At 32.1% G+C, this 57,671-nt stretch carries 36 protein-coding genes, 2 tRNA genes and 3 rRNA genes (2 of these 41 only partly in view); 22 read left to right on the top strand and 19 right to left on the bottom strand.

Annotated elements, in window-relative coordinates:
• From H0I29_RS17905 to H0I29_RS18515, 5 genes are all read left to right on the top strand, one after another.
• On the top strand, window positions 1-6,395 hold the 3' portion of the coding sequence (locus tag H0I29_RS17905) for a cadherin-like domain-containing protein (RefSeq protein WP_218753851.1). Its footprint begins 5,887 nt before the window's first position; 6,395 of the gene's 12,282 nt are visible here — the last part of the coding sequence; its start codon lies off the left edge, out of view; the stop codon is at window positions 6,393-6,395.
• 734 nt (window positions 6,396-7,129) lie between these two features.
• Window positions 7,130-7,177 carry a hypothetical protein gene (locus tag H0I29_RS18510; RefSeq protein ID WP_368384636.1) on the top strand — a complete coding sequence of 16 codons (48 nt, stop codon included), beginning with the start codon at window positions 7,130-7,132 and terminating at the stop codon, window positions 7,175-7,177.
• Window positions 7,178-7,520: 343 nt separating this feature from the next.
• Window positions 7,521-13,316 carry a T9SS type A sorting domain-containing protein gene (locus tag H0I29_RS17915; RefSeq protein ID WP_218753853.1) on the top strand — a complete coding sequence of 1,932 codons (5,796 nt, stop codon included), beginning with the start codon at window positions 7,521-7,523 and terminating at the stop codon, window positions 13,314-13,316.
• 302 nt (window positions 13,317-13,618) lie between these two features.
• A complete protein-coding gene (locus tag H0I29_RS17920) occupies window positions 13,619-13,861 on the top strand; it encodes a hypothetical protein (RefSeq protein WP_218730875.1) in 243 nt (80 codons plus the stop codon).
• A gap of 263 nt (window positions 13,862-14,124) precedes the next feature.
• Complete coding sequence (locus H0I29_RS18515) at window positions 14,125-14,178, top strand: hypothetical protein (protein ID WP_368384637.1); 54 nt, start codon at window positions 14,125-14,127, stop codon at window positions 14,176-14,178.
• Window positions 14,179-14,217: 39 nt separating this feature from the next.
• On the opposite strand, the gene H0I29_RS17930 is transcribed toward H0I29_RS18515, so the two are convergent.
• Window positions 14,218-14,367, bottom strand: a complete 150-nt coding sequence (locus H0I29_RS17930) for a hypothetical protein (protein WP_218730876.1) — start codon at window positions 14,365-14,367, stop codon at window positions 14,218-14,220.
• Window positions 14,368-14,597: 230 nt separating this feature from the next.
• On the opposite strand from H0I29_RS17930, the gene H0I29_RS17935 reads away from it, so the two are divergent.
• From H0I29_RS17935 to H0I29_RS17955, 5 genes are all read left to right on the top strand, one after another.
• Window positions 14,598-15,809, top strand: a complete 1,212-nt coding sequence (locus H0I29_RS17935) for an RsmB/NOP family class I SAM-dependent RNA methyltransferase (RefSeq protein WP_218753855.1) — start codon at window positions 14,598-14,600, stop codon at window positions 15,807-15,809.
• Window positions 15,810-15,896: 87 nt separating this feature from the next.
• Window positions 15,897-18,107, top strand: coding sequence for an endonuclease (locus H0I29_RS17940; protein ID WP_218753857.1), 2,211 nt, complete (start codon window positions 15,897-15,899; stop codon window positions 18,105-18,107).
• A 32-nt stretch (window positions 18,108-18,139) separates the two neighbouring features.
• The gene (locus tag H0I29_RS17945) at window positions 18,140-20,170 is read left to right on the top strand and encodes an endonuclease (protein WP_218753859.1); all 2,031 of its coding nucleotides are present in this window, start codon (window positions 18,140-18,142) and stop codon (window positions 20,168-20,170) included.
• Between the two features lie 170 nt (window positions 20,171-20,340).
• Window positions 20,341-24,033: a phosphoribosylformylglycinamidine synthase gene (gene purL, locus H0I29_RS17950; RefSeq protein WP_218753861.1), complete on the top strand. Its 3,693-nt coding sequence runs from the start codon at window positions 20,341-20,343 to the stop codon at window positions 24,031-24,033.
• A gap of 91 nt (window positions 24,034-24,124) precedes the next feature.
• On the top strand, window positions 24,125-25,351 hold the full coding sequence (locus H0I29_RS17955) for a threonine/serine exporter ThrE family protein (protein WP_218730881.1): 1,227 nt from the start codon (window positions 24,125-24,127) through the stop codon (window positions 25,349-25,351).
• 76 nt (window positions 25,352-25,427) lie between these two features.
• On the opposite strand, the gene H0I29_RS17960 is transcribed toward H0I29_RS17955, so the two are convergent.
• Together H0I29_RS17960 and H0I29_RS17965 are read right to left on the bottom strand one after the other, a co-directional pair.
• Window positions 25,428-25,889: a hypothetical protein gene (locus H0I29_RS17960; RefSeq protein ID WP_218730882.1), complete on the bottom strand. Its 462-nt coding sequence runs from the start codon at window positions 25,887-25,889 to the stop codon at window positions 25,428-25,430.
• Window positions 25,880-26,443: a hypothetical protein gene (locus tag H0I29_RS17965; protein ID WP_218730883.1), complete on the bottom strand. Its 564-nt coding sequence runs from the start codon at window positions 26,441-26,443 to the stop codon at window positions 25,880-25,882. The genes H0I29_RS17960 and H0I29_RS17965 overlap by 10 nt, the downstream gene beginning before the upstream one ends.
• A 395-nt stretch (window positions 26,444-26,838) precedes the next feature.
• Here H0I29_RS17965 and H0I29_RS17970 point away from each other — a divergent pair, with 395 nt between their 5' ends.
• Window positions 26,839-27,072, top strand: coding sequence for a hypothetical protein (locus H0I29_RS17970; RefSeq protein WP_218753863.1), 234 nt, complete (start codon window positions 26,839-26,841; stop codon window positions 27,070-27,072).
• A 556-nt stretch (window positions 27,073-27,628) separates the two neighbouring features.
• Entirely contained in the window at window positions 27,629-29,404 is a 1,776-nt protein-coding gene (locus H0I29_RS17975; RefSeq protein ID WP_218753865.1) for a long-chain fatty acid--CoA ligase, read from the top strand.
• Window positions 29,405-30,362: 958 nt separating this feature from the next.
• On the opposite strand, the gene rrf is transcribed toward H0I29_RS17975, so the two are convergent.
• The 8 genes from rrf to H0I29_RS18015 form a co-directional block, all read right to left on the bottom strand.
• Window positions 30,363-30,472, bottom strand: a 5S ribosomal RNA gene (gene rrf / locus H0I29_RS17980).
• Between the two features lie 107 nt (window positions 30,473-30,579).
• A 23S ribosomal RNA gene (locus tag H0I29_RS17985) occupies window positions 30,580-33,464 on the bottom strand.
• 175 nt (window positions 33,465-33,639) lie between these two features.
• Window positions 33,640-33,713: transfer RNA gene (locus tag H0I29_RS17990), tRNA-Ala, on the bottom strand.
• 82 nt (window positions 33,714-33,795) lie between these two features.
• Window positions 33,796-33,869, bottom strand: a tRNA-Ile gene (locus H0I29_RS17995).
• A gap of 85 nt (window positions 33,870-33,954) precedes the next feature.
• Window positions 33,955-35,472 (bottom strand): 16S ribosomal RNA (locus tag H0I29_RS18000).
• The 16S, 23S and 5S rRNA genes sit together here with 2 tRNA genes alongside, the layout of an rRNA operon.
• A gap of 1,558 nt (window positions 35,473-37,030) precedes the next feature.
• Window positions 37,031-37,768 (bottom strand): DUF4294 domain-containing protein, encoded by a 738-nt coding sequence (locus H0I29_RS18005; protein WP_254712665.1) that lies wholly within the window; start codon window positions 37,766-37,768, stop codon window positions 37,031-37,033.
• A 90-nt stretch (window positions 37,769-37,858) separates the two neighbouring features.
• Window positions 37,859-39,856 (bottom strand): NAD-dependent DNA ligase LigA, encoded by a 1,998-nt coding sequence (gene ligA / locus H0I29_RS18010; protein ID WP_218753867.1) that lies wholly within the window; start codon window positions 39,854-39,856, stop codon window positions 37,859-37,861.
• Between the two features lie 14 nt (window positions 39,857-39,870).
• Window positions 39,871-40,386 (bottom strand): hypothetical protein, encoded by a 516-nt coding sequence (locus tag H0I29_RS18015; protein ID WP_218730888.1) that lies wholly within the window; start codon window positions 40,384-40,386, stop codon window positions 39,871-39,873.
• A 212-nt stretch (window positions 40,387-40,598) separates the two neighbouring features.
• On the opposite strand from H0I29_RS18015, the gene H0I29_RS18020 reads away from it, so the two are divergent.
• The gene (locus tag H0I29_RS18020; RefSeq protein WP_218753869.1) at window positions 40,599-41,261 is read left to right on the top strand and encodes a hypothetical protein; all 663 of its coding nucleotides are present in this window, start codon (window positions 40,599-40,601) and stop codon (window positions 41,259-41,261) included.
• A gap of 283 nt (window positions 41,262-41,544) precedes the next feature.
• Here H0I29_RS18020 and H0I29_RS18025 read toward each other — a convergent pair whose 3' ends face one another.
• Entirely contained in the window at window positions 41,545-42,987 is a 1,443-nt protein-coding gene (locus tag H0I29_RS18025; RefSeq protein WP_218753871.1) for a glyceraldehyde-3-phosphate dehydrogenase, read from the bottom strand.
• A gap of 132 nt (window positions 42,988-43,119) precedes the next feature.
• Window positions 43,120-44,508, bottom strand: coding sequence for a trypsin-like peptidase domain-containing protein (locus tag H0I29_RS18030; RefSeq protein WP_218753872.1), 1,389 nt, complete (start codon window positions 44,506-44,508; stop codon window positions 43,120-43,122).
• A gap of 130 nt (window positions 44,509-44,638) precedes the next feature.
• On the opposite strand from H0I29_RS18030, the gene dapF reads away from it, so the two are divergent.
• The 6 genes from dapF to H0I29_RS18060 all read left to right on the top strand — a co-directional run bounded on the left by dapF (window position 44,639) and on the right by H0I29_RS18060 (window position 50,049).
• On the top strand, window positions 44,639-45,409 hold the full coding sequence (dapF, locus tag H0I29_RS18035; protein WP_218753874.1) for a diaminopimelate epimerase: 771 nt from the start codon (window positions 44,639-44,641) through the stop codon (window positions 45,407-45,409).
• A 58-nt stretch (window positions 45,410-45,467) separates the two neighbouring features.
• Window positions 45,468-46,757 (top strand): hypothetical protein, encoded by a 1,290-nt coding sequence (locus H0I29_RS18040; RefSeq protein ID WP_218753876.1) that lies wholly within the window; start codon window positions 45,468-45,470, stop codon window positions 46,755-46,757.
• A gap of 115 nt (window positions 46,758-46,872) precedes the next feature.
• Window positions 46,873-47,397 (top strand): GNAT family N-acetyltransferase, encoded by a 525-nt coding sequence (locus H0I29_RS18045; protein ID WP_218753878.1) that lies wholly within the window; start codon window positions 46,873-46,875, stop codon window positions 47,395-47,397.
• Between the two features lie 30 nt (window positions 47,398-47,427).
• Window positions 47,428-48,456, top strand: a complete 1,029-nt coding sequence (mltG, locus tag H0I29_RS18050) for an endolytic transglycosylase MltG (protein ID WP_218753880.1) — start codon at window positions 47,428-47,430, stop codon at window positions 48,454-48,456.
• A gap of 79 nt (window positions 48,457-48,535) precedes the next feature.
• Window positions 48,536-49,384: a DUF2279 domain-containing protein gene (locus H0I29_RS18055; protein ID WP_254712666.1), complete on the top strand. Its 849-nt coding sequence runs from the start codon at window positions 48,536-48,538 to the stop codon at window positions 49,382-49,384.
• Between the two features lie 134 nt (window positions 49,385-49,518).
• Complete coding sequence (locus H0I29_RS18060; protein WP_254712756.1) at window positions 49,519-50,049, top strand: peptidoglycan-binding protein LysM; 531 nt, start codon at window positions 49,519-49,521, stop codon at window positions 50,047-50,049.
• A 35-nt stretch (window positions 50,050-50,084) separates the two neighbouring features.
• Here the strand turns inward: H0I29_RS18060 and H0I29_RS18065 are convergent, their stop codons facing one another.
• Complete coding sequence (locus H0I29_RS18065) at window positions 50,085-50,546, bottom strand: Lrp/AsnC family transcriptional regulator (RefSeq protein ID WP_218730897.1); 462 nt, start codon at window positions 50,544-50,546, stop codon at window positions 50,085-50,087.
• A 170-nt stretch (window positions 50,547-50,716) separates the two neighbouring features.
• Between H0I29_RS18065 and H0I29_RS18070 the strand changes: the two genes are divergently transcribed.
• Together H0I29_RS18070 and kbl are read left to right on the top strand one after the other, a co-directional pair.
• Window positions 50,717-51,679, top strand: coding sequence for an NAD-dependent epimerase/dehydratase family protein (locus H0I29_RS18070; protein ID WP_218753882.1), 963 nt, complete (start codon window positions 50,717-50,719; stop codon window positions 51,677-51,679).
• A 4-nt stretch (window positions 51,680-51,683) separates the two neighbouring features.
• Complete coding sequence (gene kbl / locus H0I29_RS18075; protein WP_218753884.1) at window positions 51,684-52,871, top strand: glycine C-acetyltransferase; 1,188 nt, start codon at window positions 51,684-51,686, stop codon at window positions 52,869-52,871.
• A 184-nt stretch (window positions 52,872-53,055) separates the two neighbouring features.
• Here kbl and H0I29_RS18080 read toward each other — a convergent pair whose 3' ends face one another.
• The 3 genes from H0I29_RS18080 to dnaA form a co-directional block, all read right to left on the bottom strand.
• Complete coding sequence (locus H0I29_RS18080) at window positions 53,056-53,760, bottom strand: SAM-dependent methyltransferase (protein ID WP_218730900.1); 705 nt, start codon at window positions 53,758-53,760, stop codon at window positions 53,056-53,058.
• A 118-nt stretch (window positions 53,761-53,878) separates the two neighbouring features.
• A complete protein-coding gene (locus tag H0I29_RS18085; protein ID WP_218730901.1) occupies window positions 53,879-54,331 on the bottom strand; it encodes a low molecular weight protein-tyrosine-phosphatase in 453 nt (150 codons plus the stop codon).
• A gap of 95 nt (window positions 54,332-54,426) precedes the next feature.
• A complete protein-coding gene (gene dnaA, locus H0I29_RS18090) occupies window positions 54,427-55,854 on the bottom strand; it encodes a chromosomal replication initiator protein DnaA (RefSeq protein WP_218730902.1) in 1,428 nt (475 codons plus the stop codon).
• A 170-nt stretch (window positions 55,855-56,024) separates the two neighbouring features.
• Between dnaA and H0I29_RS18095 the strand changes: the two genes are divergently transcribed.
• Window positions 56,025-56,423: a thioesterase family protein gene (locus H0I29_RS18095; protein ID WP_165733534.1), complete on the top strand. Its 399-nt coding sequence runs from the start codon at window positions 56,025-56,027 to the stop codon at window positions 56,421-56,423.
• 36 nt (window positions 56,424-56,459) lie between these two features.
• Here H0I29_RS18095 and H0I29_RS18100 read toward each other — a convergent pair whose 3' ends face one another.
• Together H0I29_RS18100 and H0I29_RS18105 are read right to left on the bottom strand one after the other, a co-directional pair.
• The gene (locus H0I29_RS18100; protein WP_218753886.1) at window positions 56,460-57,068 is read right to left on the bottom strand and encodes a YigZ family protein; all 609 of its coding nucleotides are present in this window, start codon (window positions 57,066-57,068) and stop codon (window positions 56,460-56,462) included.
• Between the two features lies 1 nt (window position 57,069).
• Window positions 57,070-57,671 carry the 3' portion of an EamA family transporter gene (locus H0I29_RS18105; RefSeq protein ID WP_218730904.1) on the bottom strand. 262 nt of this gene lie beyond the right edge of the window, so the window shows 602 of its 864 coding nt (coding positions 263-864); its start codon lies off the right edge, out of view; its stop codon occupies window positions 57,070-57,072.

Here is a 57,671-nt window from a genome sequence, read left to right on the forward strand (position 1 = left end):
TTTTTAAAGCTAGTGGTAGCGGAACACCACCAGACTATAATGTTCTTATGGATATTCATACCAAAGTTAATGGCATAGATAAAATAAACATCTCATACACTTTTGCAGACGGTACACAAAACGATGGGTATATAATGATCGGTAATTTAAGCGCTTGTAGGCATCAAGATACCGATGGAGACAACATTCCAGATTATTTAGATACAGACAGTGACAATGATGGTTGTCCTGATGCTATAGAAGGAGATGGTAATTACAACTTCTCGGACTTAGATTTAAACAACAGACTTAAAGAAGCAATTGACAACAATGGGCAACCAGGAGGCGCATCGCAAGCAATTGGTACTTCTACAAATAAAGATATTCAAAGTACTGAATGTAATACTGCTGTAAATGCTGTAAACGATATCAATCAAACACCTAAAAATATACCCGTTGATGGTGCATTATTAACAAATGATGAAAATGTAACAAGTGTAACGATTGTAAAAGTAGGCACTACTGATTATCTAGTTCCTCCAGCAGTTACTGGAACCCAAGGAACTGTAACAATTACAAACGTACCAGGTGTTGATGAAAATGGAGATCCAGTAACCAATGCAGGTACCCTACTTATTTATTCTGACGGTACATATACCTTTACACCGTCATTAGGTTTTACAGGTACAATTAACCCGATAACTTACACCGGTTCTGGTGCAGATGACGTTACAGATACCGCAATATTAACTATAGAAGTAATTCCAAGTATTTTACCAGGAAATAATCCGCCAACGGCGCAAAATGACGTAAACACTACAGAATTAAATATACCAATTACCAATGGAACAATACTATCTAACGATAGTGATCCTGATGGTGATACGTTAAAATTAATTAGTATTACCACCGATCTAACCGATAATTCTGGCGGTACTTCTATTACTACTCCAACTACAGTAACAACATTCCCCATTTCTGGAGCAGGACAAACACTTTCTGGAAAGGACTTAAACGGAACCCTTGTAGATGTAGCTGGTACAATCACTTTTGATGAAAATGGTATATATACTTTTACACCTGCAATAGGTTTTACAGGTACTGTAAATGACATCACCTACACGATTAGTGATGGAAATGAAGGAAAAGACACCGCTATTCTTAGCTTATCTGTGAAACCAGATTTTGAAAACACAACCTTTGCTAATGATGATGCAAATTCTGCTCCGCAAGGAGATACTATGAATGGAAATGTATTAGATAATGATTTTGATCCGGAAGGAGATTTACACAAGGTAACTGGTGCTACTCTAAACGGCATAAATATTAATACTAATGTATTAACAAACATTCCAGATGTAGGTGATCTAACATTAAATGAAAATGGTACTTATACTTTTACCCCTATAACAGGTTTTGTAGGCACAATTGCTATAATATATACAAAATGTGATGATGGAAATCCACAAGTATGTGACAAAGCTACTTTATACCTTACATCATTACCAATTACTATTGTGGCTAAAGATGATATCAATCAAACACCACAAAACACCTCTGTATCAGGTCAATTAATTACCAATGATAAAGGTGTAGTAAGCGTAACTGTTTCTCACTTTGATTTAGGAACTGCCAAACAAGTTTCTGGTATTGACAAAAACGGTGATCCTATTACAAATGCAGGTATGTTAACTGTTAACGGTAATGGAACTTATACTTTTATGCCTGCTACAGATTTTACAGGTACTATAGATCCTATAACCTACATAGGAACTGGTAATCAAGGAGCTACCGATACCGCAATATTATCTATTGAGGTAATACCAAACGTTCTGCCAGGTAATAATCCACCAACGGCGCAAAATGACGTAAATACAACAGAATTAAATACTCCAATTACCAATGGAAAAATACTATCTAACGATAGCGATCCTGATGGAGATGAATTAACAGTAATCAGTATTACTACCGATGTAACTACAAATTCTGGCGGCATTACTACCCAAACCACAGTAACAACTTTCCCTATTTCTGGCACAGGACAAACAGTCTCTGGTAAAGACGTAAACGGAAATCCTGTTGATGTAGCAGGAACCATAACAATGACCAACGATGGAACGTATACTTTTACTCCTGAAAATGGTTTTACAGGTACCGTAAATGATATTACCTACACCATTAGTGATGGAAATGGTGGTACAGATACAGCTATTCTTACAATAGATGTGGTTCCTAATTACGGAAACACAACCGTTGCCAATGATGATGCTAATTCTGCTCCACAAGGAGATACTATGACTGGAAATGTAATAGATAATGATTTTGACCCAGAAAATGATGGTCAAATGATTACTAGTGCTTCTGTAAATGGTACACCGATTACTCCCGGAACTGCTATAGATGTTGCAGATATAGGAAATATTAAAATAAATACTGATGATAGCTATACCTTTATACCAACCCCTAACTTTATTGGAACAGTAGCTGTAACGTATACTAAATGTGATAATGGAATTCCACAAGCATGTGACAAAGCAACCTTGTACCTTACTTCTATTCCTGCTGCTGTTATTGCTGAAAATGACATCAATCAAACTCCACAAGACGTTGAGGTTGATGGACAATTAACAACCAACGACCAAGGTGTATTAAGCGTAACCGCTGATAGTTTTGTTTTAGGAACTCCTAAACAAGTTTCTGGTAAAGATAAAAACGGAAATGCAGTGGCTAATGCTGGTATGTTAACAATTAACGGTAATGGAACTTATACTTTTAAACCTGCTGCAGAATTTACAGGAAGTATAGATCCTGTAACTTATACAGGAACTGGTGCTGGTAATATTTCTGATACCGCACTATTATCTATTGAAGTTATTCCGAATATTCTGTCGGGTAATAATCCGCCAACGGCGCAAAATGATGTAAATACAACAAAATTAAATACTCCTATTATTAATGGAAAAATACTATCTAATGATAGTGATCCTGATGGAGATGAATTAACAGTAATTAGTATAACTACCGATGTAACTACTAATTCTGGCGATACTACTATTACTACTGAAACTACAGTAACAACATTCCCAATTTCTGGAGCAGGGCAAACAGTTTCTGGAAAGGACTTAAACGGAAACCCTGTTGATGTAGCCGGAAACATAACAATGACCAACGATGGAACGTATACTTTTACTCCTGAAACAGGGTTTACAGGTACTGTAAATGATATTACCTACAACATTAGTGACGGAAATGGTGGTACAGATACAGCAATACTTAACATAGATGTGATTTCTAATTTTGGAAACACAACTTTTGCAAATGATGATGCTAATTCTGCTCCACAAGGAGATACCATGACTGGAAATGTAATAGACAATGATTTTGACCCAGAAAGTGACGCTCAAAATATTACTACTGCTTCTGTAAATGGAACAACAATTACTCCCGGAACAGCGATAGAAATTGCAGGTATTGGGAATATTAAAATAAATATTGATGGTAGATATACTTTTGTACCAGAACCAGATTTTATAGGAACAGTTCCTGTAATATATGAAGTATGTGATAACGGCTCTCCAATAGCATGCAACAAAGCTACTCTATACCTTACCTCTATTCCGGTTGTAATAATGGCAGATGCTATGATTACACAAGTATATCAGTTTGGTAATGAAAAATGGATAGAAATTACGAATGTTGGTACAACAGATATTCCTGCAAATACAATTAATGTTCAATTATATAAAGACAAAACAATTGCAGATTTGATAGCACTTCCTATCACTCCTTTAAGTACTTCTTCAATAAAGATAAATACCATCTTAGAAGTAGGAAAATCTGTATTGTTAAAAAACAGCGGAAATACCACTATTACAAATATTGAAACTACAAATATTATTGAAAATTCAGCTATAACCGATTTAGACGATACTTTTAATGATATAATTACACTTTCAGGCTCTACAGGTATTTCTTCTTGGACAAATAGATACGATGTTGTTTCTAATATCAGCAACAAAACCTCTCTTGTAAGAATTGATGAAAGATTAACACCTAACAAAGATTATGATGCAAGTGAATGGGTCGTTTTTATAGATGATGCAATAACAACACACCAATCTGGTTATGGTGATGACATTACCAGTACTAAAAGACATCCTCAAGACCCGTTAATCTCTGAAATATTAGAATCTAATGCGAATGCAAATACGCTGTTAGGTTTACATAGAATTAAAAAAACAACGACAAATGCAGATGGTACTTGGGATAATGGTTATCCAGACAGATCTCGTTACGTTGTAGTTGACGAGTTTTACAATCACACTACAAGTAGATTAAGTGCTAGAAAATTAGATGTAAATTCTAATCAAGAACTAAGAGTAACAGATAATCTGTTAGTGGTTACAAATGGTATTGTATTAGACGGAGACATTAGATTGTCGGGTGCAGATGCTCAATTAGTGCAAACACATACGAGTACTAGCACTATTACAAGTAGTATTTTAGGAACTATAGGTACATTATTTGTAGATCAAAAATCTGAAGTAGACAGTAAATATCGTTACAATTATATGAGTTCTCCAGTTACTAGTCCAGGAACGCTTATTAACCCTAAACCAGACACCTATTCTCTTGAAACAGTGCTTAAAGATGGTACAACACCTAATACACCTAAAGACATTACTTTTATTGAAGGATATGACGGTGGTGTAGATGCAAGTGGTATTTCAATAGCAAAATACTGGGTTTATACCTATGCAGCCGGTAGTAACGGAAGATCTAATTGGGTACATAAATATCATGATGGAGAAATAACAAGAGGTGATGGTTATATCTTTAAGGGCCCAGGACAAGTACAAAATTACACCTTTGCTGGGACACCTAATGACGGTCGCTTTGAAACAAAGAATGAAATAAGTTTAGGCGAATCTTATTTAGTAGGAAACCCTTTCCCTTCTGCTATGAATGCTAGAAAGTTTATAGATGATAATAGTGCAATTACAGGAACCATCTATTTTTGGCAACATGTGGGAGAAAATAATACTTCAGGAACAGCAGGTCATAACTTTGGCGGGTATATTAGTGGTTACGCTACTCAAAATAAAGACATGGCTACAAATGCCTATGCAGCCAATCCGCAAGAAGTTGTAAAAATTCCGCTTGAAGCAGAAAACGCAGAATACTCAGGATTAGTAGAAGCAATAGGTATGCCTAATAAATCCATTTCACTAAACGAAACCGACTATATTAAATTCTCAAACATTTCTAATACTATAGATACATTAAGAATAATCTATGCGTCTAATGCTGATAAAAATTTAAAAATTAAAGTAAATAACATAGATATAACAGAAATTACTTTTGAGAACTCTAGTAATTTTTATGAAGAAAAAATAATAACTTTATGTGTAGAAGCAGGTAGTGACATTACATTAACCTCTATCGACGATAAAAACTTTATTAAGGTTGATAAATTGATAATTGAAAACACAGATGGAGAAACAGCATGTACCCCTAACACAGGAGGCATCGACTACAAAGAAAAATACAAAAACCCAGAATCATTTATTGCAGTTGGACAAGGATTTTTTGTAGAAGGTAGTGCTACCGGAACAATTAAATTCAACAATAGCCAAAGAGCGTACATTACAAAAGGAACTGGAGAATCTGTGTTTTTTAGAAGCCAACAGAAAACATCAGCAAAAACAAATAATGATGACTCTTCTCTTTTAAAATTAGGTATGAATTATGCTACTTCAGTTGGTAGTAATTTCCATAGACAAATAGGAATCTCTTTTAATCAAAGAAATTCATTTGCTTATGAAAAAGGATCTGATTCTAAAATGTACGACACCAATGCTACAGACTTCTATTGGAAGTTTCCAAACGATGCTAACAATTATGTAATTGCTGGAGTACAAGAAATATCTGATGCATTAGAAGTACCGTTAGAAATTGTGGTAAGCAAAAATAGTATCATCACTATTAACATTGATGATATTAATAACATTAACAAAGAAGTATTTATAAAAGATAAACTTACAGGTAAAACACAACAAATAAATAATGCGAGTGCTGTGTATCAGTTACAGAAAGGCACTTATACAGACCGTTTTGTATTGGCATTTGCACCAGAAGATACTGCACTTAGTTTAGAAGATAATTTCTTAACAAACCAAACAAATATTTATGCTGATAATAAAAACAAGCAAATTATTATTTCTAAAAACAATGAAATAGAAATTAATAAAGTAGAACTCTATGATATTCTTGGTAAAAAAGTAAGTATTTGGAATATTAAAGAACAAAAAAACAGGTATGAATTAGATATTAAAAAGCAAATACCAACGGGAATTTACATTGTTAAAATGAATACCAGTAAAGGCATTATGAATGAGAAAGTAGTAGTAGAGTAATTTAACCTAGTCTTCTTATTTTACTTAATAAGAAGACTAAATTTTAAGACTTAAAATAGAAAAGATTATTTATCAGAAGTTTTATCTGAAAATTTTTCTTCTTTTAATGTAATTATTAGTTGCGTCCCCACAAAACTAATCTCTTTTCTATTTGAGTCTTTTTTTTGCTTATAATTCAAAGAAACTTAAAACTATATTAAAATAATTTTAACCCATTAGTCTATAAAAATATAGTTCATTACATAAAAACATGTTTTTTTTTATAAATTCATATATTAATCAATAACCAAGTTTCACAACCTACTCTTTATAAACTTTAATAACATAGTATACTTTTAGAATACTATGTAAGTTTCATTTTATAAAATATAATAAAACTCACATAAACTAATTTATTTGAGAATAAACTTACCGGAACTTCATATAATATTACAGAAGATAAAGCTACATTAACTTTAAATAAAGAGGTACATCCTGATAGATTTGTACTTGCTTTTACACCTAATAGTAGTTTAGATCTAGAAGACGCATTATTAGCTGCAAAGACTAGTATTTATGCTGATAATAAAAACAAACAAATTGTAATTTCTAAAAACAATGAAGTAGAAATTTCTAAAGTAGAATTGTTTGATATCCTTGGTAAAAAAGTAAGTATCTGAAATATTAAAGAACAAAAAGATACGTATCAATTAGAAATTAAAACACAAATACCAACAGGTATATACATTGTAAAAATGAAAACCAATAAAGGTGAAACTAATAAAAAAGTGGTTATAGAGTAAAATAAACTCAATAGAATACTATTAATTAAAGCTGAATAACAAAATCGTTATTCAGCTTTTTTTTTGTTACACGAATACTTTACTAAGTTAAAACCAACTTAGTAAAGCATAAATATGCAATTTTAAAAAAAAAAATGAAATATTTTTTATTTAAACATATAACAAATATTTACATGGTAAAAAGAAGAAACTATAAGAAATAACTAGAAATAAGTAATAATTTAACAGATAATCCACTTTTTAATTTATGAATAAAAACTTAAATGTGACTTATTTAACTTATGTAGGTCATATAAGAGGTGCTTAATTAAGAGCAACTATTATATCTTTTAAAATTTACTACATGATTAACCCCCTAAAAAAAAGAAAATTATTTCAAAAATTAATTTCTTTTAAATTAAAATCTTCTTTATTATTATTTTTAGTAGTTGCATTATCTTCAATTTCCAATACAAATGCACAATGTGATACTTATGATTACACTTTAAACAGTAACCAAAGTAATGGTTATACCTTTTCGTCTGGTGTTACCCGTGTTGTAGGTAATATTAGCGTTAGTAACGGAAGTGGTGCAAAATTTAACGATGGCGCAGTAATTTGTATTTCTGATGGTAGCACATTAAAAGTAGCCAATGCAACCTCAACAGGAAATGTTTCTTTTATAATACAAAACGGTGAATTAATTTTCGATCAAAATCCACAGTTGAGTGCTAATGTAAACATAGAAATAGGTAGTAAAGGATCACTTACCGCTTTAAATACAATTAGTTTTAATGGTGCTAAAAATAATATTTATAATGAAGGTACAATAAACATCAGTAAATCATTGCAGTTTGGAGGCGCTACTGAAAATGAATTTGATAACCTTGGTAAAGTAATTATTGGTACAGAAATGAATGCATCTTCTGTAGGTCTTAGTCAAATTAGAAATCAAAATGAAATGGTTATTACAAATAACTCTCAAATTGGTGCTAATATTACTTTTGTTAACTGTGGTGTACTTACATCAAAACAAGCATTTAATAATAATGGACTTGTTGTTAATACAGGTACTTTTAATATTACGGATGGAGCTTTATCTTTAGGTGTATCATCTGCTATTTTTAGAAATTATGGAAAATTATATGTAAAAGGAGATATCAATTTAACAGGAGAACTTTATAATGAAGGTTACGCTGATATTGGTGGAAAAATACAAGGTGGTGGAGACGTTACTGGTCCATTAACATCAGAATCTAAAACTGGTTATATAAAAATTGGTAGCCAATCCCCTATTTCAGGTAAAGTTGGTCCTAATTTAGATTTCTCATATTCTTTTAGTGGTACTCCAATTCAAAACGGAACTATAGACAGTACTGTAACCTATAACTGTACGGGTACAGATTGTAAAAACCCAAAAGATACAGAAGAAACTTGTGCTAACTTAGACGGAACAATACCTTGTTCTTTAACTGAGCCAGATACCTTAATAGGTAGTTGTATTAATGAAAACGATTTACAATTTACATTAAATTTAAAAGGAAATAACATAGGTGCTTCTTATGTAATATCAGGTACAACTGCTACTACAGGAATCTACAATACCGATACCGTTTTTATAATTACAAACGGTGCAGATGGTTTAGACAAAACAGTAACTGTTACAGATATAAATGATGCTAATTGTAATTTAACAATTACAATTTCTGGAACCGCGTCTTGTATAGATACAGATAAAGATGGTGTTATAGACAGTATTGATTTAGATGATGATAATGATGGTATTTTAGATACTGATGAAGGTTGTGGAAATTTAATTATAAACGGAAGTTTCGAACTTCAAGATTTTTCTAGTGTTACAGAATTCCCTAATGGTTACACAGATGCATCTGGTACATTTATAGGAACTACATTTAATACAAATGCACTAAAAGGATGGAATTACACTCAAAACCTAGATGGTTGGGTTGGTGGTCAATCTCCAAGTTGGTCTACTAATATCTTTGCAGATGCGTATGACGGTAAACAATATTTAGATGTTCTTGGTAACAACGATAAAAGCGCTGGTGGAGTTAGTAACATACTTTCACAAACTATTACTACAATTCCTGGTACAACATATACCCTTAGTTTTTATTGGGGAGAAGATATTGGCCATTCTATAGGACAAGAAGTTACTTTAGATTTAAACATTAAAAACACCTCTAACGTAAGTATTTTCAACAAAACTTTAAGTAGCATAGCAGAAGGAACTGTAAACGGAATTATTGGTCCTAAAAAATGGTATCGTTATAGCACTGCTTTTGTTGCCAATGACACAGAAACAACAATAGAATTTCAGGCAACACCTCCTACAGGCGGATCTTCTGGTATAGGAGCTGCTTTAGATCTTGTAACTATTTTTGCTAATAACTGTGCAGATACAGACAATGATGGTATTCCTAATTCTTTAGATTTAGATTCAGATAACGACGGTATATCAGATTTAGTAGAAGCTGGAGGAGTAGATACTGATGGAAATGGTAAAGTAGATGATATAAATACTGACGGTACCTTAGTAAATGATTCAGATGGTAACGGTTTAGATGATCGTTATGATGTAAATAATGGAGGAATCGCTATTGCAAACCTAGATACAGATGGTGATGGAATACCAAATACTCAAGACTTAGATTCTGACAACGATGGTATTCCAGATGTTATAGAAGCCGGAGGTAAAGATGCAAACGGTGATGGTTTAGCTGATGACTTTGTAGACACTGACAACGATGGTTTTAATGATACTGTTGATGGAGATATTGGGCAAGATGGTGTTTCAGAAGACAAAGACAATGTTTTAATATTAACAGGAGAAGATACTGATGGAAACGGAACCCCGAACTCATACCCTAAAGGTGATGCAGATAATGATGGTATTTTAAATCATTTAGATATTGATGCAGATAATGATGGTATACCAGATAATGTAGAAGCACAAACTACTGCAGATTATATTGCAACAAGCGGAGTTGGTAGCCAAATAACAGATATCAACAAAAATGGTGTAGATGACACTTATGAAAACGGTACTACAATTGGTCTTACACCAACAAACACAGATGGTATAGATGCTCCAGATTACTTAGATACAGACACAGATAATGATGGTATTCCAGATATTTTTGAAAATGGAGATACAGACAATATCCTAAGCGGAAATGATGTAGATAATGATGGTTTAGATGACAACTTCGATGACAATGATGATTCTAGTATTATTGGAGCTACAGTAAATGATGGTTTAAACCCAGATAACACTATAATAAACCTAATAACATTAGAAAATTCTTTTGGTGATGAAGACAATGACTTCTCCCCTACTAATCCAACTACTGGTGATCTTGATTATAGAGATGCACCAGAAGCTGCAGATGTTATGATAACACAAGTATATCAATTTGGCATAGAAAAATGGATTGAAATTACAAATATAGGAACTACAGATATCCCTGCTAATACTATTAAAATTCAATTATATAGGGATACTACAGGCGATCAAACAGGTGTTACACCAGATGTCTCTGATATTGTAGACTCAGTATTAAAAGTAGGCGAATCTGTATTGTTTAAAAACTCAGTAAATACAGTTTCTCATGTAAATGCAACAGCTACAATAATTACAAATAATGAGTTAACAGATTTAGATGACACAACTAATGATATCATTACACTTTCAGCTGCTTCAGGAACTTATTCATGGGCAAATAGATATGATATTGTTTCAAATATTACCAACAAAACTTCATTTGTAAGAATAGATGAAACGACTAGTACTAATAAAGATTATGACGCTGCTGAATGGGTAGTATTTATAGATGATGTAATAGCTACTTATGATGTAGTAAATAGTGTTATATCTACAGATATTATCCAAAGAAGACATCCGCAAGACTTATTAATATCAGAAATACTAAGTTCTAATACCGATGCAAACACATTACTTGGTTTACACAGAATTAAAGAAACTACTAGAAATTTAGATGGAACTTGGGATAATGGTTTTCCAGACAGATCTCGTTATGTTATAATAGATGAAGATTACAACCATACAACAGATAGATTAAGTGCTAGAAAACTAAAAATAGATACTTCTAAAGAATTATTAGTAACAAATAATCTATTAGTAGTTACTAATGATATCGAATTAAACGGAAACATACGTTTATCTGGTACTTCTCAACTAGTACAAACCCATACAAGTTTAAGTACAGTATCGGGTTCTGGTTTACTTTTTGTTGATCAAAAATCTGAAGTACCTAGTATATATCGTTACAACTATATGAGTTCTCCAGTAACTACTTTAGGAGAGAGTACCTATACTTTAGAAACTGTTCTTAGAAACGGAACAACAACCAACTCACCAAAAGAAATTACTTATGTTTCTGGATATGATGGTGCAGTAAATGGTACTGATATTTCTTTAGCAGATTATTGGGTATATACATATGCTGCAGGTAGTAACGGTAGATCTAATTGGGAGCATAAATATAAAGACGGAGCTATAAATAAAGGAGATGGTTACATATTTAAAGGACCAGGACAAGAACAAAACTACACATTTGTAGGGACACCAAATGATGGTGAGTTTAATACTATTAATGAAATAAACCCAGGGCAATCTTATTTAATTGGTAATCCTTTTCCTTCTGCAATGAATGCTAGAAAATTTATAGAAGATAACGAAGATTCTATAACAGGTACCTTATACTTTTGGCAACATGTAGGAGAAGATGAGGATGAAGGAACTGCAGGGCATAATTTTGCAGGTTATATTGGTGGTTACGCTACTCAAAATAAAACAATGGGTACTGCAGCAAACGCTACTAGCCAAAATGAACCCGTAAATTATACTTTAGAAGCAGAAGATGCTCTTGAAGGAGATGGATTTGAAATATCAATACCAATGATAGGTTTCTCTGTAGTTTCTTTAAATAATGAAGACCATATTACGTTTCCTAATATTTCTAGAGGTGTAGATTCATTAAGAATAACCTACGCATCTTTTTATGATAAAACATTAAAAATTAAAATTAACAATGTAGACAGAGGAGAAATTACATTCCCTAACACTGGTCTATTATATAAAGAGCTTAAAATTGCTTTATGCATGGAAGCTGGTAGTAATGTTACATTGACTTCTAGTACTGATGGCCATAGTATTTTTGTTGACAAAATAGTTTTTAAAGATGAAGACGGACAAATATCTTGTGCTCCGAGTACAGGTGGCGAAGAATACGCAGATAAATACAAGACTCCAGAACCGTATATTGCTGTTGGACAAGGTTTTTTCATTGAAGGGAATACAACAAACGGAAAAATTGTTTTTAACAATAGCCAAAGAGAATACATAACAAAAGAATCCGGAGAATCTGTATTCTTTAAAAGTGAAAAGAAAACAACAGAAAAGTCATCAAACTTAGGCTTACCAATCTTAAAGTTGGGTATGAATTATTCTAATACATTAGGAAACAATTTACATCGCCAAATAGGTATTTCTTTTAACCAAACAAACTCGTTTGAGTATGAAAAAGGATATGATTCTGAAATGTATGATATTAACCCAACGGACTTCTATTGGAAATTTCCTAACAACACTAGTAGCTACGTTATTGCTGGTGTACAACAAATTTCAAATGAATTAGAAGTTCCTTTAGAAGTTGTTGTGAACCAAAATAGTGTAATTACAATAAATATCGATGAAATAGAAAACATCAATCAAGATATATATATAAAAGACAAATTAACAGGTAAAACACAAAAAATAAATGACGCTAGTGCTACGTATCAATTAAAAAAAGGTACTTACACAGATAGATTTGTTTTAGCATTTATCACTGCACAAGATGCTGTACTTAGTATTGAAAACGAGCTATTGTCTACCTATACAAATGTATATGCCGACAATAAAAATAACCAAATTGTAATTTCTAAGAACAATGATGTAGAAATTAATAACATAGCGTTATTTAATATTCTTGGTAAAAAAGTAATTCTTTGGGATATTAAAGAACAAAAAAGTGATTACCAACTAGACATCTACAAACAATTACCAACTGGTGTTTATATTGTAAAAATGGACACTAATAAGGGGATTACAAGTAAAAAAGTAGTTATAGAATAAGAGTTAAAAGAATAAAGTTTATTAATTAAAGCTGAATAATGATAACATTATTCAGCTTTTTTTTGTTTAAAATTTCCTTTGAAATAAATAATTAACTCTTAAAATACACACAGTACAGATTAAGAATATATGTAACAGCTATTCTTGACATTCTTATTATTAAATTCTCAATAAAATCTATCTTTTTTAAAAAATATACAATAATTAAATAATATCTAATGATTTATACCCAAACAATCAACCAGAATAAACATTATTTTATTATATTTAGACAATGTTTATTTAATTTAATCCCCCAAAAAATGAATAAAGATAAAAACCTATTAGAATTAATTTTTCAAGTACCTGATTTTTTTAAAACTGAATACTTCACAAACAAAAAAGAAATTTTGTTTTTAACCTTAACCCTATCATTGTTGTTCATTCCACAAACTTATGCGAACATAACACCTATAAAAACAGCCTCTTTACTGTGTGAAGAAAGCGTTCCTATTTTAAATACAATAGAAAATTCGTTAAAAAAGATTACAGGACTAATAAATTAAAAACAACAAGCACTCCAGAATTATTACCAATTATTAAATTAGGATTTGAGTATAAAAATACTGATGATTTATTATTACATAGTCAAATAGCAGTTTCTATTCAAGAATCAAAACGTAATTATTTCTAAAAAACCAGAAGTAACTTTATATAAAGTAGAATTATATAATATCCTTGGTAAAAAAACCAATTTTTGGGGAAATTAAAGAACTAAAAAAACTCTTACCAATTAGCAATTAATAATCAAATACCAACGGGTATTTACATCGTAAGGTTAAATACAGATAAAGGCATCATAGATAAGAAAGTTCTATTTTGATAAATAAATGACACACAACCAATAACTAAACAACCTAACTCAACTCATGATTGTACTCATCCAAACTCCCCCAATCAATCCTCCTCCACCACCTCCAGGTCTAGAAATCGATACTGGCGTTTTAACACTAATTATCATAGCCGTTTCATATGGTATATATACCATAAAAAGTGCTAAAAAATTAATCATTAAATAATTGCTTAGAACAAAGGAAAGTTAAATAGATATCGATTTAACTTTCCTTTTTTTTATTTAAAACAGATTCATTTATGATAACAATTATCAATAATAAAAGAATACACAAAACTCTATAAATAATACTAAACCTTATTAAAACGTATCTAACGTTAAAAATGAATCAAAACTAATGATTCGTAAGGCAGATTTTGTACATTTGTGCCTTATATTCAAAAGAAATAATGAGATTACACAGAAACTTAACTTTTGCAGTTATTGACAGCATAAGAGATATATTTAATGAAGGTGTTTATGCTGATAAAGCAGTAGAAAAAGCTTTAAAACGAGATAAACGTTGGGGAGCAAGAGACCGTAAATTTGTAGCAGAAACCATATACGACATTGTTCGTTGGAATCGTTTATATAGCGAAATTGCAGAAGTAAAAGCTCCGTATGACAGAGATAATATTTGGAGGTTGTTCTCTGTATGGTGTATTCTAAGAGGAATTGCTTTACCAGATTGGAACCAAATTGGTGATGTACCAGAAAGAAGAATTAAAGGACGTTTTGCAGAATTATCTAGAACTCGAAAATATAGAGAATCTATTCCAGATTGGATGGATGAAATGTGTGCTAAAGAATTAGGTGAAGAAGTTTGGACAAAAGAAATTGCAGCTTTAAATGTACAAGCAAGTGTAATTTTAAGAACCAATACTTTAAATATTACTAGAGGAGTTCTTCAGAAAAAATTAAAAGCAGAAGGCGTAAATACAGAATTTGTACCAAATCACCCTGATGCTTTAATTTTACCAGAAAGAGCTAATGTTTTTAAAACGGAAGCTTTTCATAGTGGTTATTTTGAAGTTCAAGATGCTTCATCGCAACTTGTTGCTGCCTATTTAGACGTAAAACCAGGTATGAAAGTTATTGATACTTGTGCAGGTGCTGGAGGTAAAACTTTACATTTATCTGCTTTAATGGAAAATAAAGGTCAAATTATTGCCATGGATATTTACGAAAGTAAATTGCGTAAATTAAAAGTGAGAGCAAAGAGAAACAAAGCACACAATATTGATATGCGTGTTATAGATTCTACAAAACCTATTAAAAAATTACAAGGTAAAGCAGACAGAGTTTTAATTGATGCTCCTTGTTCTGGTTTAGGTGTTATTCGTAGAAACCCAGATTCTAAATGGAAATTACAACCAGAATTTATAGAAAATATTAAAAAAATTCAACAAGACGTTTTACAACAATACTCTACAATGGTCAAACCAGGTGGAAAAATGGTGTACGCTACGTGTTCTGTATTACCATCAGAAAACCAAGAGCAAGTTAATCATTTCTTAACATCAGATGCAGGAAAAGATTTTACCTTTGTGTCTGATAAAAAAGTGTTAGCGCATATTTCTGGTTTCGACGGATTTTATATGGCACTTTTAGAAAGAAAATAATACAACAAAGGGTTATATTTATTGCTGATGTAACCCTTAAATTGCTGAAAAAGAAAGTATTTATTTTTTAACTTAATTTCATTTTATATGGTAAAAAAACTACTTCTTTTTATTTTAACAATTACATCTTTTATATCTTTTTCTCAAGAAGATTATTACGATGATGTAAATTTACAACTAACTGGTATTGCTTTAAAAGACGCCTTAGCTGCAAAAATTATTAGTACACATTCTAATATGTTAACCTATACACCTGGTGTTTGGGAAGCTTCTAAAATTACAGATCTAGATACCGCAGAACCAGACAATGTTGTTTTAATTTACGGTTGGGAAGATGGTACTGACAGCGATATTACTAATGACAAAACTAGAGATAATTCTTTGCAAGATGCTGGTACAGGTGCTACTTTTGTATGGAATAGAGAACACGTATTCTCTAAATCGCTTGCTAACCCAAGTTTAATTACAGACAACCCAGGTGCAGGAACAGATGCCCATAATTTAAGACCCGCAGACAAAAATAGAAACTCAGAAAGAAACAACTACAAATTTGCACTAGGTAGTGGAAACTCAGGACGTTCTTCTATTACTTACAATGGTCCTGATGGAGCAGACACAAGAGGCTGGTATCCTGGAGACGAATGGAAAGGAGATGTTTCTAGAATTATAATGTACATGTATCTTCGTTATGGCAGCCAATGTTTACCAACAAATGTTGGGGTTGGTGATACTCAATTTACACCAGATGAAATGATTGATTTATTCTTAAAATGGAATAGAGAAGATCCCGTTTCAGGTATTGAAAAAAGGAGAAACACGTATCACGAAAATACTTCTAATACGTACGCTCAAGGAAATAGAAATCCATTTATAGACAATCCGTTTTTAGCTACTAGAATTTGGGGAGGAGATAATGCTGAAGATACTTGGGGAATTTATACAAGTAGTGACACAGAAGCTCCTACTGCGCCAACTAATGTTACTTTAAGCAACCAAACCTTAACTTCTATAGATATTTCTTGGACTGCTTCTACAGATAATATTGGCGTTGCACAATACCAAGTGTATGTTAATAATGTTTTAACAAAACAAACAACAACAGCTACCTCTGCCTCTATTACAGGTTTAGAAACAAATACAACTTATAATTTTAAAGTAATTGCTAAAGATTTAATTAACAAATCTGAAGCAAGTAATGAAGTGGTCGGTACAACCTTAGCAGATACTACAGCACCATCAATCCCTACAAACGTAAACATTACAGACATAACAGATAGTTCTTTTAATATAAACTGGTCTGCATCTTCAGATAACAACGAAGTAGCCGGTTATGATATTTTTATTGATGTAAACTTTAAAGAAACTTCTACTACAACTACTTATGCTGTTATTGGTTTAGCAACATCTACTACTTATAGTATTACGGTTTTAGCAAAAGATAAAGATGATAATAAATCGGCACAAAGTACTGCCATAAATGCAACTACAACAGATGGAGCATCTGGTGGCTCTGCTTCAGAATTATTTTTCTCTGAATATTTTGAAGGAGACGGAGGAACAAACAAAGCATTAGAAATTGTTAATTTAACTGGAGGTACAGTAAGTTTATCTGGTTATGTAATAAAACTAGATAGAAATGATACTGGCGAATGGGTATCTCCACTAGCATTAGATAGCGGAACTGTTAAAAATATTGTTCCCGGAGATGTTTTTGTAATTGGAAATGGAAAGAACTCTATTCCAGAATTACAAACTTATTCAGAAACAAATACCATTGGTCAGGTAGATTTGGTACAACCAGTTATTGAAGAAACGAACTGGGGGCAACCTGTAAACTTTACAGGTAATGACGCCATTGGTTTATTTAAAGATAACATATTAATAGATATTATAGGAGAATTTGGTAACGGCGCTAATTTTGCAGCAAACAAAACATTAAGAAGAAATGGCGATATCAGTGCACCAAATACAACTTTTGATTTACAAGGAGAATGGACACCTTTTCCTGCAAATACTGCAGACGGTTTGGGTAGTTTTACTTCTACTTTGAGTACTTCTAAAAATACATTTAAAACTTTTAAAATGTTTCCAAACCCAACAGATGGAAATAGCATCTATTTTAGTGTTACAGAAGACGCTACGATTCATATCTATACTGTTTTAGGAAAATTAACAAAATCTGTTAATGTTACTCAAAGTAAAAATAAAATTGATATATCAGATTTATCTAAGGGTGTTTACTTACTTAAAATTAATTCTGACAAACAATTTATCACTAAAAAATTGATTAAAAATTAAATTATTTTCAAACTCAATAAAACATAAGACACATGAAAAAAACATTACTTATACTTTTACTATTCTCTTCATTCTTAATAAATGCTCAAGCAGAATCTTATTATGACGATGTAGATTTAACAAAATATGAACTAGATTTAAAAGAAGAACTAGCTAATAAAACAATAACTGCTCATACAAACATACTATCTTATGGTTGGCCAGCTTTACAAGCAACAGATGTAAACCCAGAAAATGACCAAGAAGTATTATTAATTTATGGTTATTCTACATCTGGCACAACTGCTAGAACAAGAGGTATCTATGAAAACGGAGGCGGTTCTAATGACTGGAATAGAGAACACACCTATGCAAAGTCTTTAGGAACGCCTAATCTAGGTACTGCTGGACCTGGTGCAGATGCACATCATTTACGTCCATCTGATGTTGGTTTTAATGGTCAAAGGGGGAGTCTAAAATTTGCAGATGGTTCTGGAAATGCTGGTCCAGTTTCTGGAGGATGGTATCCTGGTGATGAATGGAAAGGAGATGTTGCTAGAATGATGATGTATATGTACATTCGCTATGGTGACCAATGTAAACCTACTGGTGTTGGTATTGGAAACCTTGTTGGTCCAGATGATGAAATGATCGATTTATTCTTAGAGTGGAATGTAGAAGATCCTGTATCAGATTTTGAAAGACAAAGAAATACCTACCATGATTCTAATGAAACTTATGCACAAGGAAATAGAAACCCTTTTATAGACAATGCTTACTTAGCTACAAGAATTTGGGGAGGAGATAATGCTTTAGATTCTTGGGGAATCTATTTAACTCCAGACACAGAAGCTCCTACAGTACCTACAGATGTTTCTCTTAGCAATATTACAACTTCAACTATAGATGTAACTTGGACAGCTTCTACAGATAATGAAGCAGTAACAAAATATGAAGTTTATGCAAATGCGGTATTACAAGGTAACACAGCAAGTACAACATACACTTTAACTAGTTTAGCACCAAATACATCTTATAGTATTACTGTTTTAGCTAAAGATATTGCAAATAATAAATCGGCTCAATCTGTAGCTGAAAATGCTACCACATTAACAGATGTAACACCTCCATCTGTACCTACAGATATTACTATTTCTAATCAAATAAGTTCTGGTTTTAAAATAAACTGGACAGCTTCAACAGATAATTCTGGTGTAGCTAGTTATGATATTTTTATAGATGGATCTTTAAAAGAAACAGTACAAAATACAGAATACCAGGTTACAGGTTTAACTGCATCAACAACTTATAATGTAACTATTTCTGCAAAAGATATTGCAGGAAATGCTTCTGAACAATCAGCTATAACACAAGCTATAACAGGAACAGAAAATACAGGAACATCTTGTGGTGAAGAAACTTTTGAATTGATACCAACTAACAGTAGCTCATATTCTACCAGAACTTGGACAGGTGATAATGGCTTAGAATGGACTGCTACTTTAGCTAGAACAGATCAAGAATTAAATGGTAGAGCAATTACTTTTGATGTTAGAGACAGTAAAACGGGTTCACTTACTTCATCTACATTTGCAGGCGGAATAGGAAGTTTAACAGCTTCAACTTTACGTGCTTTTTCTGGAGGTTCTGGTACATTAAATGTTTTAGTGAACGGAAATATAGTAGGTACATTACCTTATGGTGATGAAATTCAAACAACAACAATTTCAGATATTAATATTTCTGGAGATGTAACTGTTGTTCTAAATGAATCTAGCTCTGAAGGTGAACGTGTAATCATAGACGATTTAACTTGGACATGCTATTCTACTTTAAGTACAGAAGAAAATCTATTTAACTCTTTTAAAATGTACCCAAATCCAGCAGACGGCAATAAAGTGTATTTTAAATTAACAGAAAGTGCAGAGGTTAAGGTTTACAATGTTTTAGGAAAATTAATTAAAACACTAAATGTAAATACAAACAATAATAGTATGGATGTTTCTATTCTTAGCAAAGGAATATACTTAGTGAAAATAAATTCTGACAACCAATCTATTTCTAAAAAATTGATAAAAAATTAAGCTTACATTTAGATTTATAGAAAAAGGCGTCTTTGTAAAAAAAGGCGCCTTTTTTTTATGTTTTATAACTACGTAAATTACTCTTAAATTTCACTGAATTAATTCATTAGAATTAAGTTGAAAAAAAGTAAATTTGCATTTTTACAACAACACCCAAATAAAACATAATAATGATTCATTTCTTTGGAAATATAAACAGCAAAGTATTCGCTGTTCAAACAACAGAAAAATTAACTACAGAAACTATTTCTAAATTGACTTGGTTATTTGCCGATCAACCAAAAATAGAAGAAACAACAATAGATGCATTTTTTGTTGGACCAAGAGCCGCAATGATTACGCCTTGGAGTACCAATGCTGTTGAGATTACTCAGAATATGGGGATTTCTGACATCATTAGAATAGAAGAATTTACTGCATCTACAGAAGATTTTTCTGATTTTGATCCAATGATTTCTGAAAAATTCAATGGTTTACATCAAGATTCATTTACAATTGAAATTAAACCAGAAGCAATTTTAGACATCGAAGATATTGCTGCTTACAATGCACAAGAAGGATTGTCTTTAAGTGATGAAGAAGTTGAATACTTAGAAAGTGTTGCTACTAAAATAGGTAGAAAATTAACAGATTCTGAAGTCTTTGGTTTTAGCCAAGTAAACTCAGAACACTGTCGTCATAAAATATTTGGCGGAACATTTGTTATTGATGGAGAAGAACAACCTACTTCCCTATTCAATATGATAAAAGAAACCTCTAAACAATTTCCGAATGATATTGTTTCTGCGTACAAAGATAACGTGGCTTTTGTAAAAGGACCTAAAGTGGAACAATTTGCGCCTAAAACGGCGGATAAACCAGATTTTTATCAAACTAAAGATTTTGAATCTGTAATTTCATTAAAAGCAGAAACACACAATTTCCCAACAACAGTTGAGCCTTTTAACGGAGCAGCAACTGGTTCTGGAGGAGAAATTAGAGATAGATTGGCTGGTGGAAAAGGTTCTTTACCTTTAGCCGGAACAGCTGTTTATATGACTTCGTATTCTCGTTTAGAAGCGTCTATAGATTCAATTAAGAATACAAGATATTGGGAAAATAAATTTGAAGCAAGAGATTGGTTATACCAAACTCCTATGGATATTTTAATAAAAGCATCTAACGGAGCATCAGATTTTGGAAACAAATTTGGTCAACCTTTAATTACAGGTTCTGTTTTAACTTTTGAACACCAAGAAAATTCTTCTGTAAGTGATTCTCCTGCAAGAAAACTTGGTTTCGATAAAGTAATTATGCAAGCTGGTGGAATTGGATACGGAAAAGCAGACCAAGCTTTAAAAGACACGCCAAAAGAAGGCGATAAAATTGTAATTCTTGGTGGTGAAAACTACAGAATTGGAATGGGCGGAGCTGCAGTTTCTTCTGCAGATACCGGTGAGTTTGCTTCAGGAATTGAACTAAACGCAGTACAACGTTCGAATCCGGAAATGCAAAAACGTGCTGCAAATGCAGTTCGTGGAATGGTAGAAAGCGATGAAAACTTTATTGTTTCTATTCACGATCATGGAGCTGGTGGACATTTAAATTGTTTATCAGAATTGGTAGAAGATACAGGTGGTAAAATAGATTTAGATGCTTTACCTGTTGGAGATCCTACGCTATCAGCAAAAGAAATTATTGGTAACGAATCTCAAGAAAGAATGGGATTAGTAATTGCTGATAAACATTTAGAAACTTTACATAAAATTGCAGATAGAGAACGTTCTCCTATTTACGATGTTGGTGTAGTTACTGGTGATGATCGTTTTACTTTCGAATCTAAATCTACAGGTGTAAAACCAATGGACTTAGCCTTAGAAGACATGTTTGGTTCTTCTCCAAAAACTGTTTTAACAGATAAAACTGTTATTAGAAAATATAAAAACCCTCGTTATAAAACGAAGAATTTAGAAATCTATTTAAAACAAGTTTTACAGTTAGAAGCTGTTGCTTGTAAAGATTGGTTAACAAATAAAGTAGATCGTTGTGTTGGTGGTAAAGTAGCCAAACAACAATGTGTTGGACCATTACAAATTCCGTTGAACAACGTTGGTGTAATGGCATTAGATTATAAAGGAAAAGAAGGTGTTGCTACAAGTATTGGGCACTCTCCTATTTCTGCGTTGATTAGTCCAGAAGCTGGTTCTAGAAATGCAATTACAGAATCTTTAACCAACTTAATTTGGGCACCATTAAAAGACAATTTAAAAAGTGTTTCATTGTCTGCAAATTGGATGTGGCCTTGTAAAAATGAAGGTGAAGACGCTCGTTTATACAAAGCTGTAAAAGCCGTTTCAGAATTTTCTATAGGTTTAGGAATCAATGTTCCTACAGGGAAAGATTCTTTATCAATGAAACAAAAATATACTGATGGAGAAGTAATTGCTCCAGGAACTGTAATTATTTCTGCAGCAGGTAACTGTAATGCGATTACTAAAGTTGTAGAGCCTCTTTTACATGTTGATGGAGGAAACATCTATTATATCAATATTTCTCAAGACGAATTTAAATTAGGTGGAAGCTCATTTAACCAAACATTAAATGCAATTGGAAACGAAACGCCAGATGTTACAGATGTAGCGTATGTAAAAACTGTTTTTAACACTATTCAAGATTTAATTAAGGCTGATAAAATTACTGCAGGACACGATGTTGCTTCTGGTGGTTTAATTACTACTTTATTAGAAATGTGTTTTGCTGATGTAAATTTAGGTGCAGATTTTAACATCTCTTCTTTAAATGAAGAAGATGCTATAAAAGTATTATTTTCAGAAAACTCAGGAATTGTTTTTCAAGCAGATGCTTCTGTAGAAACGATTTTATCAGAAAATAATATTGAATTTTTTAATATTGGAGCAGCAAATAATTCAGGAACAGTTACTATTAAAAACAACGAAGATAATTTCTCTTTTGATGTTACTGAAATGAGAGATGTTTGGTATAGAACTTCTTTCTTATTAGATCAAAAACAAACCGCTAATAATTTAGCTCAAGATCGCTTTGATAATTATAAAAATCAACCTTTAACATATAAATTCCCAGAGAATTTTACAGGTAAATTACCTGTAATAGGAAAAGACAAACCAAAAGCTGCTATCATTCGTGAAAAAGGTTCTAATTCTGAACGTGAAATGGCAAATGCAATGTATTTAGCTGGTTTTGATGTTAAAGATGTACACATGACAGATTTAATTTCTGGTCGTGAAACATTAGAAGACATTCAGTTTATTGGTGCTGTTGGTGGTTTCTCTAATTCTGATGTTTTAGGTTCTGCTAAAGGTTGGGCAGGAGCATTTAAATACAACGAAAAAGCAAATACTGCTTTAAAAAACTTCTTTAAAAGAGAAGATACGTTGTCTGTTGGTATTTGTAATGGTGCACAATTATGGATGGAATTAGAATTGATTAACCCAGAACATAAAGTTCATGGGAAATTAGGTCATAATGATTCTCAGAAGCATGAAAGTTCTTTTACATCTGTGAAAATTCAGGAAAACAATTCTGTAATGTTATCTAGTTTAGCAGGAACAGAATTAGGTGTTTGGATTTCTCATGGAGAAGGTAAATTTAACTTACCAGAATCTGAAGAAAACTATAATATTGTTGCCAAATATGGTTACGCAGGATACCCGAATAACCCAAATGGATCTGATTTTAACACAGCAATGCTATGTGACAAGTCTGGAAGACATTTAGTAACAATGCCTCATATTGAGCGTTCTACTTTTCAATGGAACTGGGCCAATTACCCAACAAATAGAAAAGATGAAGCTACGCCTTGGTTAGAAGCATTTGTAAATGCTAAAAACTGGTTAACAAAATAATTTATTTAAAAAAGTAGATCAAAAGGGCTTTTTTAAAGCCCTTTTTTTGGCTCTAAAAATAGAAAATAACAACCCTATCTAATTAATAAAAATGAGAGTTCCAAAAAAATATCAATTTATAGTTGAAATAGGAAAAGCGTTACACATATACGGTATTCCTTCTTATAAAATTCAATCATATTTAACACAAGTTGCCAAAACAAAAGGCATTACAGGGAGTTTTATGGATTTACCTACTTGGGTAAATTATGTTTTTTATGATGAAAAGAACTCTTATAATTATGTTGAATGCATTCCCCCAGGATCTTTAAATTTAGGTGCTTTTTCTAGAATTGATGAATTGACCAATAAGGTTATTGATTCAGGGATGGAAGTGGATGAAATAGACAAAGAATTAAAGATTATTCATGCAAAAACAAAAGAGGTAAATCATTTTATTTTAACTTTAGCCTATGCCTTTGCTGCTGGTTCTTTTAGCTTAATGATTGGTACCAATTGGATCTCTTTTGCTTTTTCAATACTTTTAGGTTCTCTTACTTATCTATTTGTTTATTTAGCAAACAAATCTAAATATGTAGAAAGTGTTTTAGAATCTTTATGTGCTTTAGTGGTAACTATTTTTGCTTGCCTATTAACATTTATTTTCCCTGATTTTAATTTAGGTTTAACCATATTAGCTTCTATAATTATCTTTATTCCAGGGTTGGCTATTACAACCGCATTAGAGGAAATAACCTCTAAGAGTTTGGTTGCTGGTGGCGCAAAACTCTTTGATGCAATGGTTGTTTTATTTAAACAATTTTTTGGTGTAATATTAGGCTTAGGCTTAATGACTTCTTTACTTGATATTGATTTAACTCATTATGAATCTAATATGCCACAATGGACAATTTTTTGCGCAATACCAATATTTTCTATATGTACTTTACCCATTTTTCAAGTGCGAAAAAAGGATATGTTTTTTGGAATTTTAACAGGTATTTTTGCCTTTTTTATAACCGTTTTTTTATCGTCTGGTTTAGGAATATTGGTAAGTACTTTTATTGGTACTTTAACAGTTGTTGGTATCAGCCGTATATTTGGTAGAATTTCTAAAACACCAAAATCTGTTTACTTAACACAAGGAATTATCATGCTAGTTCCTGGTAGTAAATCTTTTATGGGACTAAGTAATTCATTTTTCAATCCATCTATTACTGCTTCTGCAAACTTATTTGAAGAAGTTACTTTTATATTAATGGCTATTATTGGTGGACTACTTTTTGCGGGTACTTTTAGAGAAAGAAAACCGAAAGAACATCATTATAAATCTCATTAAAAGTTCTATTCAATTTAGTGTATCATATATAAAAGCAGTTTTTAGAACCACCTAAAAGCTGCTTTTTTTAATCTATTTATTTGTAGTTTTTCTTTTTCATTCTAGAGCGCATTTGCCTTCTTAATAACAAAAATCCGTTGCTTAATTTTCTTTTTTTCTTTAATACAGGAATACTTAAAGTAACTAATAGAGCAATACAAGCTGCAGAGCCCAAACCACCACCAAAGCCATTAAAAAAGTTACTTGTATTAAAATATATAAGTGTAAAAACGACTCCTGAGAAACCTATTAACAAATAATCTGACATAATTTTAGAGGATACCATACCTATAAAAGAAGCTCCAAAACAAACTAGTGGCAAATTTTCTGTTAAGTAAGCTGACAATAAATTAGGAAACACTAAAACAAACACTCCTACTAAAACACCAACTAAAGAAGATGACCTAACCGGACCTTGTTTAAATTTTACTTGTAAAAGGAATGTAACTACAGAAGAAAGTCCTCCTACTATTAACAATATAAGGTTATCTATAGCCATCTAGAAATTATAAAAGTGATAAAAAAAGCAAGGGTAACACCTCCAAAAGCTAAGGTTCCTAATTTACCACCAAAACCATGAAAAGCATCTTTTGTACCAACTAACAAAAAACCAGTTATAACACTTGCTAGTGCTATAAATATATAATCTGGTGCAATATCAACATTTGTCATTCCAACAAAAGCTCCGCAATAAACTGCAGTAGGCATACCTTTTATAAAATTATCCTTTTTAAAAAATGAAGGAACAAAGCTAACAACCAAACCAACTAAACTTGCTGCTAAAACACTGCTTAATTTAAATGAAACACTTAAAACATATGTAATAATTGCTCCAAAAAAAACAAATGCAACAGTTAACACATGTTCTAAATCATGATTTTTAGCTTTTAATGATGTTTTTTTATATCTAATTAAAAGTAATACAATGACCAAAACAACAAATACAGAAACATAAATGTTCTGTTGTTTTTCATATAATATTGCTGCTAAAAAACCTAAATGGCTTAATAATATTAAACTAAATGAAAGCTGTTTTACGTGCTTTTTAATCATAAAATCTATTAAATTTATAAGCTGCAAAAATACTTAAATTACTTGTGTAAGCTTTCTTATTTAAAAGCATTATAATAAAAATTTCAAATAATTTATTTAGGCATTTAAAAGTTCATAAAATATTTATTCTTTTTTTAATAATTTAAGAATACATCTAACTAAAAATAGCTAAAAACATTTTAAAATCTTTTAATTAATTCTAAAACAAACTAAAAGAGAGTAATAACAACTTAATATATAAATGTGATTCTCCATAGAATAACAGAAACCAGTCATTAAAAATTTAGTCAAATTTATACTTATTAGTCAAAAAATAATTAGAAAGAATTTAGCTTAAAAAAAATGTAGGTATAATACCTGGAAAATATATTAAAATAAAATGTTTTTTTAACTTAATGATAAAATATGAAAAAGATCAGATAGATTTGAAAGACTTATTTTATATGTATGATTATTATGATGAATCTCACTTTTCTAAAGGTTTTAAATTATTTACCTCAAACTATTTTAAAAATTATATTAAACAAGATTACTTAATTGTAAAACAAGACTTAAAAAACTCTAACAAAAAACTAGTTGGTGAAATTAGAACTATGAAAATAAACAGACTTATCAGCAAGTACTTTTAAAAGTAATAGCACCTTTAAATATATAAATTTTAATAATATCAGTTTTAATAATTCTGTCTTTGACGACATATCAAAATTTAAACACATGAAATTATCTAGTAGTTTCAACATAAAAAACATGAAATTTGGCTATGAAATAGATTCGAAATACACCTAAATAAAGGGTAAAAACATCAATAAATCATTATAAAACACAAAATAGGTATTTATACCTGCTTTAATTTCTACAATAAATTATAAATTGCACCCATAATGGAAGAGGTTGGAATTAGGGGGCTAACCAAAACCGTATTCAGCTAGCTTTTTTTTTATAAAAGCTAGCTTTTTTTTATACAATAAAATATTATCAATATTACCAGGATAGATTCACCCTGAAGAATATATAAACCGTAATAAGTAGAATACAATACTCATAAACAAACAATCTATTATTTAGTATTTTAGATATATAGTACTATCAAAATTAAATTATTCTTAATAATAAACTCTTATAATAAGTATTTGTTAATTCAATCTAAAATACCTAATTTGCCTACTTCAATTATAATATGATTATATGGCAGTAGAAGTTACAAGATTATTCGATTTTCCTTATTACCAATTAGAAACCTATAATTTAGAAAAAGCATTTAGTTCTAAAGTCGGTGGTAATTGGCAATCTATTACAACACAACAGTATATTGATCAAGCAAACCAAATTAGTAGAGGATTAATAAACTTAGGTGTAAAAGCAAACGACAAAATAGCCGTAATTTCATCTACGAATAGAACAGAATGGAACATATGCGATATTGGAATATTACAAACTGGTGCCCAAAATGTACCGATTTATCCAACTATCTCAGAAGAAGATTATGAATATGTGTTAAATCATTCAGAATCTATTTACTGTTTTGTATCAGATATAGAAGTTCTAACAAAGATTAATAAGATAAAAAGTAAAACAAGTTTAAAAGCTATTTATACTTTTGATGATATATTAGGTGAAAAAAGCTGGAATGAAATATTAGAATCCGGTAAAGATACTAGCTCTCAAAATCTTGTTGAAGAAAGAAAAAACAATGTAAACACAGACGATTTAGCTACTTTAATTTATACGTCTGGTACAACAGGTAAACCTAAAGGTGTAATGCTATCTCATAGAAATATAGTTAGTGATGTTTTAAGTTCAGAAAAACGTGTTCCTTTTGATTATGGAAAATCTATTGGTTTAAGTTTTTTACCTATTTGTCATATTTTTGAACGCATGATTTTGTACCTATATCAATATTGTGGAGTTTCTATTTATTTTGCAGAATCAATTGAAAAATTATCTGAAAATGCACAAGAAATAAAACCCAATGTAATGACTGCGGTACCTCGTTTATATGAAAAAATTTACGACAAAATAATTTTGAAAGGAGAAGCATTAACCGGCGTAAAAAAAGGATTGTTCTTTTGGGCAGTAAATTTAGGTTTAAAATATGAACCATATGGTGTAAATGGTTGGTGGTATGAAACTCAGTTAAAATTAGCTAGAAAATTAATTTTCTCTAAATGGCAAGCAGCATTAGGAGGAGAATTAAAAATCATGGTTTCTGGTAGTGCGGCACTTCAACCAAGATTAACAAGAGTATTTGCAGCAGCAGGCATGCCAATAATGGAAGGTTATGGTTTAACAGAAACATCTCCTGTAATCTCAGTAAATGACCAAAGAAATAAAGGCTTTAAAGTTGGTACAGTTGGTAAAGTAATAGATAATGTAGAAGTGAAGATTGCAGAAACCGGTGAAATTTTAGTAAAAGGACCAAATGTAATGTTGGGTTACTACAAAGATGCAGAAAGAACTGAAAACGTATTAAAAGGAGGATATTTTTACACTGGTGATAAAGGAGAACTAGATAGCGAAGGTTTTTTAAAAATTACTGGTAGAACAAAAGAGATGTTTAAAACTTCTGGAGGAAAATATGTTGTTCCACCATTATTAGAGGGTGAATTAAAGCAATCTTTATTTATAGAACAGGTAATGGTTATAGGAGAGGGAGAAAAAATGCCGGCAGCATTTATACAACCAAACTTCGACTTTATCAAAGAATGGATTAAGCATAAAAATTTAAACATTGGTTTATCAAACAAAGAAATAGCTAGTTCGGATATTGTAATTGAACGTATTCAGAAAGAAGTAGATAAATGTAACTTAAACTTTGGTAAATGGGAGCAAATAAAACGTTTTGAACTAACACCAGAGGTATGGTCAATTGAAGATGGACATCTAACTCCCACAATGAAAATGAAGCGTGCAATCATCAAAGAAATCTATAAAGAATTATTTGATAAAATTTATAGAGAATAGTTTTATAAAAAAATAAAAATGGGCGTAAGTTAATTATATAACTATACGCTCATTTTTTTTGACATTAAATTATTTAAATAACAAATATCCCTAACATAAGACTAAAAGTATAAAACTGCCTACACACTAAACTTTAAGCATCCAATTAAATGTAATAATTAAGGCGTACAAGTTTTTAAAAATATATCATTTATAACCATAGGTAGAAATGGTCTGGCAATCCACTACAATTCTTCATTCGTACCTCACTGTCTGCTTTATGTTACTATTCTTCACGCAAAAGAATATTCCATAAAAGTATTAGAACAAGCACTTACATGGTTTAATTTTAACCTTTATCTCATTTACTCGGAATTAGACAAAACTAAATCAGAGCAAAATGATACATAGAAAACTAAACTTAGTCACCCTCAACTTGTTTTAGAATATAAACGAACTTACTATAACTATCATAATAATTTTAAAAACTAAGATTGACATAAAACAACAAAGACTAAAGTATGGGGTGTGCTCGTTTGTAACATTATTGTCACATATTAACAGAATAAACCATAGAAATTCATAAAAAAATTATCAAGAAAGAATAAAAATTGGTCATGCTGAACTTGATTGAGCATCTCAAATTGCATAGACTTAATGCAACAAAGAAATTGAAGTAAATTCAGATTAATAAAATAACAATAAGTATTTCCGAGGCTAGTGCTCGTTTGTAACGCGTACAGACACGGATTAACATATTTACACCCAGTGTGTCATTTCGCCCTTTTGTAAGAAAACACCTAACAATATAAAGTAGTGTATGATCAAGCGTATGAGATTTTCCTACCATCAAATGATAAGTTAGATGATTTTATCTAATACATAGATTACAACCCCATAACAAACCTTTGAGTTTAGGACAAAAAAAACCTCAATTCATAAGAATTGAGGTTTAGGATCTTGAATATTCAAGATTAAAGAAAGGCGGCGACCTACTCTCCCACATAAATGCAGTACCATCGGCGCGATTGGGCTTAACTTCTCTGTTCGAGATGGGAAGAGGTGAGCCCCAATGCTATAACCACCCTAAAATTTTCAGCTAAATAATTTTAACTGTATAAGTTAACATATGGTAAAATAATATCTAAATCGTCTAATAAATAAAGAGGTTCTGCTCCCGCCTTTCGGCGGGAAGCGTACATAAGTCTATGGGTTATTAGTATCACTTGGCTATGACATTACTGCCTTTACACCTATGACCTATCAACGTTGTAATCTCCAACGACCCTTTAAAGAAATCTCATCTTGTGGTGGGTTTCGCGCTTATATGCTTTCAGCGCTTATCCCTTCCCGACGTAGCTACCCTGCTATGCTTCTGGCGAAACAACAGGTACACTAGAGGTCAGTCCAACTCGGTCCTCTCGTACTAGAGTCAGATCCACGCAAATTTCTAACGCCCACAGCAGATAGAGACCGAACTGTCTCACGACGTTCTGAACCCAGCTCGCGTGCCACTTTAATGGGCGAACAGCCCAACCCTTGGGACCTTCTCCAGCCCCAGGATGTGACGAGCCGACATCGAGGTGCCAAACCCCCCCGTCGATATGAGCTCTTGGGGGAGATCAGCCTGTTATCCCCGGAGTACCTTTTATCCTTTGAGCGATGGCCCTTCCATGCGGAACCACCGGATCACTATGCTCTTGTTTCCAACCTGATCGACCTGTATGTCTCTCAGTCAAGCACCCTTATGCCATTGCACTCTACGTACGGTTACCAAGCGTACTGAGGGTACCTTTAGAAGCCTCCGTTACTCTTTTGGAGGCGACCACCCCAGTCAAACTACCCACCAAGCACTGTCCTCATCTCTGAGTTAGACTCTAGATAAGCAAAGGGTGGTATTTCAAGGACGACTCCACAACGCCTAGCGACGCCGCTTCAATGTCTCCCACCTATCCTACACATTACTTATCCAAAGCCAATACTAAGCTATAGTAAAGGTTCACGGGGTCTTTTCGTCCCGCTGCGGGTAATCGGCATCTTCACCGATACTACAATTTCACCGAGCTCATGGCTGAGACAGTGTCCAGATCGTTGCACCATTCGTGCAGGTCGGAACTTACCCGACAAGGAATTTCGCTACCTTAGGACCGTTATAGTTACGGCCGCCGTTTACTGGGGCTTCATTTCAGATCTTCGCCGAAGCTAAACCCTCCACTTAACCTTCCAGCACCGGGCAGGTGTCAGGCCTTATACATCATCTTTCAATTTAGCAAAGCCCTGTGTTTTTGATAAACAGTCGCCTGGACCTTTTCACTGCGGCCCATCCGAAGATGGGCGACCCTTCTCCCGAAGTTACGGGTCTATTTTGCCTAGTTCCTTAGCCATGAATCTCTCGAGCACCTTAGAATTCTCATCCCAACTACCTGTGTCGGTTTACGGTACGGGTTCTTATAATCTGAAGCTTAGAGGTTTTTCTTGGAAGCCCTTAGGCACACTATCCAATTGTCCGAAGACGCTTGGTACTATCACATTTCACCTAACTCTGCGGATTTACCTACAGTGCCAATAGCTACATGTTTCAACGAACTATTCCGTCAGTTCGCGGTGCTTTCATTACTCCGTCACCCCATCGCAATTATAAGAAGTACAGGAATATTAACCTGTTATCCATCGACTACTCCCTTCGGATTCGCCTTAGGACCCGACTAACCCTCAGCTGATTAGCATCGCTGAGGAAACCTTAGTCTTTCGGTGTGGGGGTTTCTCGCCCCCATTATCGTTACTTATGCCTACATTTTCTTTTGTAAACACTCCAGCATACCTCACAGTACACCTTCTACGCTGATTACAATGCTCCCCTACCACTAACGTGTCTTTCAACGTTAATCCATAGCTTCGGTAATATGTTTATGCCCGATTATTATCCATGCGAAATCGCTCGACTAGTGAGCTGTTACGCACTCTTTAAATGAATGGCTGCTTCCAAGCCAACATCCTAGCTGTCTAAGCAATTTCACCTCGTTTTTTCAACTTAACATATATTTGGGGACCTTAGCTGATGGTCTGGGTTCTTTCCCTCTCGGACATGGACCTTAGCACCCATGCCCTCACTGCTGAGAAACATTTTATAGCATTCGGAGTTTGTCAGGAATTGGTAGGCGGTGAAGCCCCCGCATCCAATCAGTAGCTCTACCTCTATAAAACTTTTACTCAACGCTGCACCTAAATGCATTTCGGGGAGTACGAGCTATTTCCGAGTTTGATTGGCCTTTCACCCCTACCCACAGGTCATCCAAAGACTTTTCAACGTCAACTGGTTCGGTCCTCCACTGTGTGTTACCACAGCTTCAACCTGCCCATGGGTAGATCACTCGGTTTCGCGTCTACTACTACTAACTAAAGCGCCCTATTCAGACTCGCTTTCGCTACGGCTCCTTGACTTAATCAATTAACCTTGCTAGAAACAGTAACTCGTAGGCTCATTATGCAAAAGGCACGCCGTCACACCATAAATGATGCTCCGACCGCTTGTAGGCGTACGGTTTCAGGTTCTATTTCACTCCCTTACTTAGGGTTCTTTTCACCTTTCCCTCACGGTACTAGTTCACTATCGGTCTCTCAGGAGTATTTAGCCTTACCGGATGGTCCCGGTGGATTCATACAGGATTACTCGTGTCCCGCACTACTCAGGGTACCACTATCTTAAATTCGCTTACTTTTACGGGACTATCACCCTCTATGGTCAGTCTTTCCAAACTGTTCTAATTCACTTATCTTCGAATATCGTGGCCCTACAACCCCAAATTTGCCGTAACAAATTTGGTTTGGGCTAATCCGCGTTCGCTCGCCACTACTAACGGAATCACTATTGTTTTCTCTTCCTCCGGTTACTTAGATGTTTCAGTTCACCGGGTTTACCCCTATTGCTAGGTGACATGTCTTCAACATGCCGGGTTGCCCCATTCGGATATCTACGGATCAAAAGGTATGTGCCCCTCCCCGTAGCTTTTCGCAGCTTATCACGTCCTTCGTCGTCTCTGAGAGCCTAGGCATCCGCCATACGCCCTTACTTAACTTATTGTACTTTTTGCTACAGTATGTTTCCATACTATAATGAACTCTTTTATATTTTTATAAAAAAATTATTTAATTAGAATATAAATATTCTAATTGTTCTCTATCTATTTGATTCTTACGATATCATTTTACCAATATGTCAATGAACTTGTGGTCTATTTACTTGAAATTGACCGTTGTGGAGAATATCGGAGTCGAACCGATGACCTCTTGCGTGCAAGGCAAGCGCTCTAGCCAGCTGAGCTAATCCCCCATTATGAAATTCAGAATAAATCCTAAATTATGAATGTAGAATCCTCTTACTTCCAGAATTTCCTTAGTACTTTAGCTTTTTGTAGTCCCGGGCAGACTCGAACTGCCGACCTCTACATTATCAGTGTAGCGCTCTAACCAGCTGAGCTACGAGACTATAATAGCTTAAAATACTTATATTATAAAATTAACAGCAAAGAGTAAAAATGACCTTTTTTTTGTAACTCACCATCTTTCTCTAGAAAGGAGGTGTTCCAGCCGCACCTTCCGGTACGGCTACCTTGTTACGACTTAGCCCTAGTTACCAGTTTTACCCTAGGCGGCTCCTTGCGGTGACCGACTTCAGGCACTCCCAGCTTCCATGGCTTGACGGGCGGTGTGTACAAGGCCCGGGAACGTATTCACCGGATCATGGCTGATATCCGATTACTAGCGATTCCAGCTTCACGGAGTCGAGTTGCAGACTCCGATCCGAACTGTGATATGGTTTATAGATTCGCTCTCTGTTGCCAGATGGCTGCTCATTGTCCATACCATTGTAGCACGTGTGTGGCCCAGGACGTAAGGGCCGTGATGATTTGACGTCATCCCCACCTTCCTCACTACTTGCGTAGGCAGTCTCGTTAGAGTCCCCAACTTTACTTGATGGCAACTAACGACAGGGGTTGCGCTCGTTATAGGACTTAACCTGACACCTCACGGCACGAGCTGACGACAACCATGCAGCACCTTGTAATCTGTCCGAAGAAAACTCTATCTCTAAAGCTGTCAGACTACATTTAAGCCCTGGTAAGGTTCCTCGCGTATCATCGAATTAAACCACATGCTCCACCGCTTGTGCGGGCCCCCGTCAATTCCTTTGAGTTTCAGTCTTGCGACCGTACTCCCCAGGTGGGATACTTATCACTTTCGCTTAGTCACTGAGCTAATGCCCAACAACTAGTATCCATCGTTTACGGCGTGGACTACCAGGGTATCTAATCCTGTTCGCTCCCCACGCTTTCGTCCCTCAGCGTCAGTACATACGTAGTAGACTGCCTTCGCAATCGGTATTCTGTGTAATATCTATGCATTTCACCGCTACACTACACATTCTATCTACTTCCATATGACTCAAGTCAACCAGTATCAAAGGCAGTTCCATAGTTGAGCTATGGGATTTCACCTCTGACTTAATCGACCGCCTGCGGACCCTTTAAACCCAATGATTCCGGATAACGCTCGGACCCTCCGTATTACCGCGGCTGCTGGCACGGAGTTAGCCGGTCCTTATTCTTACAGTACCGTCAAGCTGGTATACATACCAGTGTTTCTTCCTGTATAAAAGAAGTTTACAACCCATAGGGCAGTCATCCTTCACGCGGCATGGCTGGGTCAGAGTTGCCTCCATTGCCCAATATTCCTCACTGCTGCCTCCCGTAGGAGTCTGGTCCGTGTCTCAGTACCAGTGTGGGGGATCTCCCTCTCAGGACCCCTACCTATCAAAGTCATGGTAAGCCGTTACCTTACCATCTAACTAATAGGACGCATAGCCATCTTTTACCAATAAATCTTTAATTAAGTCTTGATGCCAAAACTCAATACTATGGAGCATTAATCTTCATTTCTAAAGGCTATTCTCCAGTAAAAGGTAGGTTCTATACGCGTTACGCACCCGTGCGCCGGTCGTCATCTGTGCAAGCACAATGTTACCCCTCGACTTGCATGTGTTAAGCCTGCCGCTAGCGTTCATCCTGAGCCAGGATCAAACTCTTCATTGTATATTTTAAATATTTTAATGAATAAGTTTCAAAAGAATTTGTTTAAATAAATCTAAACATGGTTATTCTACTCTTTAATTACGCTGTCAATTTCAATATTTTCAATGAACTTTGTTTTAATCTTAAACAGTAACTTAAAAGCTACTCCCTAAATAAAACTTTGTAGAAATGTTAGACTCGAACTAACTGATTCTTTTAAGAGTCATTCCAAATTTTCTCTGATCGTCTTCGCTGTATTTCTTAGCGGCTGCAAACATACAAACTATTTCTAATCTGACAATAAAAAATTAAAATTTTTTTTTAATTTTTTTATTTACTCTAAAACTAAAAAACTCTTGAACGTTTTTGCCGAAAATTTCGGACTGCAAACATACAACTCTTTTTAATTATAAACCTAAGGAAATTGTTATTTTATTTTTAATAAAATTTTGACATTTTATCTAATTAAAATACTAATAATCACCTTACTTACAACTCCTCAATGAACGTTGCTAACTGTGTAATATTACTGTTAGCGGGTGCAAACTTACAACTCATTTTTAATCTAACAACTATTTTTTTACCTTTATTTTAATTTAATTTTACAATGCGTTTTAAGACACTTGTTTTTAACTGTTTATGAAGAAAGTTTTTTTGAGGGTATTTTGAAGGTTTTAGGTTTTGGGGTGGTTTTGGAAGTGCATGCTTGTTTTTAACACAGAAAGCACAAGATCGTTGGAAGATTATTTTAGTAAAAATAGACCTTTTTATTGTTTAAGATTTATTGAAATGTGAGGTGTTCTATGAAATAGTTTGGTTGAAATGTGTTCAGTTAGTTAAGAATTACGTCAATTCTGGCGCAAGAATAGTTCTTGGTATGATTCTTTTTGTAAAAAAGTACTTGGGTTGACAACTCTGGAGATATTTGAAATGAGAATTCCCACAAAGTAATTCAGAAAACCTGAATAATATGGGTTCTTATATATAGGTGCATATTTATAAATAGGATGAATTCGACAAATTGGGTGCTTTACAAATGGTAAAAAAAGGATCATTATCATCTTACTACTCTAAAAAAACGATTAAGCAAGTTTTTTTAATACATAGGAACGTAGTTTATGGTATTTTGTTTGGGTAAATAGTATCGAATAAGATGAATTTGATGAAACTATTATATAACCTATATGAAAACTAACAGCTCCTAAAAAGAAAACACTTATTGTCAGTTCATTAAAACTAATAGACCTCACAGTCTTTAAAAACCTGTGAGGTCTTGGTAATAGTGCTGCTTAAATATTGCAAAAGTAATCTATAATGTTTCTTGCGTTTTAAGCCAGTACTTATATAAAGAGGAACCCCTCAAAAGGAACTTCATTCTGCAAATTAATTGTGTTAGGGATTGAAACGGCATCCTTTTTATATGTTTATTGATGCGATAGCAGAAATAAGCATACAAAAAGATATAGTGCAAAGCCTGACTTTTTTTCTAAATAGTGAATTAAATTGATACGTATTAATGAAATAAAAATAACTCGTATATAGTATTCATTAAAAAAAAGGGAACACCCAAAAGGAAATATTAATTCTTAGAAGTTCTAATTTTTCCTTTTTTACGCATTTTAGCAAAAAACAGTTTGTATTCTTCTACATTAATTTCTGATTTTCTTTCTATAATTATTTTCGTGAAATCGAAATTAAGTTTTGACGGTTGAGGCTTAAGCTTACCCTCTTGAAATGCACGTTGCAAGACATCCTCTATTAGAAAATCTTCATTTTCTGTTTCTGGATGGTACTCTGTTTTTAATGAAAGTTTAAAAACATTAGCGGTTGTATTATACCAAAAGGCTTTCCAGCCGCTTCTTAATTCCTTGATATTATCGAATGCAGTTTCACCTGTTTGACGATGGATTAACTTGATAAGGATTCGACCTTCTGTGGTAGTCATCTTTTTAATTTGATCTGTAAACTCGCCTTCTATGTATTTTTGAATGATTTTTGTATACTGTCTTCTTTTCCTTTTAGATTCGATTTTTTCTAATCTTACATTTAAAGAATCTAACCTTTCTGAGGCAAGTTGAGCATAAGGATAGGCTCTAAATACTTTTCTACGAAACCATAGATAATAACGAACATCTTCTCTTGAACTGAATTTGTGTTTTGGTAATAATGAAAACTCATTAAGATTTACAACTAATGTATCTCCTGGTTTTACAAAAACATAATCGTCGTCATTAATAGGCAAGGAATCTGTTTCTTGAATTTGAGAAAAAGAGACTGCCGAAATTAGTAGTATATATATGTAAAGAAGTTTTTTCAATTTTATTATCATATTACAAGACAGCATCAGTTGAAAATGAAAGTCAACTATTTCTATTATTTACTGCAAATTAGAGTCCAAAGTTATCTTTTAACTAATTTTATCTATAAAATCTTGTTCCGAAATTATTGCAATTCCTAAACTCTCTGCTTTTGTTAATTTTGATGGCCCCATATTATCGCCAGCAACAATAAAATTTGTTTTTTTAGAAATTGATGAACTTACTTTTCCGCCATTGTCTTCAATTGCTTTCTTTAATTCATTTCTACTCATTTGATAAAAAACGCCAGACACTACAAATATTTGTCCTGCTAGTTTATCTGTTTGATTTTCTAAACTTTCGGCAGAGACTTCTAATTGAACTCCGGATAACTTTAATCGATTTATTAAATCGATATTTTCTTGGTTTGTAGAAAATTCAATAATGCTTTGTGCTATTCTCTCTCCTATTTCGTCTACGCTTATTAAAGTTTCTAAATCTGCAGACATTAAATTATCTATCGATTTAAAATGTTTTGCTAATTTTTTAGCTACCGTTTCACCTACAAAACGAATTCCGAGTGCAAATAATACTTTTTCGAATGGAATTTCTTTTGATTTAATAATTCCGTCAATCATATTTTGAGCAGATTTTTCTGCCATTCTTTCTAACGGAATCACTTGATCTACCGTTAAATCATATAAATCCGCATAACTTTTAACAAGTCCTTCCTTGCGTAATAAATCTACCGTTTCCCCTCCTAAACCATCAATATCCATGGCTTTTCTAGAAATAAAATGCTGAATTCTTCCTGTAATTTGAGGCGCACATCCAAACTCGTTTGGACAATAATGCTTTGCATCTCCTTCTGTTCTTATCAATTCCGTGTTACATACGGGACAATTAGTTGCGTAAATTGTATGTTCTGAATCATGTGGTCGTTTTGTAAAATCTACCGCAATAATCTTAGGAATAATTTCTCCTCCTTTTTCCACAAAAACAGTATCTCCGACTCTAATATCTAATTTTGAAATTTGATCGGCATTGTGTAATGAAGCTCTTTTTACTGTTGTACCAGCTAATTGCACAGGTTCTAAATTTGCGACCGGAGTTATTGCTCCCGTTCTACCAACCTGATACGTAATTTCTTTTAAAACTGTTGAAACTTGTTCGGCTTTAAACTTATACGCAATTGCCCATCTTGGTGCTTTTGCTGTGTACCCTAATTCTTCTTGTTGATATAAATTATTTACTTTAACAACAATTCCGTCAGTTTCGTAAGGTAAACTGTGTCGTTTTGTATCCCAATTTGTGATGAAATCGAAAACTTCATCAATCGATTTTACCAAAGTGATCGTTTCTGGAACTTTAAAACCTACTTTTCTAGCGTTTTCTAAACTCTCAAAATGAGTTTTATATTTACGCTCTTCCGTTACTACTTGATACAATAAACAATCTAAAGGTCTTCTTGCAACTTCTGTACTGTCTTGTAATTTTAAGCTTCCGCTTGCGGTATTTCTTGGATTTCTATATTCTTCTTCTCCGTTTTCTACACGTTCTTCATTCATTTTATTAAAACCTTCAATAGGCAAAATGATTTCTCCTCGCATTTCAAAATTGGAAACGAAATCTTCTTTGATACTTAAAGGAATAGAACGAATTGTTTTTATATTCGGTGTTACTTCATCTCCCTGAAAACCATCGCCACGCGTTACCGCTTTAACAAACTGACCATTTTCATACGTTAAATTGATGGAAGCTCCGTCGAATTTTAGTTCACAGGTATACTCTACCTCTGTTGTACCCAAAACTTTTTGCACTCTTTCTTCCCAATCTAATAAATCTTCTTTAGAGTAGGAGTTGCTTAAAGAATACATTCTATTTTTATGAATAACCGTATTAAAGTTTTTTGTTACCGTACCTCCTACTCTTTGCGTTGGAGAATTTGGATCAAAAAACTCAGGGTTTTCCGCTTCTAACTTTTCTAACTCTTTTAATTTTATATCGAACTCGTAATCTGAAATTGATGCGTTATCTAACCCATAATAATTGTAATTATGTGTATTTAATTCATCACGAAGTGCTACTATTTTTTGTTGATTTGTCATTCTTAAATAAAAAATTAATCTTGTTGTTTTCCTGTTAATACACTTACCCTGTTTGAAAAAGGGTTTCCAGTAGAACGCCTAAACGAAACTATTTGTCCAACATGCCAAATTGCATCTGCAATTGGTCCATTTATTACACACCAAAAAGAAAACTCTTTATCTGGAAATAAAATTTTATAATCAGAAACATCTTTACTTTCCCTAAGAATTGTACTTGCTTGCAATAAATTTTCTAGTGTTTTTTTCCTTTTTTCTACAAAAGTAAGCTCAGGTTGCTCACCTCCATTTACCTTTTTTAAAGTAGCATATAAAATTCTTATTGATAAATTATAAATATGATCTACCGTTTCTTCTGTTGTTCTTGCTTCTACATTTGGCTTAAAAGTTAAATCTTTTTCTACTAAACCATCTGTTGCCCAATAATATCTGAACCCCAAACCATCTATCATTCTACTAGTTGTTGAACCGGCAGTAAATTCTGGTGAAGGTTCTGGTATTTGAAAATAGGGTAAATTTTGATGAGATTTCATATAAAAATGGATTATTAAGGTGTGTAAAAATAGTAAAAAGAGGATTGGCTACAAAAGTTTGTTTAATCAAAAAAACAGTATAAAATAATGAGCTATTTATAACTAAAAAAAGACAACTGCTTTCTGTTAAAAAAACAATAATACTACTAAATAACTTGTTATTAATTTGAATAATATGTAATTTACATGGACATTCAAAAATGAAGTAAAAAATGAAGTACGCTATTAAAATAAACAAAATTTCTACAGTAGATGACTTGGAAAATTCTTGGAGTATTGAAGATTACAAAGAACTTTTGGTACGTTTTGATTTTGCCAATAATGATGTAAATGAAATAAAGGAATTAAGAGAATTACTTTTTATGGCAATTTCGGATAAAGAACCTAATGAAGCAGCTGCTATTGTTTTAGACTATAAACTGTCTGATGTTTTAAATGAAGGACAAATAGATTCTCTTTCTTATGAAATGTTGGTGGATAAGATTTCTGAGGAATACCCAAAAATTGAATTACACAAAACACTCTTTATTATAAACCAACTTTTATACAAAGCTTTTAATGGAAAATTTCCAAATACAAAAGCAACTGTTGTAGATTTTGAAATTACTCCAGCTAGAAACGCTGAAACAAACATTACAAAAGAAATAACATTGAAATGTTTTGCTCAAAACTTAGATAGCCATAACGTAATTAAACGATTATTTGCTGATCAGTTAAATGCAGAAGAAGCTTTTGTGGAAGCTAATGATATTATTTGGTATCTAGAAAAAAATGAAACAGGCTACCAAATGACGACCTCTGAATATTTTATGAGTAAAGAAGAGTTTTTAAATGAAGAGTTTGAAGCTGTTATTGATTTCTTTGAGGAAGAATAAATAAGACTGTTTTGATTGATTTTTTTATTTTGATTTTCTAAAATAAGTAAAGTTAAATTTTATTACAGCTAGAAACTTAAGTAATTAGAAAATATCCTCTAAAATAATTACAGAAGCAGCCAAACAAGTTTAGCCCTGATTGAAATGGCATCCTTTTTTTGTTTTTTCAAAAAAAGATATAATGGAAAGCAGGAAATTGCTTCTAAAAAATTAAAACCCGAAACAATAATATTTCGGGTTTTTACATTCAATTTTAATTGAATGAACTTGCACTAAGAGACTTTTAATAATAGGTATACCTTCTTACTTTGGCAATGTGTTTTGCTAGTCGCATTACTTGATGTGAATATCCATACTCATTGTCGTACCAAATATAAATTACAATAGTTTCCTTGTCTGTAATTGTAGATTTACTATCAAAAATTGAAGGTGCTGTAGACCCTAGAATATCTGAAGACACCAACTCATTGTCTAATGAATATTTAATTTGTTCTACCAAATCGCCTTCTAAGGCATATTTTTTTATAATTGAGTTTACACGTTCTGTAGAAACCATTGTATTTAAGTGCAAATTAAGAATTGCCAAAGATCCATTAGGAACTGGAACTCTAATTGCATTAGATGTTAATTTACTTGCCAACGCAGGAATTGCCTTTGCAACTGCAGCACCTGCACCAGTTTCTGTAATAACCATGTTTAAAGCGGCAGCTCTTCCTCTTCTATTTTTACTATGCATATTGTCTACCAAATTTTGGTCGTTTGTGTATGCATGAATTGTTTCTAAATGCCCTTTTTTAATTCCGAAATTGTCTTCTAAAACTTTTAAAATTGGTGTAATTGCATTGGTTGTACAAGACGCTGCAGAAAAAATATCTACCACATCCGGATTGTATTTTTTGTGATTTACACCATGTACAATATTAGGAATCCCTTTTCCTGGAGCTGTTAACAAAACCTTGCTTGCTCCCTTTGCTTTTAAATGTCTTGCTAAAGCAACATCATCTCTAAAAGCACCAGTATTATCTATAATTAATGCGTCTTTAATTCCGTATTTGGTATAATCGATTTCTTCTGGATTATTTGCAGATATTAAATGAACTGTTGTGCCGTTTATAATTAAAGCGTTGTGTTCTACATCTATTTCTACAGTTCCTAAAAAATCTCCGTGCACAGAATCTATACTTAATAAAGAAGCTCTTTTTTCTAAAACTTCTCTATTTATTTCGCCACGAGTAACAATAGCTCTTAATCTTAATTGTGAGCCTTTCCCCATTTTAGACATGAGCTCTCTTGCTAATAAGCGTCCGATTCTACCAAAACCATACAAAACAACATCTTTAGGCTGAATGTTCTCTGATTCTGTAGCGCCTTTTAATTTGTTCCTTACAAAAGACACTTTGTCGGCTCCTTTTATAGGACTTAAATAACACTCGTAAGCAAGTTTACCAATATCTAATTTAGAAGATGGTAAGTCTATTTGCTGAATTGCTTTTGCAATATCTAAGGCATCTTGTATAGAAATTGGTTTGTTTACAAATTCTTTAGCATAGTTTATTAAATTTAAAACTTCACTTGCTCTTTTGTCTATTAAAGTGTTTCTAAATAATACAAGTTCAATAGATTTATCATACCATAAGTCATTTACAATAGTGATAAATTCTACTGTTGCTCTTCTATTTTGAGCTTGTGTAATTACCTCTTTTTCGTAATCTAAAATTATTGACATATTGAAAATTAAAATAAATTTCAGGCAAAAGTATTTCTTTTTTCTTAAACACGAAATCGATTTCGTAAAGTTTTCGTAAATAAAAAAATCCTGATAAAATTATCAGGATTTTTAATATGGTAGTTATAGATCTTATCTAAAGGCATAACGCTCTCTTTCTCCATCTAGATTAATAACCTCTATATAAATTGGATGTCCAGCTCCAAAAGATGCATCTATTTCTTTTACCGCATCACTTGCATTTAAAACTGGTTTTTTATTAATTTTGGTAATAATATAGCCTTCCTTTACACCATAATAATTAAGATTTTTATTTTGATTGGTTATTATTCTAGCTCCTCCAGAAATATCAAACTTCTTAATTTCTTTTTTAGAGACATCCTTTAAAACAACCCCTAACTTTCTAGAAACATAAGCATCTTTTTTACTTAATGTTATACTCTTAGTAATCTCTTCTCCATCTCTATCAATCGTAATATTTACTAAATCGCCTGGTCTTTTTGCTGTTAGTTGACCTCTTAACTCAGAAAATTTAGAAATTTTTACATCATTTACCTTTTTGATCACATCACCAGCTTTTAAGCCTCCTTTTTGGGCACCTCCATCATCACTAACTCCGCCAATCAACACGCCTTCTATATCTCCATCTTCTTGGTTTATATTGATTCCTAAAATAGCTTCTTGTACTGTACCAAACTCTAATAAATCATCAATTATTTTTTTAGCAATATTAGATGGTACTGCAAAAGAGTACCCAATAAAAGAACCTGTTTTAGACGTAATTGCTGTATTAATTCCTACCAACTCACCACGTGTATTCACCAATGCTCCTCCACTATTACCAGGGTTTACAGCAGCATCTGTTTGAATAAATGAATCTGTAGAAGTAGTCCCTTCTAAATCTCTACCTTTTGCACTCACAATACCTGCAGTTACTGTAGAAGTTAAGTTATAAGGATTACCAACTGCCAAAACCCATTCTCCAATTTTTATATTGTCTGAATTAGCAAATGGAATGTAAGGCAAATCAAAATCTACATCAATTTTTAACAAAGCAATGTCATTCTCTTTATCTGTACCTATTAACGTTGCTTTATACTTCTGTTTATTATTTAATGTAATTTCAATATCTGAAGCTCCATCAACAACGTGATTGTTTGACACAATGTAACCGTCTTGCGAAATAATAACTCCACTACCTGTTCCTACTTGCTCAAACTTTCTAGTACCACTACTATTACCAAAGAAAAGATCTATTGGGTTAGATTGTGTTCTTATAGATGTGTTTTTAACATGCACTACAGCATGTACCGTATTTTCTGCTGCAACTGTAAAATCTACAGAGTTTGCTATTGCATTTGCATTACTTAATGCAGGGTTATAGTTTGCAGTAACCGTTTTTACGGGGTGAGAAATAGTTCTTTCTATAACCACATTTTCATTAAATAGCATTTTATATCCGCCTAAAGTGATAGCGCCTCCTAAAACTGCCATTCCTAATAAACTTAATAATTTTTTCATGATTTTTAATTTTTATTACTCAAAGATACAATTATAACAATTTCAAAAAATCTGTTTAACTTGATTTTAACTGACTTTAACCGCTTTTTAACAGTGCTTTTTTATTCTTTAAATTCCTATATTTGTGCTAATGAATTTAGACTTTTATAAATACCAAGGAACCGGAAATGATTTTGTTATGATAGATAACAGAACTCTAACTTTTCCGAAAGAAAACATTGCCCTTATAGCGAAACTTTGTAATAGAAATTTTGGTGTAGGAGCGGATGGAGTTATCTTAATTGAAAACGATACCGATTTCGATTTTAGAATGATTTATTTTAATGCTGATGGAAGTCAGACTTTCTGTGGAAACGGAGGACGATGTGCTGTTGCTTTTGCAAAGTTTCTAGAAATTATCAAAGCTAAAACGAGTTTTATTGCTGTTGATGGACCACATTTAGCGACCATTGACAACGGAATTGTTTCCTTAAAAATGATAGATGTTGATGAAATTACCGTGAAAGAAAACTCAGTTTTTGCTTATACAGGTACACAGCATCATGTAGAATTGGTAGATAATTTAGATAATTTCCCAGTTTTTGAAAAAGGAAAAGAAATTCGTTACTCTTATAGTGCTCCTGGAAGTAATGTCAATTTTGCACAGAAAATTAATGAGACTACTTTTAGAGTAAGAACCTATGAAAAAGGTGTTGAAGATGAAACTTTAGCTTGCGGGACCGGAGTTACAGCAGTTGCTATTGCTATGCATAAAACGGGAAAAACAGCTAGTAATTTAATTTCTTTACCCGTGGAAGGAGGAAATCTAGAAGTTTCTTTTTCTGAAGAAAATGGCGTTTATACAAATGTATATTTAAAAGGACCTGCTACTTTTGTTTTTAAAGGGAGTATTTCTTTTTAATTCATAATCTCAAATGAGGTTATTCTTTTGACGCTGATATCTATTACAAAAAACCATTATGAGTATTTTTAAAAATCTTTTTAACACAAAAAAAGACCCTACTAAAATATTTCCGAAAGAAAGTAATGAGGGAAATGTAAAAATTGAAAACAATCAAATTAGTTGTATAGATACTAACGGAATTCATACTTGTACCGTACACTTAAAAGATTTACAATATGCCTATATTACTATCAGAAATAATAAACTAGCTTATCTTTTCCTTTTTGATTACCATCAAAACTTTATCCCTGTTACCTATACTGGATTCAGCAAAGTTTATAAGGAATTATCTACTAAATTTAATTTTAAAGACACTATTTTTTTTGAAAATGTTGCAAAAAAAACCCTTTTAAAAAAAGAAATTTGGAGAAAACACTATGTACCTACTTTTGAAATCTTAACGACTAAGAATAACGACTACAACCTAGGTTTTGAAATTCAATCTAATCCCAAACAATTCATTTTTTGGGATACGACCTATGAGGAATTAGAAAAAAATAAAAATACTTTATTTGAAAAATCGCCATACGGACAAAAATTACTAAAATTTAATGCTCCTGTGCGTATTGGAAATATCCTCTTAAAAGATTTTGGTGCTTATTTTGATAATGATAGAGCTGATGTTCCTGTTTTGCACTATTATACACATTGTTTTAATAATATAGCGACGGATGAAAGTTATTTAGAGCTAAAGAAAATTTTAAACAAAGATTTAGCAAGCAGTAGAATGAATACCGGTTATGAACGAGCAGATCAAAAAAATATAAATTTCAATTTAAAAGAAATGCACTTGTCAATTTGTTATACGTATGACAGTGATTGGCTTTTTAATGGAGGTTATACTTCTTTATCCATAGAAAATAAAAGAGAATCCCCTTCATTACTACATAATGAAAGTTACGAAGAACTTATGGTTATTTCTGACTTCTTATTATTCAAAGGCAATATAAAAATGTCTGGTGACTATAGAAAAAACAAGAACATAAAAAACAGACCAGAAAAAATAAATCTTCAATTTAAAGACAATACCATTATTTGGGTTGATAATAAAAATAAAAAAATAGGATTCTCTAGTAATCACATTGCAGAATTATTTGATATCGATGAAATAAATTCATTCTGTATTCAAAATATTTTACCTGCAAAAGGAAATGGTGGTGCTTATCTAGAAATAATAACAGATACTAAAAAGTACAACTACCCCATTTTTTATGAAGCTTGTAATTTCTTTGATACATACGCTTTAAAAATAGAGAAAATAACAGGAAAGAAAGTAGTATTTGGTAAAGAATACTATGATTGTTAAACGAAAACTATTTTCATGCAACTCCAGGCTCTTTAAGATTATTATTTCCTTATTTTGCATTCTATAATCTATGTGCTTATTAAATTTTCCTTAAAGAAAACGAACTTCAGAAAAAATGATGACTTTAAACGGTATAAAAATAAACTTACGTGCTTTAGAACCCGAAGACTTAGATTTTCTATATCAAATAGAAAACAATGAGTCTTTTTGGGAAATTAGCCATACACAAACTCCTTTTTCTAAATTTATTCTAAGACAGTATTTAGAAAATGCGCATTTAGATATTTACGAGGCTAAACAATTACGCTTGTTAATTGAAGAAACGACCACGAAGAAACAACTAGGAATGATTGATTTGTTTGATTACAATCCGATGCATAAAAGAGCAGGAATTGGTATTTTAATTCACCCAGATTTTCAAAAAAAAGGCTTTGCCTCAGAAGCACTCTCTGTTTTAATTCAATATGCTTTCTCTTCTTTAAATATCCATCAACTATACGCCAATATTACTTCAGAAAATTCTAAAAGTATCTCCCTTTTTAAAAAACATCATTTTCAAAAAGTGGGTATTAAGAAAGATTGGATTTTATTCGAAGGAAAATTTAAAGATGAAGTTTTATTTCAGTTGATAAAAGACTAATTTTGCAATTCTAAAAAAATCAAAAAAACTTTGGGTAAAAAATTTATATACGCAGTTATTGCTACCGTTATTTTTATTAGTGGAATTATAGGATACCAATATTATCAAAAAATATTTGGAAAATCGATCACAAAAGATACAGAACTTTTCATCTACTCTTCTGATAGCTTGAGTGATGTGAAAGAAAAAATTTCTGCTTTTTCTAAAAACACCAATACTTTTCTCTTAGTAGCTGCTAAGAAAAATCTTTCGAAACCAAAACCAGGTAGATATATTTTAAAAGAAGGAATGTCTAACAACGAATTAGTTAACCTTTTAAGAAGTGGCAACCAAACACCTATAAAGTTGTCTTTTAATAACCAAGACACTTTAGAAAAATTAGCAGGAAGAATTGCAGAACAATTAGAAGCAGATTCAATTTCTCTATTAAACTCATTTAAAGATAAAGATTTCTTATCTAAAAACAACTTGACAGAAAAATCTGTATTGCAAATTTTTGTTCCTAATAGCTATCAATTTTACTGGACCACTTCAGCAGAAAACTTTAGAGACAAAATCTTTGTAGAATACAATCGATTTTGGAATAAAAGCAGATTGCAAAAAGCGAAAGCATTAGAATTATCTAAAGAAGAAGTGATCACTTTAGCTTCAATAGTTCAAAAAGAAACTGCAAAAAACATAGAAAGACCAATTGTTGCTGGTTTGTATTTAAATAGATTAAAAAAAGGTTGGCCTTTGCAAGCCGATCCAACAATTATCTATAGTGTTAAAGAACTTAAAGGACAAGATTATGTGGTAAAAAGGGTATTGACCGCAGATTTAGAAATAAACTCTCCTTACAACACCTATAAAAATAAAGGTTTACCACCTACCTTAATTTCCATGCCAGATATTTCATCTATTGACGGCGTTTTAAATGCAGAAAAACATGACTACTTTTATATGTGTGCTAATGTAGATAAATTAGGGTATCATGCTTTTGCAAAAACACTTTCTCAGCACAATAGAAATGCCGCTAAATATCATCAATGGATGAACAAACAAAGCATTAATAGATAATTATTTACAAATTTAATCGTTGGGTTTGATTCGCAAAAAATACATTTCGTTTTATCTCTTATTTATATGCTCATTTTCTTTGTGTGCACAAAATTCATCATTTTATAAAAAATCTGATACTTTAAATACAAAAAGAAGAAATGCTATTATTCTCACTGAAAGCGTAATGGCTGGAGGCGCTTTAATTGGTTTAAATCAACTTTGGTACAAGGATTATCCACGTTCTGGTTTTCATTTTAAAAATGATAATAATGATTGGAAACAAATGGATAAAGTTGGCCACATGATGACTTCTTATTATATTGGTAAAATTGGAATGGAAGTTTTAGATTGGGCTGGTGTTTCTAGAAAAAATCAATTAATTTACGGAGCAACCTCTGGTTTTGCTTTTTTAACTGCCGTAGAAGTATTAGATGGTTTTTCTGATGAATGGGGTGCATCACCCGGAGATATTCTTGCAAATGCAGCAGGTACAGGATTGTTGGTTGGACAAGAATTACTTTGGAACGAGCAACGAATTACAGTTAAGTACTCTTTTCATCAAACCGAGTTTGCAAAACAACGACCAAATACCCTAGGAGAAAACTATTTACAACAAGCTTTAAAGGATTATAACGGACAAACTTATTGGCTTTCTGCTAATATTTGGTCTTTTAACAAGAAAAGTTCATTCCCTAAATGGTTAAATGTTGCTTTAGGTTATGGAGCAGAAGGCATGCTTTATGGAAACTCAAATGCAGTAAACCCAATACAGCAAGATGCTTACCGACAATTCTATCTAAGTTTAGACCTCGATTTAACAAAAATTAAGACAAATTCGGAATTCTTAAAATCTGTCTTTTCTGTTGTAAACTTCATAAAAATACCTGCTCCTACTCTTGAAATCAACACCAAAGGAGCTTTAACATTTCATTATATGTATTTTTAATAAAATTTAACATATTGATTATCAGTATAATTAAATTTGGTTATACATTTGCACCCGCAAAACAGAAAATTTAGTTTATCAAAAAGTTTTTATTTTTAAGTATCGTATTTTTAGGATTTATCAACGCAACTTCTATTGATAAAAAAATAGGTACTCATAACAAAGTTACTTTCCCAAAATTTGTAGACTATAACATACCTTATTTACAAAAGGACTTTGTAGGTTTTAAAGAAGCATTAGCTTTTAAAGAATCTCAAGGAAGTTATACCGTAGTAAACACATTAGGATATTTAGGAAAATATCAATTTGGAAGAACAACTTTACGAAGATTTAAAATTTACAATACAACAGCATTTTTAAAAGATCCAGAATTACAAGAAAAAGCATTTATAGCTTTGTGTAAAGTAAATAAATGGATTTTAAGAAAAGACATTAGACGTTCTGTAGGAAAAACCATAAACGGTATTAAAATTACCGAATCTGGTATCTTAGCAGCCGCTCATTTAAGTGGTGCTGGAAACGTAAAAAAATATTTAAGAAGTAATGGTGTTGAAGGCTTTTCTGATGCTTATGGTTCTTCTATAAAGTCTTATTTAAAGAACTTTGGAGGTTATAATGTTTCTAATATTATAGCAGACCAAGACGCTACTGTTATTAATAGTTAATTAACAGAATACAGCTCTTAATAATACTATTATTTTTATATACAATAACCCGTGGTACGAGTTATTTCTTTTAAAACAAAATAACTTTCTAAGACACCAATATTCTCGATTTTAGAAAGTTTTAGTCTTACAAACTCATGATATTCATTAAGGCTGCCTAAGTTAATTTTCAAAAAAAAGTCAACCTTACCAGCCATATGGTAACATTCTTGTACTTCTTTTAAACCTTTAATTTGCTTTTCAAATTTATCTATAAAGCCTTCATCGTGGTATCTTAATGACACCATACAAATTGCTGTAATAGGAATATTTAGAAGGTCTTTATTTATAAGTGCGACGTACTTTTTAATATACCCACGTTTTTCTAATCTTCTAACACGCTCATATACGGGAGAAGGAGTTAGATTAAGCATCTCTGCAACTTCTTTTGTTGTTTTTTTAGAATCTTCTTGAAGAATTCTTAAAATATTTAAATCTGTTTCGTCTATTTTTTCCATATAAAGATAAAATCACTTGTTAGTGGCCTACATCGCCCTATGTAAAAGTATTTAAAATTTTAATACTGATTAAATAAAGATAAAAATACTTATTTTTAAATTAAACCAAGTGAAATTAACTTTATAATTAATCAAATATTTAATTTTATCCTTTCAAAATTTTATTAAAAATGGATAAAGAAATTATTTTAATAACAGGATCTAGTGGTCAATTAGGCACTGTTTTAGCTGAAAAATTACAAGAAAAATACGGGGTTAAAAATATAATAGCAACAGATCTAAGAGTAAATCCAACATTTAATGGGGTCTTTGAAACTCTAGATGTTACAGATTTTAATGCTATAGAAACAATTGTATTAAAATATAAAATTACTCAAATATACCATTTAGCAGCTATTTTGTCTGCAAATGGAGAAAAACATCCATTAAGTACTTGGGACTTAAACATGAAAACTTTTTTTAATGTTTTAGAAGTATCTAGAATTCATAAAATAAGTAAAGTATTTTTCCCTAGCTCAATTGCCGTTTTTGGGAATAATATAGAACGTTTAAATACTCCTCAATCTTCCAATTTAACACCTTCTACGGTATACGGAATTAGTAAAGCTGCAGGAGAAAATTGGGGAAAATACTATTTTGATAAATATGGATTAGATGTACGATCATTAAGATATCCTGGTGTTATTGGTTATCAATCTTTACCAGGTGGAGGTACAACTGATTATGCAGTAGATATTTTTCATAAGGCTGTTAATAATGAGAATTATGAGTGTTTTTTAAATGCAGACACTACGTTGCCAATGATTTATATGGATGATGCTATAAGAGCCACCTTAGAATTAATGGAAGCTCCAAAAGATAAAATAACAGTAAGAACGTCGTATAACATTTCTGGTTTAAGCTTTAACCCAAATCAACTAGAAACTTGTATTAAAGAAAAATATACTGATTTTAAAGTAACTTATTCACCAGATTTTAGACAAGAAATAGCAAATTCTTGGCCAATGAGTATAGATGATCTGGATGCAAGAAAAGATTGGCAATGGAAACCAAAATTTAATATCAAGTCTTTAACAAAAGTGATGTTAAAAAACTTAGAACTTAAATATAATAATAACCTTATAAATTCATAATACCATGTACGGCACTATAAAAAACGATTTAAAAAAAGAATTAGAAACCATAAAATCTAATGGTCTTTTTAAAAGCGAACGTATATTGACTTCTAAACAAGGAGCAAATATTAGCACAGTTAACCAAGACAATGTTCTTAATTTTTGTGCCAATAATTATTTAGGATTAGCATCACACCCAGACGTACTAGAAGCAGGAATCAATGCTATAAAAACACATGGTTTTGGTCTTTCTTCTGTTCGATTTATTTGTGGAACACAAGATATTCATAAAGAATTGGAAGAAAAAACTGCCGCTTTTTTAGGAATGGAAGACTGTATTTTATATGCTGCTGCTTTTGATGCAAATGGAGGGTTATTTGAACCTTTACTTTCTGCTGAAGACGCTGTTATTTCTGACGCCTTAAACCACGCCTCTATTATTGATGGTATTCGTCTTTGTAAAGCAAAAAGATTTAGATATTCTCATAACAACATGGCAGATCTAGAAGAACAATTAAAACAAGCTAGCTCATCTAGACGTAGATTAATTGTTACAGATGGTTCATTTTCTATGGATGGAACCATAGCTCAATTAGATAAAATTTGTGATTTAGCAGACAAATATGATGCTTTAGTAATGATTGATGAATGCCATTCTACTGGTTTTATTGGTGCAACCGGAAGAGGTGTACATGAATACCACAATGTAATGGATAGAGTAGATATTATTACCGGAACTTATGGTAAAGCTTTAGGTGGTGCATCTGGTGGTTTTACAGCAGCAAGAAAAGAAATAGTTGCTATTTTAAGACAAAACTCTCGACCTTATTTATTTTCAAACACGTTGGCTCCTGCAATTGTTGGTGCTACACTAAAGGTATTAGATAAAATAACAAAATCTACAGATTTACGAGATACACTAGAGCAGAACACCATGTATTTTAGATCTGAAATGACAACGGCTGGTTTTAACATTGTAGAAGGTACACACCCAATTGTACCAATAATGCTTTATGACGCTAAAATTGCTCAAGAATTTGCAAAACTCTTGCTAGATGAAGGTATTTACGTTATTGGTTTCTTCTTCCCTGTTGTACCCAAAGGAAAAGCAAGAATTAGAGTCCAATTGTCTGCTGCACATTCTAAAGAACAAATCAAAAAAGCAATTGAAGCTTTTGTAACAGTTGGAAAAAAATTAAACGTTATTTAATATAACTAAGCAATAAGTCTAAATACATATTTATTTCATTTTTAGACTTCAAAAAAAAACACTTAATAATCTATAGATTATTAAGTGTTTTTTTTTGAAGTATCTATTATAATATTCACATCACAAAGCCTTTAATAAAACTTTAGTCTAAATAGAGTAATGTACTATAGTTAATATAATTAGACTACTTGTGAATAATAAAAATAGCTGGTTTCTTATGTAAGTCTGGCTGTTGATGTTTCCAGTCTTTAATCATCATGGTTTTAATATATTCTGACGGCAAAGTAATATCTGCCGCAATACATAAATTGGTAGTTGGCGATAAAGTTGCTTTTAAATCTGCCAACATTTTATCATTTCGATAAGGTGTCTCTATAAAAATTTGAGATTGATTTTTATCTTGAGAAATTCTCTCCAAATCTTTTATCGTTTTTTTTCTATCCGATTTATCAATAGGCAAATACCCGTTAAAAGCAAAGTTCTGTCCATTCATACCAGAACTCATCATTGCCATGATAATAGACGATGGTCCAACTAAAGGAATTACACGAATATTATTTTCATGTGCTAACTTAACAATACTTGCACCGGGATCTGCAATTGCAGGCACACCAGCTTCAGACAATAACCCAACATTAACTCCTTCTTTACAAACATCTAAATATCTAGACGTTTCTAATTCTTCAGCATATTTGTCTAACAACATTAATTGAAGTGAAGGCTGAGATTTTTTAGGTGAGATTTTCTTAATAAATCTTCTTGCTGATTTTTCATTTTCAACAATATAGTAATCAATCTGTTCAACTACTTTCTTAACTGATAAAGGCATTACTTCTAAAGGTTCAGTTTCTCCTAAAGTAGTGGGGATTAAATAGAGTTTACCAATCATTTTTTATATTTTAGATACAGTTTTCACGATTTTATACAAACTAAAAACGTAGAAATAATATTTTATTTTTTTTTGATACTTATAATACAGACTCACACTGATAAGGTGCATCCTTTTTTTAAGACAAATTACCGGCAATAATATCACAGGCTTCATCTAACATCTTATACACATTTTTAAAACCTTCATTTCCTCCATAATATGGATCTGGAACGCTTAAATTTTTAGTAGGATGTGTTTCATTTAAAATCATTCGTACTTTTTGCTCATCAGTATTATTTCTGGCTAATGAGAGTATGTTTTGATAATTGCTATCATCCATCGCAAAAATAATATCAAATTCGTCAAAATCTTTTACAACAAATTTTCTTGCTCTTTGCCTAGTAATATCTATTCCGTGTTTTTGGGCAACTTCTATAGAGCGTTCATCCGGAAGTTTACCTATATGATATGCAGCAGTGCCTGCAGAATCTACAGAAACAATATTAGAATTTACTTTAGATTGTAAAATTCCTTCTGCTAAGGGAGAACGACATATATTCCCTAAACAAACCATCAATATTTTTTGCATAAAAATAATTTTTGATAAAAATAAGAAACAATTACGCTCTTAAAAAATTTAAGAGCGTAAAATTAAATATCAATAAGTTTTTTGAAGTTCTCTTTTTAGAAAGTCAGCTTTTTAGTTAAATCTTCTACGTATTTTTTAAACTGCTTATCCGTTTCCGTTAAGTTGTCTACCGTTTTACAAGCATGTAATACGGTTGCATGATCTCTTTGCCCAATTTGATTACCAATACTTGCCAATGAAGTTTTTGTTAATCTCTTAGCAAAAAACATCGCTAATTGACGCGCTTGTACAATATGACGTTTACGAGTTTTAGATTGTAAAGTAGCTACATCCATATCAAAATATTTAGAAACTTCTTTCTGAATATAATCTATAGAAACTTCTTTCTTTGTGTTTTTTACAAACTTATCTACAATTTGTTTTGCTAATTCTACAGAAAATTCTTTTCTGTTAAAAGAAGCTTGTGCAATCATAGAAATAACAACACCTTCTAATTCTCTAACGTTAGATTTTATATTTTTAGCAATATATTCTACAATATCTTCTGGCATTTCTACACCATCTCTGTATAATTTATTTTGTAAAATAGAAATTCTAGTCTCATAATCTGGTGCTTGTAACTCAGCAGATAATCCCCATTTAAAACGAGATAATAAACGTTGTTCTATATCTTGCATATCTACAGGTGCTTTATCTGAAGTTAAAATAACCTGTTTTCCATTTTGATGTAAATGGTTAAAAATATGGAAGAATACATCTTGTGTACCAGCTTTACCTGATAAGAATTGTACGTCATCAATAATTAACACATCTACCATTTGATAGAAATGAATAAAATCATTTCTTGTATTCGATTTTACAGAATCTATAAACTGTTGTGTAAATTTTTCTGAAGAAATATATAAAACAGTTTTATCTGGATATTTATCCTTGATATCCACACCAATAGCGTGCGCCAAATGTGTTTTACCTAATCCGACACCACCATACACTAATAATGGATTAAAAGAGGTTCCTCCGGGCTTATTTGCCACTGCCATACCTGCAGAACGAGCCAATCTATTAGAATCGCCTTCTATAAAATTTGCAAAACTATAATTAGGGTTTAATTGAGATTCTATTTTTACTTTTTGTAATCCTGGAATTACAAAAGGATTTCTTAATTCTCTTTTATTAGACTCTAAAGGAACAGTTACTCTTTGCGGCTTTAAAGGATCTCTATTAGAACTTGGAATTTTAACAATTTGCGGCCTATTACTGCTATAATTGTTTTCCATTTTTACATCGTAAATCAATTTGGCATCGTTACCTAATTGTTTTACCAATGCAACACGTAATAATTTGATATAGTGCTCTTCTAACCATTCGTAAAAAAATTTACTAGGCACCTGAATAGTCAACGCTTCGCCAGAAAGTTTTACCGGTTTTATTGGCTCGAACCAAGTTTTATATGCTTGCGGTTTTATGTTATCTTTTATAAAAGACAAACATTCATCCCAAACTGAGTCAGCATTTACAATCATTTAATTTTAGCGATTTTTTGTGTTATAATTAGGGTTTAAAAAGGGCTTATGATGCCTTTTTTAAGGTGGTACAAAAATGTGAATAAAATTCAGTATAAAAAAATCAATTTGCTATTGATTATTAACTATTTTTTACGTAGAATACACAAAACACTAATTAATTATATCACTTGAAAAAATCTATAACAAAAACTAGAATCCGATATTCCGAAACGGATCAAATGGGGGTTGTGTATCACGGTAATTACGCGCAATTTTTTGAACTAGGACGTACCGAATGGATGCGTTCTTTAGGGGTTACATACAAAGATATGGAATTAAGTGGGATAATGCTTCCTGTTATTTCTATAAATTTTAAATTTATAAAATCGGCCTTGTATGATGATGTTTTAACCATAAAAACCATATTGAAAAAGAAGCCCATGGTTAAAATTGAGTTTGATTATGAAATTGTAAATCAAAATGACGAACTCATTTGTACAGGAAGTTCTGTTTTAGCTTTTATGAATTCTAAAACGATGAAACCAACTCGCTGCCCTGATCATTTATTAAAAGGTTTGGGATATTAATTTTTTAAACAAAGAAAACTTTCTTGAACTAAAATATTACTCTAATTTTTTAATATCAACTTTATATAAAGTATCAAAAATAGTATAAATTGCTTGTGCATCTTTTTTTCTTATAGAAATGGTGTACTCGCAATTCATTTCTAATTTTTGATTGGTAATGTCAATATTTTTCTCTTTGATAACTCTTTGTACGGCATTCATCATATCGTATTCAAAAGTTAACTTATAATAAATATTGATGGTTTTTTCTAAAATATCAGCAGCTTCTAAACTAATTTGTGCTGACGTTTTATACGCAGAAATTAAACCACCAACACCCAATTTTGTTCCTCCGAAATAACGGACAGAAACAATTAAAATATTGGTTACTTCAAAAGATTGTATTTGACCATAAATAGGTAAACCTGCAGAATTATTAGGTTCTCCATCATCATTTGCTCTAAATTTTATGTTTTCAATACCCAATTGATAGGCATAACAAAAATGACGTGCAGCATGATGTTGCTTTCTTAACTCTTCTAAATGTTCTTTTACATCTTCTTCTGATAAAACAGGAAAAACATATCCAAAAAACTTAGATCCTTTTTCTTTAAAAAGGGTTTCTTCAGATGGTTTTTCTATTGTTTTATAAACGTCTTCTAACATATTAAGCAATGGTTACTAAGACAATTCCTATAATTGCCAAAGCAACTCCTATTTTATTTTTTAAACTAAATTTTTCTTTAAACAACAATAACCCAACCAAGGTTGATACTACTACAACAGACACATTATTAATTGTAAATAAAGTAGAACTTTCAAAACCTGATGTTTGCATCGCTTTAATTAAAAATACAATTGTAAAATAATTAGGAACTCCCAAAACAATACCTGCAATTATATTTTTAAAACCAAATGGTTCTCTCTTTTGAAGCGTTTTTATCAATAAAATAAGTAATCCAAAAAAAGCAGCAAAACCAAATAAACTCCCAGAAAAAAGGGAGGTTTCATTATTTTGAACAAAATTTACTTCAACATATTTAAGTGTCGTATCAATTATACCTGAACCGAAAAAAAGTAATATTGGAAACACTAATCCGGCTTTATTCAAAGTACTTTTTTCTTCTTTTACAGAGGCTAAATAAACAGATAATAAGGCAATTAAAATACCAATAACTTTAAAGTAAGTAACCGATTCATCATATAAAATAATGCCAAAAACCACTGGAATAACTACAGACATTTTTCCTGCAACTGAAGCTACTGAAA

Origin of the sequence: Polaribacter sp. R2A056_3_33 (assembly GCF_019278485.1) — a bacterium.
Taxonomy (GTDB): Bacteria; Bacteroidota; Bacteroidia; order Flavobacteriales; family Flavobacteriaceae; genus Polaribacter.

What these genes read in the sequence shown, in the direction of transcription:
- H0I29_RS17915 (WP_218753853.1), top strand. Translation starts at nt 7,521, where the DNA reads ATGATTAACCCCCTAAAAAAAAGAAAATTATTTCAAAAATTAATTTCT.
- H0I29_RS17920 (WP_218730875.1), top strand. Translation starts at nt 13,619, where the DNA reads ATGAATAAAGATAAAAACCTATTAGAATTAATTTTTCAAGTACCTGAT.
- H0I29_RS17930 (WP_218730876.1), bottom strand. Translation starts at nt 14,367, where the DNA reads ATGATTAATTTTTTAGCACTTTTTATGGTATATATACCATATGAAACG.
- H0I29_RS17935 (WP_218753855.1), top strand. Translation starts at nt 14,598, where the DNA reads ATGAGATTACACAGAAACTTAACTTTTGCAGTTATTGACAGCATAAGA.
- H0I29_RS17940 (WP_218753857.1), top strand. Translation starts at nt 15,897, where the DNA reads ATGGTAAAAAAACTACTTCTTTTTATTTTAACAATTACATCTTTTATA.
- H0I29_RS17945 (WP_218753859.1), top strand. Translation starts at nt 18,140, where the DNA reads ATGAAAAAAACATTACTTATACTTTTACTATTCTCTTCATTCTTAATA.
- purL (WP_218753861.1), top strand. Translation starts at nt 20,341, where the DNA reads ATGATTCATTTCTTTGGAAATATAAACAGCAAAGTATTCGCTGTTCAA.
- H0I29_RS17955 (WP_218730881.1), top strand. Translation starts at nt 24,125, where the DNA reads ATGAGAGTTCCAAAAAAATATCAATTTATAGTTGAAATAGGAAAAGCG.
- H0I29_RS17960 (WP_218730882.1), bottom strand. Translation starts at nt 25,889, where the DNA reads ATGGCTATAGATAACCTTATATTGTTAATAGTAGGAGGACTTTCTTCT.
- H0I29_RS17965 (WP_218730883.1), bottom strand. Translation starts at nt 26,443, where the DNA reads ATGATTAAAAAGCACGTAAAACAGCTTTCATTTAGTTTAATATTATTA.
- H0I29_RS17970 (WP_218753863.1), top strand. Translation starts at nt 26,839, where the DNA reads ATGATAAAATATGAAAAAGATCAGATAGATTTGAAAGACTTATTTTAT.
- H0I29_RS17975 (WP_218753865.1), top strand. Translation starts at nt 27,629, where the DNA reads ATGGCAGTAGAAGTTACAAGATTATTCGATTTTCCTTATTACCAATTA.
- ligA (WP_218753867.1), bottom strand. Translation starts at nt 39,856, where the DNA reads ATGACAAATCAACAAAAAATAGTAGCACTTCGTGATGAATTAAATACA.
- H0I29_RS18015 (WP_218730888.1), bottom strand. Translation starts at nt 40,386, where the DNA reads ATGAAATCTCATCAAAATTTACCCTATTTTCAAATACCAGAACCTTCA.
- H0I29_RS18020 (WP_218753869.1), top strand. Translation starts at nt 40,599, where the DNA reads ATGAAGTACGCTATTAAAATAAACAAAATTTCTACAGTAGATGACTTG.
- H0I29_RS18025 (WP_218753871.1), bottom strand. Translation starts at nt 42,987, where the DNA reads ATGTCAATAATTTTAGATTACGAAAAAGAGGTAATTACACAAGCTCAA.
- H0I29_RS18030 (WP_218753872.1), bottom strand. Translation starts at nt 44,508, where the DNA reads ATGAAAAAATTATTAAGTTTATTAGGAATGGCAGTTTTAGGAGGCGCT.
- dapF (WP_218753874.1), top strand. Translation starts at nt 44,639, where the DNA reads ATGAATTTAGACTTTTATAAATACCAAGGAACCGGAAATGATTTTGTT.
- H0I29_RS18040 (WP_218753876.1), top strand. Translation starts at nt 45,468, where the DNA reads ATGAGTATTTTTAAAAATCTTTTTAACACAAAAAAAGACCCTACTAAA.
- H0I29_RS18045 (WP_218753878.1), top strand. Translation starts at nt 46,873, where the DNA reads ATGATGACTTTAAACGGTATAAAAATAAACTTACGTGCTTTAGAACCC.
- H0I29_RS18065 (WP_218730897.1), bottom strand. Translation starts at nt 50,546, where the DNA reads ATGGAAAAAATAGACGAAACAGATTTAAATATTTTAAGAATTCTTCAA.
- H0I29_RS18070 (WP_218753882.1), top strand. Translation starts at nt 50,717, where the DNA reads ATGGATAAAGAAATTATTTTAATAACAGGATCTAGTGGTCAATTAGGC.
- kbl (WP_218753884.1), top strand. Translation starts at nt 51,684, where the DNA reads ATGTACGGCACTATAAAAAACGATTTAAAAAAAGAATTAGAAACCATA.
- H0I29_RS18080 (WP_218730900.1), bottom strand. Translation starts at nt 53,760, where the DNA reads ATGATTGGTAAACTCTATTTAATCCCCACTACTTTAGGAGAAACTGAA.
- H0I29_RS18085 (WP_218730901.1), bottom strand. Translation starts at nt 54,331, where the DNA reads ATGCAAAAAATATTGATGGTTTGTTTAGGGAATATATGTCGTTCTCCC.
- dnaA (WP_218730902.1), bottom strand. Translation starts at nt 55,854, where the DNA reads ATGATTGTAAATGCTGACTCAGTTTGGGATGAATGTTTGTCTTTTATA.
- H0I29_RS18100 (WP_218753886.1), bottom strand. Translation starts at nt 57,068, where the DNA reads ATGTTAGAAGACGTTTATAAAACAATAGAAAAACCATCTGAAGAAACC.